69 protein-coding genes and 1 pseudogene (1 of these 70 running past the window's edge) are annotated in these 55,630 nt (G+C 42.8%); 16 read left to right on the top strand and 54 right to left on the bottom strand.

What is annotated here, in order from left to right; genetic code table 11:
• On the bottom strand, positions 1 to 1,712 hold the 5' portion of the coding sequence (gene helD / locus ACOSV2_RS14145; protein WP_428975656.1) for an RNA polymerase recycling motor HelD. 616 nt of this gene lie to the left of the window's left edge; only the first 1,712 of its 2,328 coding nucleotides appear in the window; its start codon is at positions 1,710 to 1,712; its stop codon lies beyond the left edge, outside the window.
• A gap of 256 nt (positions 1,713 to 1,968) precedes the next feature.
• Complete coding sequence (locus ACOSV2_RS14140) at positions 1,969 to 3,291, bottom strand: D-serine ammonia-lyase (RefSeq protein ID WP_428975655.1); 1,323 nt, start codon at positions 3,289 to 3,291, stop codon at positions 1,969 to 1,971.
• 309 nt (positions 3,292 to 3,600) lie between these two features.
• On the opposite strand from ACOSV2_RS14140, the gene ACOSV2_RS14135 reads away from it, so the two are divergent.
• Positions 3,601 to 4,305 carry a Dph6-related ATP pyrophosphatase gene (locus ACOSV2_RS14135; RefSeq protein ID WP_428975654.1) on the top strand — a complete coding sequence of 235 codons (705 nt, stop codon included), beginning with the start codon at positions 3,601 to 3,603 and terminating at the stop codon, positions 4,303 to 4,305.
• A gap of 95 nt (positions 4,306 to 4,400) precedes the next feature.
• On the opposite strand, the gene ACOSV2_RS14130 is transcribed toward ACOSV2_RS14135, so the two are convergent.
• The 6 genes from ACOSV2_RS14130 to ACOSV2_RS14105 form a co-directional block, all read right to left on the bottom strand.
• Positions 4,401 to 5,246, bottom strand: coding sequence for an STAS domain-containing protein (locus ACOSV2_RS14130; RefSeq protein WP_428975653.1), 846 nt, complete (start codon positions 5,244 to 5,246; stop codon positions 4,401 to 4,403).
• A 292-nt stretch (positions 5,247 to 5,538) separates the two neighbouring features.
• Positions 5,539 to 5,661: a hypothetical protein gene (locus ACOSV2_RS14125; RefSeq protein ID WP_428975652.1), complete on the bottom strand. Its 123-nt coding sequence runs from the start codon at positions 5,659 to 5,661 to the stop codon at positions 5,539 to 5,541.
• 137 nt (positions 5,662 to 5,798) lie between these two features.
• Entirely contained in the window at positions 5,799 to 6,179 is a 381-nt protein-coding gene (locus tag ACOSV2_RS14120) for a nuclear transport factor 2 family protein (RefSeq protein WP_428975651.1), read from the bottom strand.
• Positions 6,180 to 6,282: 103 nt separating this feature from the next.
• Positions 6,283 to 6,672 (bottom strand): VOC family protein, encoded by a 390-nt coding sequence (locus ACOSV2_RS14115; RefSeq protein ID WP_428975650.1) that lies wholly within the window; start codon positions 6,670 to 6,672, stop codon positions 6,283 to 6,285.
• A gap of 78 nt (positions 6,673 to 6,750) precedes the next feature.
• Positions 6,751 to 7,458 carry a M48 family metallopeptidase gene (locus tag ACOSV2_RS14110; RefSeq protein ID WP_428975649.1) on the bottom strand — a complete coding sequence of 236 codons (708 nt, stop codon included), beginning with the start codon at positions 7,456 to 7,458 and terminating at the stop codon, positions 6,751 to 6,753.
• A gap of 3 nt (positions 7,459 to 7,461) precedes the next feature.
• Positions 7,462 to 7,965, bottom strand: a complete 504-nt coding sequence (locus ACOSV2_RS14105; protein WP_113970299.1) for a YehS family protein — start codon at positions 7,963 to 7,965, stop codon at positions 7,462 to 7,464.
• Between the two features lie 258 nt (positions 7,966 to 8,223).
• On the opposite strand from ACOSV2_RS14105, the gene ACOSV2_RS14100 reads away from it, so the two are divergent.
• On the top strand, positions 8,224 to 8,484 hold the full coding sequence (locus ACOSV2_RS14100; protein ID WP_428975648.1) for a YueH family protein: 261 nt from the start codon (positions 8,224 to 8,226) through the stop codon (positions 8,482 to 8,484).
• A 103-nt stretch (positions 8,485 to 8,587) separates the two neighbouring features.
• Here the strand turns inward: ACOSV2_RS14100 and ACOSV2_RS14095 are convergent, their stop codons facing one another.
• Positions 8,588 to 9,790, bottom strand: a complete 1,203-nt coding sequence (locus tag ACOSV2_RS14095; RefSeq protein ID WP_428975647.1) for an ATP-binding protein — start codon at positions 9,788 to 9,790, stop codon at positions 8,588 to 8,590.
• Between the two features lie 156 nt (positions 9,791 to 9,946).
• Positions 9,947 to 10,621: a hypothetical protein gene (locus ACOSV2_RS14090; protein WP_428975646.1), complete on the bottom strand. Its 675-nt coding sequence runs from the start codon at positions 10,619 to 10,621 to the stop codon at positions 9,947 to 9,949.
• 116 nt (positions 10,622 to 10,737) lie between these two features.
• On the opposite strand from ACOSV2_RS14090, the gene ACOSV2_RS14085 reads away from it, so the two are divergent.
• Positions 10,738 to 11,622, top strand: coding sequence for an ABC transporter permease subunit (locus ACOSV2_RS14085; RefSeq protein ID WP_428975645.1), 885 nt, complete (start codon positions 10,738 to 10,740; stop codon positions 11,620 to 11,622).
• Positions 11,615 to 12,628, top strand: a complete 1,014-nt coding sequence (locus ACOSV2_RS14080) for an ABC transporter permease subunit (RefSeq protein ID WP_428975644.1) — start codon at positions 11,615 to 11,617, stop codon at positions 12,626 to 12,628. The genes ACOSV2_RS14085 and ACOSV2_RS14080 overlap by 8 nt, the downstream gene beginning before the upstream one ends.
• A gap of 48 nt (positions 12,629 to 12,676) precedes the next feature.
• On the opposite strand, the gene ACOSV2_RS14075 is transcribed toward ACOSV2_RS14080, so the two are convergent.
• Positions 12,677 to 13,294, bottom strand: a complete 618-nt coding sequence (locus tag ACOSV2_RS14075; RefSeq protein ID WP_428975643.1) for an HAD family hydrolase — start codon at positions 13,292 to 13,294, stop codon at positions 12,677 to 12,679.
• Between the two features lie 190 nt (positions 13,295 to 13,484).
• Between ACOSV2_RS14075 and ACOSV2_RS14070 the strand changes: the two genes are divergently transcribed.
• A complete protein-coding gene (locus ACOSV2_RS14070) occupies positions 13,485 to 14,507 on the top strand; it encodes a serine hydrolase domain-containing protein (RefSeq protein WP_428975642.1) in 1,023 nt (340 codons plus the stop codon).
• 76 nt (positions 14,508 to 14,583) lie between these two features.
• Here the strand turns inward: ACOSV2_RS14070 and ACOSV2_RS14065 are convergent, their stop codons facing one another.
• The 3 genes from ACOSV2_RS14065 to ACOSV2_RS14055 form a co-directional block, all read right to left on the bottom strand.
• Positions 14,584 to 14,859, bottom strand: coding sequence for a hypothetical protein (locus ACOSV2_RS14065; RefSeq protein WP_428975641.1), 276 nt, complete (start codon positions 14,857 to 14,859; stop codon positions 14,584 to 14,586).
• A gap of 242 nt (positions 14,860 to 15,101) precedes the next feature.
• A complete protein-coding gene (locus ACOSV2_RS14060; RefSeq protein ID WP_428975640.1) occupies positions 15,102 to 15,353 on the bottom strand; it encodes an NUDIX hydrolase in 252 nt (83 codons plus the stop codon).
• Between the two features lie 187 nt (positions 15,354 to 15,540).
• Positions 15,541 to 16,137, bottom strand: coding sequence for a YdhK family protein (locus ACOSV2_RS14055; RefSeq protein ID WP_428975639.1), 597 nt, complete (start codon positions 16,135 to 16,137; stop codon positions 15,541 to 15,543).
• Between the two features lie 172 nt (positions 16,138 to 16,309).
• Between ACOSV2_RS14055 and ACOSV2_RS14050 the strand changes: the two genes are divergently transcribed.
• Both ACOSV2_RS14050 and ACOSV2_RS14045 read left to right on the top strand, forming a co-directional pair.
• A complete protein-coding gene (locus tag ACOSV2_RS14050) occupies positions 16,310 to 17,671 on the top strand; it encodes a sensor histidine kinase (protein ID WP_428975638.1) in 1,362 nt (453 codons plus the stop codon).
• A gap of 18 nt (positions 17,672 to 17,689) precedes the next feature.
• A complete protein-coding gene (locus tag ACOSV2_RS14045; protein WP_428975637.1) occupies positions 17,690 to 18,373 on the top strand; it encodes a response regulator transcription factor in 684 nt (227 codons plus the stop codon).
• A 51-nt stretch (positions 18,374 to 18,424) separates the two neighbouring features.
• Here ACOSV2_RS14045 and ACOSV2_RS14040 read toward each other — a convergent pair whose 3' ends face one another.
• Positions 18,425 to 18,751, bottom strand: coding sequence for a four-helix bundle copper-binding protein (locus ACOSV2_RS14040; RefSeq protein ID WP_428975636.1), 327 nt, complete (start codon positions 18,749 to 18,751; stop codon positions 18,425 to 18,427).
• A 427-nt stretch (positions 18,752 to 19,178) separates the two neighbouring features.
• On the opposite strand from ACOSV2_RS14040, the gene ACOSV2_RS14035 reads away from it, so the two are divergent.
• From ACOSV2_RS14035 to mce, 3 genes are all read left to right on the top strand, one after another.
• Complete coding sequence (locus tag ACOSV2_RS14035; protein ID WP_428975893.1) at positions 19,179 to 20,318, top strand: YibE/F family protein; 1,140 nt, start codon at positions 19,179 to 19,181, stop codon at positions 20,316 to 20,318.
• Positions 20,315 to 21,091, top strand: a complete 777-nt coding sequence (locus ACOSV2_RS14030) for a YibE/F family protein (protein WP_428975635.1) — start codon at positions 20,315 to 20,317, stop codon at positions 21,089 to 21,091. The genes ACOSV2_RS14035 and ACOSV2_RS14030 overlap by 4 nt, the downstream gene beginning before the upstream one ends.
• A gap of 459 nt (positions 21,092 to 21,550) precedes the next feature.
• Positions 21,551 to 21,976, top strand: a complete 426-nt coding sequence (gene mce, locus ACOSV2_RS14025) for a methylmalonyl-CoA epimerase (RefSeq protein ID WP_428975634.1) — start codon at positions 21,551 to 21,553, stop codon at positions 21,974 to 21,976.
• A gap of 136 nt (positions 21,977 to 22,112) precedes the next feature.
• On the opposite strand, the gene ACOSV2_RS14020 is transcribed toward mce, so the two are convergent.
• Positions 22,113 to 23,027, bottom strand: coding sequence for a cupin domain-containing protein (locus ACOSV2_RS14020; protein ID WP_428975633.1), 915 nt, complete (start codon positions 23,025 to 23,027; stop codon positions 22,113 to 22,115).
• Positions 23,028 to 23,201: 174 nt separating this feature from the next.
• Between ACOSV2_RS14020 and ACOSV2_RS14015 the strand changes: the two genes are divergently transcribed.
• From ACOSV2_RS14015 to ACOSV2_RS14005, 3 genes and pseudogenes are all read left to right on the top strand, one after another.
• Positions 23,202 to 23,360: a hypothetical protein gene (locus tag ACOSV2_RS14015; RefSeq protein ID WP_324747247.1), complete on the top strand. Its 159-nt coding sequence runs from the start codon at positions 23,202 to 23,204 to the stop codon at positions 23,358 to 23,360.
• Positions 23,361 to 23,438: 78 nt separating this feature from the next.
• Positions 23,439 to 24,224: pseudogene (locus ACOSV2_RS14010) on the top strand (putative hydro-lyase); the annotation flags it as partial.
• Between the two features lie 556 nt (positions 24,225 to 24,780).
• Positions 24,781 to 26,994: a hypothetical protein gene (locus ACOSV2_RS14005; RefSeq protein ID WP_428975632.1), complete on the top strand. Its 2,214-nt coding sequence runs from the start codon at positions 24,781 to 24,783 to the stop codon at positions 26,992 to 26,994.
• 295 nt (positions 26,995 to 27,289) lie between these two features.
• Here the strand turns inward: ACOSV2_RS14005 and ACOSV2_RS14000 are convergent, their stop codons facing one another.
• The 12 genes from ACOSV2_RS14000 to ACOSV2_RS13945 all read right to left on the bottom strand — a co-directional run bounded on the left by ACOSV2_RS14000 (position 27,290) and on the right by ACOSV2_RS13945 (position 34,793).
• Complete coding sequence (locus tag ACOSV2_RS14000; protein WP_324747241.1) at positions 27,290 to 28,069, bottom strand: ABC transporter permease; 780 nt, start codon at positions 28,067 to 28,069, stop codon at positions 27,290 to 27,292.
• Positions 28,059 to 29,027, bottom strand: a complete 969-nt coding sequence (locus ACOSV2_RS13995) for an ATP-binding cassette domain-containing protein (protein ID WP_428975631.1) — start codon at positions 29,025 to 29,027, stop codon at positions 28,059 to 28,061. Before ACOSV2_RS13995 ends, ACOSV2_RS14000 begins: the two co-directional genes overlap by 11 nt.
• Before the next feature lie 170 nt (positions 29,028 to 29,197).
• Positions 29,198 to 30,010, bottom strand: coding sequence for an MBL fold metallo-hydrolase (locus ACOSV2_RS13990; RefSeq protein ID WP_428975630.1), 813 nt, complete (start codon positions 30,008 to 30,010; stop codon positions 29,198 to 29,200).
• A 185-nt stretch (positions 30,011 to 30,195) separates the two neighbouring features.
• A complete protein-coding gene (locus tag ACOSV2_RS13985; RefSeq protein WP_428975629.1) occupies positions 30,196 to 30,528 on the bottom strand; it encodes an IDEAL domain-containing protein in 333 nt (110 codons plus the stop codon).
• Positions 30,529 to 30,586: 58 nt separating this feature from the next.
• A complete protein-coding gene (locus tag ACOSV2_RS13980) occupies positions 30,587 to 31,003 on the bottom strand; it encodes an RrF2 family transcriptional regulator (protein WP_113970281.1) in 417 nt (138 codons plus the stop codon).
• Between the two features lie 75 nt (positions 31,004 to 31,078).
• Complete coding sequence (gene spxA, locus ACOSV2_RS13975) at positions 31,079 to 31,474, bottom strand: transcriptional regulator SpxA (protein ID WP_428975628.1); 396 nt, start codon at positions 31,472 to 31,474, stop codon at positions 31,079 to 31,081.
• Positions 31,475 to 31,694: 220 nt separating this feature from the next.
• On the bottom strand, positions 31,695 to 31,949 hold the full coding sequence (locus tag ACOSV2_RS13970) for a hypothetical protein (protein ID WP_428975627.1): 255 nt from the start codon (positions 31,947 to 31,949) through the stop codon (positions 31,695 to 31,697).
• A 22-nt stretch (positions 31,950 to 31,971) separates the two neighbouring features.
• A complete protein-coding gene (locus ACOSV2_RS13965; RefSeq protein ID WP_428975626.1) occupies positions 31,972 to 32,772 on the bottom strand; it encodes a DUF817 domain-containing protein in 801 nt (266 codons plus the stop codon).
• A gap of 21 nt (positions 32,773 to 32,793) precedes the next feature.
• Positions 32,794 to 33,012, bottom strand: coding sequence for a helix-turn-helix domain-containing protein (locus ACOSV2_RS13960; RefSeq protein ID WP_148967859.1), 219 nt, complete (start codon positions 33,010 to 33,012; stop codon positions 32,794 to 32,796).
• 9 nt (positions 33,013 to 33,021) lie between these two features.
• Positions 33,022 to 33,495, bottom strand: coding sequence for a DUF2975 domain-containing protein (locus ACOSV2_RS13955; RefSeq protein WP_428975625.1), 474 nt, complete (start codon positions 33,493 to 33,495; stop codon positions 33,022 to 33,024).
• Between the two features lie 150 nt (positions 33,496 to 33,645).
• On the bottom strand, positions 33,646 to 34,188 hold the full coding sequence (locus ACOSV2_RS13950) for a DUF402 domain-containing protein (protein ID WP_428975624.1): 543 nt from the start codon (positions 34,186 to 34,188) through the stop codon (positions 33,646 to 33,648).
• A gap of 362 nt (positions 34,189 to 34,550) precedes the next feature.
• A complete protein-coding gene (locus ACOSV2_RS13945) occupies positions 34,551 to 34,793 on the bottom strand; it encodes a hypothetical protein (RefSeq protein ID WP_428975623.1) in 243 nt (80 codons plus the stop codon).
• 281 nt (positions 34,794 to 35,074) lie between these two features.
• Between ACOSV2_RS13945 and ACOSV2_RS13940 the strand changes: the two genes are divergently transcribed.
• A complete protein-coding gene (locus ACOSV2_RS13940) occupies positions 35,075 to 35,869 on the top strand; it encodes a sporulation protein (protein ID WP_428975622.1) in 795 nt (264 codons plus the stop codon).
• Between the two features lie 64 nt (positions 35,870 to 35,933).
• Here the strand turns inward: ACOSV2_RS13940 and ACOSV2_RS13935 are convergent, their stop codons facing one another.
• On the bottom strand, positions 35,934 to 36,608 hold the full coding sequence (locus ACOSV2_RS13935) for a RibD family protein (RefSeq protein WP_428975621.1): 675 nt from the start codon (positions 36,606 to 36,608) through the stop codon (positions 35,934 to 35,936).
• 163 nt (positions 36,609 to 36,771) lie between these two features.
• On the opposite strand from ACOSV2_RS13935, the gene ACOSV2_RS13930 reads away from it, so the two are divergent.
• Positions 36,772 to 36,996 carry an IDEAL domain-containing protein gene (locus tag ACOSV2_RS13930; protein ID WP_428975620.1) on the top strand — a complete coding sequence of 75 codons (225 nt, stop codon included), beginning with the start codon at positions 36,772 to 36,774 and terminating at the stop codon, positions 36,994 to 36,996.
• Positions 36,997 to 37,125: 129 nt separating this feature from the next.
• Here the strand turns inward: ACOSV2_RS13930 and ACOSV2_RS13925 are convergent, their stop codons facing one another.
• The 14 genes from ACOSV2_RS13925 to ACOSV2_RS13860 form a co-directional block, all read right to left on the bottom strand.
• On the bottom strand, positions 37,126 to 38,145 hold the full coding sequence (locus ACOSV2_RS13925; protein ID WP_428975619.1) for a C45 family autoproteolytic acyltransferase/hydolase: 1,020 nt from the start codon (positions 38,143 to 38,145) through the stop codon (positions 37,126 to 37,128).
• Positions 38,146 to 38,266: 121 nt separating this feature from the next.
• A complete protein-coding gene (locus tag ACOSV2_RS13920) occupies positions 38,267 to 38,863 on the bottom strand; it encodes a hypothetical protein (protein WP_428975618.1) in 597 nt (198 codons plus the stop codon).
• Between the two features lie 218 nt (positions 38,864 to 39,081).
• The gene (locus ACOSV2_RS13915) at positions 39,082 to 39,600 is read right to left on the bottom strand and encodes a hypothetical protein (RefSeq protein ID WP_428975617.1); all 519 of its coding nucleotides are present in this window, start codon (positions 39,598 to 39,600) and stop codon (positions 39,082 to 39,084) included.
• Positions 39,601 to 39,694: 94 nt separating this feature from the next.
• A complete protein-coding gene (locus tag ACOSV2_RS13910) occupies positions 39,695 to 40,549 on the bottom strand; it encodes an alpha/beta fold hydrolase (RefSeq protein WP_428975616.1) in 855 nt (284 codons plus the stop codon).
• 13 nt (positions 40,550 to 40,562) lie between these two features.
• Complete coding sequence (locus ACOSV2_RS13905; RefSeq protein WP_428975615.1) at positions 40,563 to 40,850, bottom strand: DUF3784 domain-containing protein; 288 nt, start codon at positions 40,848 to 40,850, stop codon at positions 40,563 to 40,565.
• A 125-nt stretch (positions 40,851 to 40,975) separates the two neighbouring features.
• The gene (locus tag ACOSV2_RS13900) at positions 40,976 to 41,479 is read right to left on the bottom strand and encodes a DNA topology modulation protein (RefSeq protein ID WP_428975614.1); all 504 of its coding nucleotides are present in this window, start codon (positions 41,477 to 41,479) and stop codon (positions 40,976 to 40,978) included.
• Between the two features lie 74 nt (positions 41,480 to 41,553).
• A complete protein-coding gene (locus tag ACOSV2_RS13895; protein WP_428975613.1) occupies positions 41,554 to 41,895 on the bottom strand; it encodes a hypothetical protein in 342 nt (113 codons plus the stop codon).
• Complete coding sequence (locus ACOSV2_RS13890) at positions 41,883 to 42,551, bottom strand: VOC family protein (protein WP_428975612.1); 669 nt, start codon at positions 42,549 to 42,551, stop codon at positions 41,883 to 41,885. The genes ACOSV2_RS13895 and ACOSV2_RS13890 overlap by 13 nt, the downstream gene beginning before the upstream one ends.
• 1 nt (position 42,552) lies before the next feature.
• On the bottom strand, positions 42,553 to 42,753 hold the full coding sequence (locus tag ACOSV2_RS13885; RefSeq protein WP_428975611.1) for a hypothetical protein: 201 nt from the start codon (positions 42,751 to 42,753) through the stop codon (positions 42,553 to 42,555).
• Positions 42,754 to 42,781: 28 nt separating this feature from the next.
• Positions 42,782 to 43,336, bottom strand: coding sequence for a GNAT family N-acetyltransferase (locus tag ACOSV2_RS13880; RefSeq protein ID WP_428975610.1), 555 nt, complete (start codon positions 43,334 to 43,336; stop codon positions 42,782 to 42,784).
• A 56-nt stretch (positions 43,337 to 43,392) separates the two neighbouring features.
• Positions 43,393 to 43,617 carry a hypothetical protein gene (locus ACOSV2_RS13875; protein WP_428975609.1) on the bottom strand — a complete coding sequence of 75 codons (225 nt, stop codon included), beginning with the start codon at positions 43,615 to 43,617 and terminating at the stop codon, positions 43,393 to 43,395.
• A gap of 535 nt (positions 43,618 to 44,152) precedes the next feature.
• Positions 44,153 to 44,488 carry a hypothetical protein gene (locus ACOSV2_RS13870; RefSeq protein WP_428975608.1) on the bottom strand — a complete coding sequence of 112 codons (336 nt, stop codon included), beginning with the start codon at positions 44,486 to 44,488 and terminating at the stop codon, positions 44,153 to 44,155.
• An 18-nt stretch (positions 44,489 to 44,506) separates the two neighbouring features.
• Positions 44,507 to 44,854 (bottom strand): hypothetical protein, encoded by a 348-nt coding sequence (locus ACOSV2_RS13865; RefSeq protein WP_428975607.1) that lies wholly within the window; start codon positions 44,852 to 44,854, stop codon positions 44,507 to 44,509.
• A gap of 101 nt (positions 44,855 to 44,955) precedes the next feature.
• Positions 44,956 to 46,146, bottom strand: a complete 1,191-nt coding sequence (locus ACOSV2_RS13860) for an MFS transporter (protein ID WP_428975606.1) — start codon at positions 46,144 to 46,146, stop codon at positions 44,956 to 44,958.
• 601 nt (positions 46,147 to 46,747) lie between these two features.
• On the opposite strand from ACOSV2_RS13860, the gene ACOSV2_RS13855 reads away from it, so the two are divergent.
• Positions 46,748 to 47,281, top strand: coding sequence for a GNAT family N-acetyltransferase (locus tag ACOSV2_RS13855; RefSeq protein WP_428975605.1), 534 nt, complete (start codon positions 46,748 to 46,750; stop codon positions 47,279 to 47,281).
• A gap of 157 nt (positions 47,282 to 47,438) precedes the next feature.
• On the opposite strand, the gene ACOSV2_RS13850 is transcribed toward ACOSV2_RS13855, so the two are convergent.
• From ACOSV2_RS13850 to ACOSV2_RS13800, 11 genes are all read right to left on the bottom strand, one after another.
• Positions 47,439 to 48,611: an MGDG synthase family glycosyltransferase gene (locus ACOSV2_RS13850; RefSeq protein WP_428975604.1), complete on the bottom strand. Its 1,173-nt coding sequence runs from the start codon at positions 48,609 to 48,611 to the stop codon at positions 47,439 to 47,441.
• Positions 48,608 to 49,207, bottom strand: a complete 600-nt coding sequence (locus ACOSV2_RS13845) for a DedA family protein (RefSeq protein ID WP_428975603.1) — start codon at positions 49,205 to 49,207, stop codon at positions 48,608 to 48,610. The genes ACOSV2_RS13850 and ACOSV2_RS13845 overlap by 4 nt, the downstream gene beginning before the upstream one ends.
• Complete coding sequence (locus tag ACOSV2_RS13840; protein ID WP_428975602.1) at positions 49,197 to 49,919, bottom strand: polysaccharide deacetylase family protein; 723 nt, start codon at positions 49,917 to 49,919, stop codon at positions 49,197 to 49,199. The genes ACOSV2_RS13845 and ACOSV2_RS13840 overlap by 11 nt, the downstream gene beginning before the upstream one ends.
• Positions 49,920 to 50,221: 302 nt before the next feature.
• Positions 50,222 to 51,052, bottom strand: coding sequence for a glycerophosphodiester phosphodiesterase (locus ACOSV2_RS13835; RefSeq protein ID WP_428975601.1), 831 nt, complete (start codon positions 51,050 to 51,052; stop codon positions 50,222 to 50,224).
• A 449-nt stretch (positions 51,053 to 51,501) separates the two neighbouring features.
• Complete coding sequence (locus tag ACOSV2_RS13830; RefSeq protein ID WP_428975600.1) at positions 51,502 to 51,777, bottom strand: DUF3986 family protein; 276 nt, start codon at positions 51,775 to 51,777, stop codon at positions 51,502 to 51,504.
• A 77-nt stretch (positions 51,778 to 51,854) separates the two neighbouring features.
• The gene (locus ACOSV2_RS13825) at positions 51,855 to 52,193 is read right to left on the bottom strand and encodes an NIPSNAP family protein (RefSeq protein ID WP_428975599.1); all 339 of its coding nucleotides are present in this window, start codon (positions 52,191 to 52,193) and stop codon (positions 51,855 to 51,857) included.
• A 16-nt stretch (positions 52,194 to 52,209) separates the two neighbouring features.
• Entirely contained in the window at positions 52,210 to 52,959 is a 750-nt protein-coding gene (locus ACOSV2_RS13820) for a class I SAM-dependent methyltransferase (protein WP_428975598.1), read from the bottom strand.
• Between the two features lie 17 nt (positions 52,960 to 52,976).
• Positions 52,977 to 53,579: a hypothetical protein gene (locus ACOSV2_RS13815; RefSeq protein ID WP_428975597.1), complete on the bottom strand. Its 603-nt coding sequence runs from the start codon at positions 53,577 to 53,579 to the stop codon at positions 52,977 to 52,979.
• A 132-nt stretch (positions 53,580 to 53,711) separates the two neighbouring features.
• Positions 53,712 to 54,350 carry a kinase gene (locus tag ACOSV2_RS13810; RefSeq protein WP_428975596.1) on the bottom strand — a complete coding sequence of 213 codons (639 nt, stop codon included), beginning with the start codon at positions 54,348 to 54,350 and terminating at the stop codon, positions 53,712 to 53,714.
• On the bottom strand, positions 54,350 to 54,787 hold the full coding sequence (locus ACOSV2_RS13805; RefSeq protein WP_428975595.1) for a cytidine deaminase: 438 nt from the start codon (positions 54,785 to 54,787) through the stop codon (positions 54,350 to 54,352). Before ACOSV2_RS13805 ends, ACOSV2_RS13810 begins: the two co-directional genes overlap by 1 nt.
• A gap of 48 nt (positions 54,788 to 54,835) precedes the next feature.
• Complete coding sequence (locus tag ACOSV2_RS13800; RefSeq protein ID WP_428975594.1) at positions 54,836 to 55,507, bottom strand: Type 1 glutamine amidotransferase-like domain-containing protein; 672 nt, start codon at positions 55,505 to 55,507, stop codon at positions 54,836 to 54,838.
• Between the last annotated feature and the right edge of the window lie 123 nt (positions 55,508 to 55,630).

Raw genomic sequence — 55,630 nt, 5'->3', positions numbered from 1 at the left:
TCGCCGAGCACGGTCATTTTGGCTGAAGGAAATAGACGCTTGATGAATTCGAATTGAAAGGGTGAGTAGTCCTGGGCTTCGTCGATGAGCACATGCTTAATCGACGTATTGGTCTGAAAGCCGAGAATCAGCTCTTTTAACAATAAAAAAGGAGTCGCATCCTCGTAGGACAATTCCCCTTCCTCTAGCATGTTCACAGTCGAACGGCAAATATCCTCCCACTCTTCAGGGATCTCCCCATTCCATAATGTGGAGATGTTCGCCGGATCAGCAAAAAGCTGAAGATACATTCCCTTCACGTCCACATATCGGAATCTCTCGATCGCTTTGCGCAGTCCCTTGAATCTCCTGCGAACGGTCAATCGGGCCAGCGCCTCATACTCGATTTCATAATCATTCGAAGGATTTTTCTTCTGCAGGTGCTGATGCGCTTTGTGATAGTCCTCATTGCTCATCAGCTCGATTTCTTCCTCTACCCAAGGCTTGCTCCGTTCAATCTTCTCAGCTTCATCGATCTGTTTATTGATCCACTCGGTCAATTTCTCCAGCCTGTTATGAAAACGCAGTGACTTATCACTGGAATAAAATCGTTCCTCGATTTGACTTGCTGTAACGATCGGCTTTCCCCGAAACTTAATTCCTTTGAATCGCAGCCCGGATTCCTCCAGTGACGTTCTGTATAATTTAATGATGTCAAAGAAATCCGTCGATGCCTTGAAGGAGATGCTTGCCGTCCTGGTCCGGTATGATGGGGCATCCGTTTCAGTCAGGACATACTCCAATTGACTGTATGGTCCCTCCAACTCGAACTCGGCACTCAATCGATGATCTAAATATTCCTGAAAGGTCACCTGCTCCATATTCTCTTCACCAAGCTCAGGCAGTACGTTCGATACGTAGCTGTTGAACATGGCGTTCGGAGAGAACAGAATGATTTGATCCGCCTTGAGACTGCCCCGATATTTATAAAGTAAATACGCAATCCGCTGAAGTGCTGCCGAGGTTTTCCCGCTGCCTGCTGCGCCTTGAACGATGAGCAGCCGACCGTGATCGTGCCTGATGATTTGATTCTGCTTCTGCTGGATGGTTGCCACGATGCTGTTCATATGGGTATCGGTCCGCTTCCCGAGCACCTCCTGCAAAATTTCATCCCCGATCGTCAGACTGGTATCGAACATGGAGTCGATGACGCCGTCCCGGATGAGATACTGCCATTTTTTCTCAAGCGTCCCTCTGACTATGCCACCGGGTGTGGTGTATTCTGCGGGACCTGGCGGATGATCATAATAAACGCTCGAAATCGGAGCGCGCCAATCATAGACCAGGAAATCATCCCCACTTTGATCCGTGAGGGTGGCAATGCCGATATAGACCTTTTCCGACTCCGATTCTCCTTCTTCGAAAAAATCAATACGTCCGAAATAAGGCTTTCCCTTCATGCGTTGTAGAGCGGATAGCTTTTTTACTGCCTGTCTGTGAGTGCTTTGACTAACGGTCAACACTTGTGCCTGCTGCCTCAAACTGAGGACGGTTTCCAGAAAATCATCGAAGGTATCGGTATTCACCTTGACCTCATCCCAGAAGTGTTTACGGATCTCCACCACTTCCTCTTGTCGTCGTCCGGTTTCATCCTCCAGGCGTCCGATTTGCTCCACAATTGTCTCAATGACACGGTCCACACGTTCCTGCTCCTGCCGAATTTCAAGATTCATCCAAGCACTCCTTTTCCTAAAAAAATTGAGGGTTGACGAAAGAGTAAATTATGTTATATAATTATTATTGAGGTAATATGTTTTAATTTACTCAACTTAAGCGTTTCTGTTCTAATTTATCACAAATTAACATTCTAATCAATATAAATTTAAAGACTGTTGGACGATCGATTTTCGTTTGGCAGTCTTTTTTTGTGAGAAAAAGAGGGACGGACCTCATGCCTTCATTTGAAAGCACAAGGTCCGTCCCTAAGCACTATAAAAATCCTTTCCCCATAACAACATAACTTTCCATAATCTGCGCAGGCACTAAGTTCCCACCTGTCGCCCACACTAGATGAGTCGCTTGAGTTAATTGAGTTCTAGTTAACGAAAGGGATTCAAGATGCTCTCGTATCTGTATAGAGGTTGGGCCAAGCATCCCGGCAAGCGCGGAAGGCTCTAAGGAAATGGATTCTGATTGGTGTAATAGAGCCAGCATTTTAAATAAGTTCTCATCATTGACTGTATACACGCCGTTCACCAGTTCCTGCACCATCCTTCCTGATAATGCCGAGGGGCGCCCGACGGCCAGTCCATCGGCTTCTGTCCGATTGCTTAATCCTATATCCTGGACAGAAATCTTTTCATGCTTTCCAGTCGAAAGCCCAATAAGCATACATGGAGAATTGGTTGGTTCGGCAAAATAACAATGAACATGATCACCAAATACATGCTTCAATCCGTACGTCACCCCTCCAGGTCCACCCCCGACACCGCATGGCAAATACACAATCAATGGGTGATCCCGGTCAACAACAATCCCCTTTTCTTCTAACTGCTTTCGCAACCGCAGTGCAGCGACTGCATAGCCCATGAAAAGATCCTTCGAGTTTTCATCATCTATGAAAAAACCATTCGAGTCCTTCATACATTGCTTTCGCCCTTCTTCAACGGCATAAGAGAAATCTTTCTGATGCTCGATCACCGTTACTCCTTTTTCTCTGAGAAGCTCCTTTTTCCACTCTTTCGCTTCACGTGACATATGAACCGTCACATTGAAACCAAGAGCTGCACCGATGGTTCCAATACTTAAGGCTAAGTTCCCCGTCGAGCCTACCGCAATGGAGTACTGTGAAAAGAACTCCTTAAACGAGGGATTGGCTAAAACGGAGTAGTCGTCCGTCAATTGAATCATATCGTGTTGAATCAGCAGAGTTTCTGCCAGCTTCAGTACTTCGTAGATTCCCCCTCTGGCTTTAATGGAACCGGCAATGGGCAGCTCATTGTCACATTTCAACAATAGCTTTCCCGATATGGTAGTTTGATAATATTTTTCCAGTTCTCTCTGCATATCCGGAAGCCTTTGGATAGGTGACTCAATGATTCCATTCTTCTCTTCTGTTTCGGGAAATACGTGTCTTATGTACGGGGCAAACCGAAGAAGCCTCTTTTCAGCTTCATAGATATCACTCCCCTCTACAGGGTTTGTATCAGAATTGACCCAGGATTTCAGTGATGAGTTTGACCAGAAGGTTTCTTTCATTGCTTTTAGATCGGAAAGTAAAGCAGGTTTCAGGCCGTATGTAGGTTCCATCATTATCTCCCCCTCAATTTACGTTTCATTTTACAGAAGTTTTAGTGCCTTTAGAAGTTTAATGCTGACGATTTCTTGAAGGTGAAAAATAGTCAGCATGACACACTTTGTAGAATTCTATTATTTTTTATCAATTTCCGGGGAAATAGTTGTAGAAATTTGGAGGACAAATTGACTACCCCCTCGTCCCAATAAGTTCATATGAGTTTACCGGGACTAGGTGGCTAGTCTCATATCACATTGTGATAGAATGAAAGAAACAATGAAACCAGTTAAGAAAATATGAAAAGCTATTAAGGGGGAAAGTGAAGAATGACAGAATCAAAGGATTGGAAACATGGTGCTCGCGGGCATTCATTTATCACTTCGTTTAGCGGAGGAAAAGATAGTGTTTTAGCTCTATACAAAGCATCGATGGATGGAGATGCTTTGGGGCTGATTGTGATGCTGGAGGAAGAAGGAAAGCGGTCCAGATCCCACGGGATGCCTCCTGAGCTTATCCGTGCACAAGCGGAATCTATCGGATTGCCCGTATTCACAGCAGCTGCCAGTTGGACAGATTATGAAAAAGTCTTCATGACCCTTTTAGAAAATGCAAAGAATCATGGGGCCGAAGTGTTAGTAACGGGAGACCTGGATATGCCTGAACACGGCTGCTGGCATGAAAAAGTGGCGCAGAACGCAGGGCTAAAGCTTGGGATGCCTTTATGGGGAATGAACCATCGTGAAGCTGTCGAAGAATTCATCAATCTAGGATTTGTATCCATCGTTGTAACGGTTAATTTATCCCTGGGCATGCAAACAGGCGATTTAGGCCGAACGTTAACCCATGAATACATAAAGGAACTTGAAGCCCGAGGAATCGATCCCTGCGGAGAGGGTGGCGAGTTCCATACCACAGTAGTGGATGGGCCGATATTCAAACAGCCTGTTCCCGTTTTAAAACGTGAGATTTTGAAAGACGGAGAGTATGCGTTTTTGCCGTTGGAACTGGATAAGATGTCGGAATCACGTTAGAAAGTGACCTGAATGATTATTGAATGAAGAAAAAGCTGCAGATCAGATGTTTGATCTGCAGCTTTTTTGCCCCTATAAATAAAATGATTAAATTATTATTGCACTCCTGATTCCAACACCAGGTGTTCTTTGAGTGTTTGCTGTAATGTACCCTGTGTCTCTACTTGACTGTCAAATGCCACTCCCGAATCAACTATTTTTCTAACAAGCTCTACACGCAGCCCTGTAAGGATTGCTTTGCATCCCATCATATTCATTCCGTTTAAGATCTTCTCAAATTGAAAAATGACATCGAATTCCATTTCTGCAATACCCGATAAATCTATAATTAAGGTTTGAATTTTCATCGAACTGATTCCCATCAACACTTTTTCTTCCAGTGTTTGGACACGATAGGTATCGATCATTCCGATTAAAGGCAGTACCGCAATCGAGCTATTGATCGGGATGATAGGTACCGATAGATTTTCCACCAGCTTTTTTTGCGACAATAGCAGTTCATCTTTGTAATCAGAATAACTGATAAAGAAAGTATTCAGGAACTGATCAACGCTGTCATTAATTCTTTTTTCCAAATCAAAGAATTTCTTTCGTGGAGATTCATTATCCTCATACTGATCATCATATTGATAAAGGAAATACCATAAAGTTCTTCTAATTGCATGTACCCATTCCAGCTTGAATGAAAGTGTGAGAGAATGTTGCGCCCATGCCTTACCCTCTACTTTTGCAAATTCAACCAGCTCTTTTTCTCTGTTTCCAACGATATAGTGAGCTAACATTTCTGCATTCTTTAATAAATCGATGTTTCCTTTTTCTAATATATCATTGATTTTGCTTCCAACATTTACAGCTTCAGATAAGAGCATTTGCTGGAATTTCTCTCTGTTAGCTGTAAGGAAATCCGCTACCTCTTCCTTATTATGGAATAACCTATTCATAATAACTCGCTCCTTTTTATCCCTGATATATTCCTTATTCGTTACTATAAACAAAAAACCTTCTAAAACAAGTATTTCAAATATATATTAAATATTTCACACCTTTATAATCGTTAGGTTTATTGGAAAGAAAATCCTTAATCAATTTACCCATTATTTTAAATAGAATGGTTGATTGTAATAAATTCAAAGATCAGGGGTATGGAACCTTTGTAGAGCAAGAGGAAGTTCAGAAAATAAGATTGAGAGGGAATCAGCTCCCTTTCAATCTTATTTGGAAATAAATCAATTTCTATTTATTCTTTCTTTCCTGTGCTTTAATAGCCACCTTTTCGAGTCCATTTTGTGCAAATTCCACATCTGACTTCGGCATCCCTTTATTATTCTTAAGGTCCTTATTTTTCTGTTTAGACATTCTTTCACCACCCTTTTTGTTTTGTTTTTATAGTGCTCAAGGATGGCAACAAATATGAAAACACTCGTTACTTTTATATGCAGGTTGGGAGGCCCGCAAAAAAATAAGCCGACTCCAATAGGAATCGACGAAAGAAATTAAAAAACTCCATTCTCATTAGGTGAATCCTCCGGGATGGCTTGACCTACATCCCACAATTCAACAATCCGGTCATTCTGGAAACGGAAAATATGGACCACAGCCACTCCAAGGTCGTCTGGATTCTGTCTCACATGTGAGTGGACCGCAACGGATTCCCCCTCCTCGATAGCCCGCTTGACTTCGAGTATCTTGTCCGGGTTCCCGGCTGCATTCTCCTCCATGGCAGACATTAGCGAGTCTGCATCACCGGGAAAATACGGGTTATGGTGGCGAAAATCAGGACCTGCATGACTTTCGTATGCTTCGCTGACATTTCCTGATGCGACTAGTTCCAGAAATGAGATTGCTCTTTCTTTAATGGTGAGTGAACCATTCATTCCAATCATCCTTTCATTTCAACCGTGATCCTTTCATTTTAAAGGAAAAGGATGGAATTGGCGAATGAATGTCCTTGATTTAAGTTCATCGCTCCTGTTGGCTTTATAGAACTTTTTGTTCAACATTGAGTTCAATCAGATTACCATCTGGATCGGCGCAGAAAATTTGGGCGAATCCACTTTTTGATTGGGGTTTTTCGAGAATTTCAACCTCGTTCTTTTTTAACCATGTAAGAGTATCGTGGTAGTTTTCCACTCTTAGGGCAAAATGACCTTCCCTGCTGGATAGGCGTTTATCCTGACGAATGGTCTGGGCCGAGGGGTCGACGATTAAGTGGAGCTGCTGTCCTTCTATTTCATACCAGGCACCTGGAAAATCAAAATCGGGACGCGTGATCTCGTTTAAACATAATGTTTTCCCATAGAAATCTTTCGCTTTTTCCAAATTTGTCACCGTAAGACTTACGTGATGGAGACATTTATACTTTATCAAGGCCTTCACTTCTTTCTATTCAACTATTTGATTGATGGGACAAGGTGCCTGTCCCATCGTCCCACATGAATTGCTGACTTACACCGTCATCTTCCAACTGGACAACGCGAGCCACTGCTCTTTCTCCTTATAATCCGGCACGATTTTTCCGACAAGCCGCCAGAAGGAACGGTCGTGATTGAGGTGGACCATGTGGCACATTTCATGGACGACAACGTAGTCGATAACATCCTGAGGGGCCATGGCAAGCTTCCAGTTGAAGGTCAGCTGCCTTCTCCCATTACAGGTTCCCCAGGTCGTTTGACTGTCTGTGATGCGGATGGAACGGGGCTTGGATTTAAAGTGACGTTGATGGACGGCAATGCTTTTCTCCACCAATGCTTTGCACTGCTTGTAGTAAAACCGTTTTAACGCCTGCTGGATTCGTTCATCCTCGTGCTCTTTTACCTTGATATGCAACGTGTGTCCGTCAAATGTGACATGATCCTGTGTAATCTCCTGATTTTGAAGAACCTGTATGGGAAAAGAGTTCCCTAAATACAAAAAGGGTTCCCCATGTTCATAGACCTTATCCTGCGGTCCTTTCAGACGATCCTTCATTTCCTTCGATTTCTCCAGGATCACATCCCATTTATCCTCCAGCAGCCGAATCACCGAATCATCCGTTGTCCCTTTAGGTGCGTGAATTTCAATGCTTCCGAAGTTGTCCAAGTAAATACCGATCGATGTCCGGTTCTTATATTTAATCTCAAACTGTATGGTCTCACCAGAATAAGTATGGTTCATCATTTATCCCCTGTATCGGATGGCTAACCCTTTTAAGAAATTCCGTGCATACCGGTCACCGCACACTCGGTAATTGTTATGTCCTTCTCTTCGCAGAATCGCTCCTAATTCGCCTTTTGTAATTGCCACTCCAGCCAGATCCAGGATCTCGATCATATCCTCACTTGTTAATGAGAGGGCGATTTTTACCTTTTTTAATAGAAGGTTATTCACATGTTCATACGTCAATTCCGGTCGATCCGTCTGTCCCGGTTTTGGTCCTCTTTTAAACGTAATGAAGCCGTTTAAGAAGGACTCGTACATTTCATCATCACATGGTATATGGTCTTCATCCTCAATGATCTCTTCCTCGAAATCATCACTGTACTGTGTTTTTGTGAGCACCTTCAGCACTTCTTCTTTTGAAAGCTCAATGCCTCCAAGCTTGAAGATCTCTACCATTTCTGTATTTTTGATATCGAGTGCATATCGTAATCGAATTAATATATCGTTATTATTTAAATTCATGTGTCTACCTCCTGAGATTTTCCTATCACTAAAACAATAGCTTACCACTATAAGGACTTGTTTTATAGTATGGCCTGAAAAAGATGCTTACCTGATGACAGATAAGCTTCTTCTCTTTCCTATTCTTCTTTTATAAACTAATTCTTCTTTTATAAACTAACTCATTTCAAGTATTTCTTTACTATTACCCCATTATGTAATACTTCGCCTTCACCGTTTAATCCTGTTATACTAACATTATCTGCATATAAAACTGAAATGAGTGATGTAATGATAACCTCATATGAGAAAATAAATTTGTCAGGAAACAAACTGGCTGAAGTATATCTACATAAAACTCCCGACAAACGATTTATCGTATCGATCCCTGCAATCCATTGGTCTGCGGAATTCAATCAAAAGGATGACATCAAAATTCAAAGTACAAAACTTCAATCCTCACTTAATTTCCATATGTTCCAGGGGGATACAGACAAATTGGTAACAGCTATCGAAAAGTTAGTTCAAAGCCATTTTTAAATACAAGACAGAAAAACAGCAAACGATTATTTGCTGTTTCTTCCTGCTTATCAAGAAAGGTCCGTCCCTCAATGCTTTAGTGCGTTGAGGGACGGACCTTCTTTTAATTAGGAGCAAGTGGAAATTTCAGTGTGACTGTTGTGCCATGTCCCGGCTCGCTGTCAAACTGTATGCCCCCGTTGTATTTCTCCACAATGTTGAAGCAAATCATGAGGCCCAGGCCGGTTCCTTTGCTTTTTAAGGAGTAGAAAGGAGTCCCGAGGTTCTTCACTTCCTCCTGACTCATTCCACGGCCGTTGTCTATAATCTGAATGCAGACATGGCCTTTTACTTTGGCAGCCTTTACCTCAACGGACCCGCTATGTGGGGAGGCTTCGATGGCATTTTTGATTAAATTGATAAATAGTTGCTTCAATTCAATGGAACTGGCCGCCACATGACAGTCCTTTTCTACGTAAAGATCAATGCCATTGTCGTTCAGCAGACCGTACATGTTGAGGAGTTCCGTTACATCCTTGAGAACCATCTCAACGTCGACATTGTCCACCTTCTCCACATTGTCCGGCTTTGAAACGGAGAGGAACTGGGAAATGACATGCTCCGCCGTATCGAGTTCATTCATCATCAAGGCAAAATTCTGCTTCTCGCTTTGACTGAATGCCGGGTCTTCTACATAAAATTGAAGGAATCCATTCACGACGGTCAGGGGATTCCGGATTTCATGGGCGACAGCCGCCGCCAGTTGGCCCGTTGTCCTCATCCGCTCCGCCTGCTGCACCTGCTCATAATAAACCCGCTGCTTCTGAATTCGCAGATTCGTTAAATGAAAGATAAAATAGAGCAGGACCTGACTGGCCAAGAAGTTCACCACATTCCCTACTAAATCTGTATATATATAAGGATAGTCCTGCCCCTTATCGACAAACCCGATATAACCGAATGTAACCGCAATGAACGCAAGATTGATCACAAGCGAAAAATAAAACAGCCACTTATCAAAAAAGAGAATGGATAGGGCAGGAATAAAACAAAGCAAAACAAAACCCGACCACGTTTCCGGATACAAGTAAAACAGGGTGTAAAAATAACCGGTGGATGAGATGATCGTCATATATCTTACCCACGCATTCTCAAACCATGGATAAATCAAGAGACAGATAGAGATGATGAAAACCATCATACCATGCACCACAAATCGTGAATTCACCTGATTATCCACCAGCAAACCCGCTATCATCAGGACGATAATGAACGAAACAATCATATAATAGTATTTTTTATGTAATCGACCATGAAATTCCTTCATTAATAATGCTCCCACTAATAAACTCTATTTTTGTCATTCTATGACAGGACAATCTAACTATCTGACAATTTTCGGGAAAAGTCAATCACCGAAGAATCGTATGATCAGCATCAAACTACATAAAAAAACACCTTCCTATTGTCCATTCTCTATAGTCTACGATTCAACTGACACTAATTCCAACGTTACGTCATTCCCATCCGGTTCATCAAATTGCATGATATTGACGTGTTTGATATATCCAGGGACCACATCATCAAAGAATTCATTTCGGGTAGGCATGTCAATCGGAATCATCCCAGGAAGGTCCTCTACACTTTCACCTTCCTTCACAATTTTCTGTTGCATCGATTCTTCAAATCTCGTTGGTGCAAAAATTAATTCCAGCAAATATCTTTGTTGAAATTCCGGTCTCTCCACTCCACGTGACTTGAATGTCCCGTCTTCCTGGATGCTCATATGTTCTTCAGAGATAACTTTCGTATAAGGTTCTGCACGATAGTCCTTAATGTCGGGAACTGAAGCGTCTTCGGGATATGCTCTTAGTCTGACATAGAGAATTACATCGGGTGGAAGGGTTGAATCTCCCTCTACTTGAATACTGGTTGAATCCAATGTAACGGATGCATTGAACGTATAGGCTGGTTCTTCTTTTTCGTTAGAATTGGGCTTGCTTTCAGTATCCTTTTTTTCTACCTTTTCAACACTGCCTTCTTTTTTCACCATCTGCTGCACACTGCTTTTATCCTTTGAAAAGTCCAGTCGACAGGCTGTTAAAAATGTAATGGCCAGCAGGATGAATAGGTAAAGCATTCGTTTTTTCACGTTCATATTGAACACCTGCCTTCCGCTTATTAGTCAGAATTTTGTTTACAAATTTATTTGCTTATTGTAACATGAGACATGAAAAAATTGTATGAATTTGTAAAATACTGTGGAGGGATTTCATGAAAAGAGTCGTGGATACGTCCTTTCATTTTTTGATTGTGGTTGCGGGGCTATTTTTACTGAGTGGGGTCGGATCGCTTCTAGCCTATGATACGCAGCTTGTTGTTACGGTTGGTTACTATTTCCACCAGTTGTATGATTCCATTTTCGAACTGATGGATCCGTCTGCCATCACGGTTTACTTAGGAGAACAGAATCGACCATTTTCCTTGTTCAAGATAGCACTGAATACTTATGGTTATTCGTTCACCATCCTGATCAGTTCGTTTTTCTTTGCCATTTGCTTTTCTGTGTTAGCGAGTTACTTCATCATGCTATCATCACGCCGAGGTTACCGATCGTCCATGAAACTGTTGAATGTACTCGATGCGCTACCGGACGTTTTCATCGTCGTATCATTCCAGATCATCACCATCTGGTTATATAAAAGGACGGACATCCTGTTTTTCAATATTTATGCCATCCACGATGAACGGACCTACTTTCTACCGATCGTCTGCCTTTCCATCCTGCCAGTTATATTCCTTGTGAAGCAGTTTTTGTTCCAGCTGAAAGAAGAGGAGAGCAAGCCCTATGTAGAGTTTTCCCTGGCGAAAGGGTTCAGGAAATCATATACGGTGTGGTTTCACCTGTTCCGTAATGTATGGATCCACTTCTTCCTTCACTTAAAGCCGATCTTTCTCTTGATGCTTTCCAATTTACTTGTCATTGAAATCCTGTTTAATATGAATGGCTTCATGATGGTATTATTTCGGGCATCCACCAGTTCAGCTGCTGCCTTCTTTGTAGGGATGCTCCTGATTTTCGTGCCTTTTTTCATCGTTTTTCAAGCAGGGTCGTATATCCTGAAGAAATGGTTAAACGGAGGAGAATATCATGTCTAGGAAACTTGTAAAAGGGCTATCGGTTCCTGTATTCGTTATTGTGGCACTCGTCGTCATCAGCTTTCTGACTCCTGTATGGTTTCCGGATTATGATGTGGTGGTGAATTATTTAAAGGATGAAGAAGGAAGACTCATTGCCGCTCCTCCTTTTTCACCAAGTGAGATGGCTCCTTTAGGCAGCGACCGTCTCGGTAGGAATTTCTTTCTAATATTATTGGCCGGTGCGAAATATACGATTTTTGCTGCCTTGTTCATTGCTTTTCTACGAATTGTATTCGGGTTCATCTTTGCCATCGTTTACACATTTGTACCATCAATCGTCAGAAGGTACGTTAAAGGCTTGGGGGAGTCCTTTCAATATGTTCCCCTTGCCATCGTCGTATTCGCCATGCTGATTCCCTTAGAAAGGTCGTTTCAGCCCGGGTTCCTGCCTTCGGGTGAGTACTTTGTCATTCAATTATGTGTGATTGCCATCATCACAACTCCCTCCCTCGGAACCTACCTGGGGGAAGAGATGAAGCTTTACATGAACCAGGAATTTATCGACGTATCCAGGACGATGGGAGCCGGTCGATTCAGTATCATGAGGAGACATCTTATCCCTCAATTTATGAGGCATTCCATCGTATTGTTTTCCGAGCAGGTGGCACAAGCCCTATCCTTACTGATCCAGCTTGGTATCATGCTCATGGCACTCGGCGGATTGAAGATAGCTGAGTTTGCCTTCACAGACCTTGATCCAAGTAACCCGGTGTACTTCTCGGAAACGAATGAATGGGCCGCCACCATCAGTATGAATATCCGGCTCATTTTCTCGAACCCGTTCCTGGTCCTTGTCCCACTGGCCTTTTTCGCCCTCATCATTCTGTGCGTGAATAGCATAAGCTCGACGCTTAGGAAAGTGTTCATCGAGAGTGACTATGCTAAGGTGAAAGTAAAGAAGGAAAAAGAAATCAAGGAAAAATCCACCACTGTTTCAACGGATTTGTTTACACTTAAGAATTAACACATGAAAAGAAGACGCCCATGGACCCATTGGCGCCTTCTTTTTTTATCATAAAAGTTTCAACAACTCATCAAATGAATCAATGGTTTGCGTATATTCGTCCACTTCCCCAAACCCATAGCGGGCATAGATAAATGGAATCCCAGCTTCCTTTGCCGCCTTTTGGTCCCCTTCTGTATCTCCAACGTATACAGGGGCAGTTAAATGGTTGCGTTCAATGATCAGTTTAATATTTTCACCTTTTGAAAGTCCTGTCCTGCCAGGGTTCTCATAATCGATGAAATGCTTATCGAGTTTGTGATAGTCATAGAATGCCTCGATGTATCCTTCCTGGCAGTTGCTGACGATAAACAGTTTGTACTTCTTCGACAGCTCTACAAGCACCTCTTCCACATGGTTATAGAGACTCCCTCCATACTTACTTAAGTGGGGGATTTCATGGCGGGAAAGATCTTTCAGAAGTCGCTCCCGCTCCTCTTCGTTCAATTCAGGGAACAATCTCTTCCCGATTTCTTTCATTTGAAGCCCCATGGTTCCTTCAAGATGCTTCCTTGTTATACCTTCTTTTAACTGGCTATGTTCGTTGATAACGTTGTTCCATGCTTCCAGAACGGATTCAATGGGATCCCAAAGTGTTCCGTCCAGATCGAAGATGATACTATCCATGACTGATTCCTCCAATTCGTTCGGTGTTTTTTTGACAGGTAAAAAATGTCATTGCATGTAGTATAGCAGAAATTCATAGGGAAGGTTTTTTCCTAAGTGGTCTATGCTGGTCCCCATAGTTCATATCTATAACAGGAAATATATGTTAAAATAATAAATAGAGTCATAGCCTATAACGGAGGGGAATTCAATGAGCAAACATATTGAGTTGCATAATCTAATACATGAAAGCTGTAAAGAACTCGACTTCTCTGGGGTCGTCCTCGTCAAACAAGGGACAGAAGTTTTATCAGAAAGTGCCCATGACTATGCGAATCGATCGGATCGCCTTCCGAACACCCCTAGGACAAGATTTGGGATCGCATCAGGGAGTAAGTTATTTACAAGCATAGGGATAGGTCAATTGGTTGAAAAGGGGTTACTCTCTTTTGACACCCGTTTAAAGGATTGTTTGGATATCGACTTTCCTCATTTTGATGAACGAGTGACCATCCATCATCTTTTGACCCATACGTCAGGAATTCCGGATTATTTCGATGAAGAAGTAATGTCTGATTTTGAAGAGCTGTGGAAGGAAAAACCGGTTTACCATATGAGATCCCTCGAGGACTTTCTGCCATTCTTTCAATCCAGTAAGATGAAATTCACTCCCGGCGATCGATTTCATTACAATAATGCGGGGTTCATCCTATTGGGATTGATCATCGAGCAACAAACCCGGCAGTCTTTTACAGATTACATAGAATCTGAGATTTTCCAGAAAGCAGGTATGGAAAGTTCAGGATATTTTTCATTAGACTGCCTCCCTTCCAATACAGCAGTGGGGTATATAGAGGGAGAGAACTCGTGGAGAACCAACCTTTACTCCATCCCTGTAAAAGGCGGGGCTGACGGCGGGGCGTTTATCACCGCTTCAGATATGGTGAGCCTTTGGGAAGCTTTATTTTCTTATAAACTAGTAAATGAAGAAACGACCAGGAAGCTGCTGACCCCTTATGTCCATGTGAATGGAGAGGTGCACTACGGGTATGGAATCTGGATGAATCAAAGGAATGAGGAGATCTACAAGTATCATGTGATGGGGTATGATCCCGGAGTGAGTTTTCGTTCCTCTTATTATCCTCTGCTTGACTTGAAGCTATCGATTCCATCCAATAGAGAATCTGGCCCATTTGAAGTGACGAAATCGATTGAGGGTTATTTTGAAACCTGAGTGCATTAAATATAGGGTTCCATCGTCAGGCTTTCCAGTAACAAAGAACGATGGAGCCTCTTTTCTTCCAACAGCTTCAAGTAAAATACCTCATACCTCCCCATATTAAAACACCCAGCGCAACAATGGTTAAAAGGAAGTCTAGAAAAGCCGTCTTCTTCCTTCCATTCTTCAGACTTATCACTGCGTCATATAGGCTCTTAAACACCCAAAAAGCCATTAGACACATCCAGCCGATGGAGTCATTTTGAGGCTGGTCATCAAACATCATGATCCATGCTGCTATAATGAAGGAAAGCAGGAAGACATTGATGGAAATCTTTAGAGGTTTATTCAATTCGTAAGGTTCCATTCTTTCATCCTCCTTTTCAACATGCTACGGTTACATACCCACTTTTACTTACTGTTTTTAATAAACCTTTATATATAAAAAGTTTAATAGGAGAAACCTTTGTAGATTCTTTTACAAGCTCCTCTTTCTGCAGTAGATAATGTTTAATTTGTTTTCTTCTATTTGGAATCATGAATGCGGGTAAGGTATTCGGGTGAAACCACCTTTTCCGTTTCAGGACCCTCCTTGATGGGAGATCCAGCTTATACTTCACCGAAGAACACGTGTTGAAGATCATCGTATTGAGGTTGATCGTATTCTCCCACTTTTCCCTTGATGGAAATCCTGTATCCCGTTTCTTCTTCCGCTTCCCTCATCGTACAACATTCCAACGGTTCATCCTGTTCCACTCCTCCCCCAAGCAAATCCCAGATTGGATAGTCCTTGCGCTTCGCCAGCAATATGCGTCCTTCTTTGTTTCGTACTATAGTAAAGCAGCCTGACGTTTTTGGCATATTCGTTATTCCCTTTTCTATGAATCTATTAAGACGGACTAAATAATTCTTCATTATACATTTACTGAAGGAGCCCTTACCTCCTAATTATTTCAAACATTCAAGATTCCTTCAATTCTTGTTGCATAAAAAAAGAGCCTATCCTTATAAGAATAAGCTCTTTCTTTATGGTTTACTAAACCACCCTTTATTCAGCCGGTGACAACTCGCTCTCGGTCACCCATTTATGATTCTTTACCTCTTCTCCACCTGTCACTGGTGTGAAATCCACCATATACACCGTCGTCTTTTCAACGGAATCAATGGTCGCGGTCGCACCTTCCATCCCTTTCATGTGATCGGCGTTCAGGACGACGTCATCCCCGGATGCATAGGGTTCCTCTCCATGATCTTCAATCTCTTCATGAATGACCCATTTATGATCTTTCACTTTTTCTCCGCCAGTGGTCGGTGTGTAGGTAACGGTATAGACGAAGGTATCGTAAGCACCAGTGATCTTGGCTTCCGCTCCCTTCATTCCTTCCATATGGTCATCTTGGATGATGGCTTTACCTCCTACTGTATATGTCGGATCGGCTGCTTCCTTCAAGCCTTCCGGTACTTCTCCTGAACTGGAATGATTCATGTCACCATGGTCCATCCCGTCCATGTCTTCTTTCATCTCCTGGTCACTTCCGCCTTCATGTCCCGTATCCCCTCCATTATTGGAGCAGGCTCCCAATAGGAGAAACAGTGCTGTAATGAGTAACAAAATCAAATTTTTATTATTTGTAGTCATGGTCATCCTCCTTTTCATCTTCTCAATAAATTTTACCCCTCAAAATTGCAAATTATATGGAGAAAGGGAAAAGAACCATGAAGAATTTATGACAAATGGATCCGGATTTCAAGCATTGTGCATAGTTTTTTCATATATTTTCGGTAAAATAAAGGAAATGACAAAATGAGGTTATACCATGAAAAAAATATCAACCAAGTTAGCCCTCTACTTTACGATCGCGGTTCTTGTGATGGAAGGGTTATTGATGCTCTATCTACATGACAATATTATCGATACAAGGATCGAGGAGGAGTTTGAATCAATTTTATCCCGGGGGAACAGTCATCGTGATGTGTTAGAGGACCGTTATTCGGAAACGACGCTGCATCACATAGCCCTCATGGAATCCAAAACTGAAACGGAAGTCGTGATCACGGATCAGAACCATAACGTCATCATAGGTTCAAGGGAATTAACGGATGGAATGCGTGAACTAATCCAAGTCCCCCCTGAATCCTTGAACCGTGAAGGAAGGGTCATCGAATCAAATTGGAAAGACATGAATTATTTAGCCACCGTCACATCCTTCAAAAGTGAACGAAACGAAGGATATGTTTATATGTTCAAGAGCGCCGCACCGTTACGGAACCTGATCAGCCAGTTGAACCGCCATTTCTATCTCGCAGGAATACTGAGTCTCATTATCTTAACCATGATCCATTTTCTCCTATCGAAAATCCTGACACGCCCCCTGTTAAAAATGAAGCAGGCGACGGAAAAATTGAGCAAAGGGAATTTTGAGGTGAAACTTCCGGAACTCGGTCAGGATGAACTTGGGGATCTATCGGATTCCATTCAGAGACTGGCGACAGATTTAGAAACCATTCAACAGGAGCGCACTGAATTCTTGGCGAATATTTCTCATGAGCTCAGGACCCCGCTGACCTATATTCAAGGGTACGCCAATGTGGCCCTTCGAGAGGACATCCCGGAATCTGAACGAAAAGAATATCTGAACATTATCCAGGAAGAATCCAAAACCATCCTGACGTTGATCGAAAATTTATTTGAGCTGGCAAAGATTGATGAAAACAATTTCTCCATTCAAACTGAAACCATCGATTCTGGCCCTTTTTATCATAAAGTCATCAACAAAGTAGCTCCTGTTTTTAAACGAAAGGGAATCGATCTCATTTTGATTGTGAAGGAGGATTTCCCGTTCCTTGCCGATCCCATCCGTCTCGAACAAATCGTCATGAACCTATTGGATAACGCCCTAAATCATTCGCCCCCTCATTCAACGACTGAGGTGACGGTTGAGCGAAACGAATCAGGGAATATGAGCCTTTTGATTAACGATCAGGGGATGGGCATCCCACCGGAGGAACTTCCACAGGTATTCAACAGGATGTACCGGGTGGAGAAATCACGTTCCAGGGAATTTGGCGGATCCGGTCTCGGGCTATCCATTGTGAAAGAACTGGTGGAAGCACATGGCGGTCAGATTTCCATCCAAAGTGAACGAAATAAGGGAACATCGATCAACATAATACTGTGAAGCTTGGAGGTCAGTCTGATGAATACCATTTTATTAATCGATGATGAAAGAAGGATGCTGAACCTGCTGGAGCTTTATCTGAAGCCTCACGGGTATGTATGCAAAAAGAAAAATAACGGCTATGACGCGATTCAGGCGGTTAAGAAACATTCCGTAGACCTGATCATATTAGATATCATGATGCCTGAACTTAGTGGCTTTCAGACCTGTGAAAAAATCAGGGAGTTTTCAAACGTCCCCATCATCATGTTAACGGCCAGGGGGGATAAGGATGACGTCATAAAAGGCTTAAACGCCGGGGCTGATGACTATATCACGAAGCCCTTTGATGAAGGGGAACTGGTCGCACGTGTGAATGCTCAGTTCAGAAGGATCAAACAGTATGACCAAGTAGATGATCAACGCTTGACCAGAGGGGCTTTTACGTTGGATGGAGACTCCTACACGTTAATATATGAGAATGAAATCAGTTCTCTGACGTTAAAAGAATATAAAATCCTGCATTCCTTGATGAAGAACACAGAACGGGTATATACCCGTGAACAGCTCCTTCTCATGGTATGGGATATCCATTCCACGACCGATATCCGAACTGTGGATTCCCATATCAGGAATTTAAGGGAAAAGCTGAAGAAAGCAGGCTTCCCCATTGAACCTCATTTGAAAACAATATGGGGCATCGGCTACCAGTGGAAAATATAAAAAAAAGATCAAAGGTTCCTGTCCTTTGATCTTTTCTTATGTTCATTTCCTTTAGGCGATTTTCTTACATTCTTCTGCACATTTGAAGCAAGCATCGGCACATGCCTGACAATGATCATGATCATGCTTCTTGCATTCATCTCCACATGCTTCACAAATCGCAGCACACACTCTAGCAAGTTCAGACGCAAATGGTGTCCCTCTTACTAAGGATTGTTCTAAGTATGCACACATATCCGCACATTCCCGATCGTACCGGATACATTCTTTCATCATGTTGAGATCTTCTTCCTTTAAACAAGAATCGTAACAATGATTACAAGCTACCATACATTCATGTAATGCGTTAATGGCCGATTGATATTTTTCGTGTGACAATGTGAACTCCTCCTTTAAAATTGAGTATTCCCTACACGTTTACTATATCCCGTTCATATTGCAATAAACGGATAAGATACATTTTTTTAAATACAAAGAGGTTTATTTTTAATTGCATATCTTCTGCAAAAATAAAGGGTAAACAGGCTCATCTTGGAAGTGCGCCCCTTGTATTAGGCAGGGTAAACAGGCTCATCTTGGAAGAGCACCCCTTGTATTAGGCAGGGTAAACAGGGACGGACCTCATGCTTTCATATGCAAGCATAAGGTCCGTCCCTACTTTTGATTAACCTCCCCTTTTGTGGAATAATGGATAAATGCTCGTTCCATTAGCGCGAATAACCAATGGAAGACCGGATGGATGGGTCTTTTTTAGTTCATCTCATACATATACAAGTTTTGATTCAAATCATGGAGGTAGGAATTGTTGTTTGCACAAATCACTGAACGCAAAAACTTGAGTCCCAAACATCTTTTTATCTACATCACCCTCGCACTATGTGTGGCCGCTTCCCTCTATTTCGTCTATCACAATCATGGATGGTATGATCGACCGATTGCCGAAGTGATCAGTACGAAGATTGTGGAAACGACGGAGATGGAGGATATGAACGGTAATAAGGATAAGCTCTACTCCCAGCAGATCGTAGCCGAGCTCAAGAACGGTGATCAAAAGGGAGAGAAGATCACTTTAACCAATGAGTATTCATCCTCCGGGGCCACAGATCAGGCATATAAACCCGGGAATGAATTATTCGTAAGCATCGATTCATCGTCAACAGGAAAGACGGAGATGACCGGAAACATAGAAGACGTCAAACGGGATACATACATGATGATCATCGGCTGGGTTTTTATCCTGCTCTTATTGGTGGTCGGGAAGAAGCAGGGGCTGTTCTCTCTCATCACCCTCGGAGTCAATGCCGTCATCCTTTCCTATGCCTTGGATATCTACCTGAACTCAGCTGATACAAGCCTGTTGGTGGTATGCAGCATCGGGGTAATTTTATTTACCGGGATCTCCCTTTTATTCGTCAATGGCTTTAATGAAAAAACGTATGCAGCGGTTATTGCGACCTTGATCGGAACGTTCATGACACTCTTGATTGCTTATATTGTGGTAGGATTCACTGCTGGAAACGGTCTCCGATACGAGGAGATGCAATTTTTGACCCGTCCATACGAAATGGTGTTCATGGCAGGGATACTCGTGGGGTGCTTGGGAGCGGTGATGGATGTCGCCATCACTTTATCGTCGTCCATCTTCGGACTGTACGAGAAGAATCGGGGCATCTCCATCAAAGCGTTGAGGAAGTCGGGATTCGATATCGGTCAGGACATCATGGGAACGATGACGAATATTTTGTTCTTCGTCTATATCAGCGGGGCGATTCCCATGCTCATTCTCTTTTTCAAAAATGCTTCCCCACTGGGATTCACCCTTTCCATGAATCTTTCACTGGAAATGGCGAGGGCACTGACCGGGGGAATCGGCATAGTCCTCTCGATCCCGATCGCTATCTTTACATCCATCTTTTTTGTCAACAGAAAGAAGGCTAGAGCATGACTGTACAATTGTATCTCGCAGCCATTCTTTTCATTCTAATGATCACGATTGGTGGAAAAAAAGGTGCCCGGTCCTTTGTCGCCTTATTCCTGAACTTCGGCGTGCTTCTTTTCACCATCATTTTGATGAACGATCCGAATCTGAATCCGATCATCCTGACGCTGATTGCCTGCACTTTGATCAGTTGCATTTCCCTGTTTTTCATCAGTGAAATCAACATCAAGACGGTGACAGCGTTTCTTTCGACGATCATCACCACCGGCTTATTGCTGTTCTTTATCCTGATGTTGACCGATCAGGCGATGATCCAGGGATTCAGTGAAGAAGAAACCGAGGAAATCGGCGCATTTTCCCTTTTTGTCGGTGTGGATTTTGTGAAAATCGGTGCTTCCATGATCATCATGAGTACCATCGGCGCCATCATTGATTTGTCTATCTCGATTTCCTCGCCCATGCGCGAAATCGCTTATCACAATCCCCACATCAGCCGAAAGGATTTATTCTCCTCCGGGCTGAGCATTGGAAGGGATATCCTCGGAACCAGCACGAATACGCTGTTCTTTGCTTTCTTTGGAGGCTATATGGGACTGCTGATCTGGTTCAAGGACCTATCCTACTCGATCGGGGAAATCGTGAATTCCAAAGTATTCAGTTCCGAAATGATTTTCATCGGTTCAGCAGGAATTGGAGTAGCCCTCGCGATACCGGTAACTTCCTGGATCACGGCTTACTATTTGGTGAAGCGGAGAAGCGAGTCGAGGGACAGTGCTTGATACTGAATTTTTTAAAAAAAGAAGCTAGCGACCCATTCTATAGGTTATTAGCTTCTTTAGATATCAGCTTCTACATTTTAGATGGATTTTGGTTTGATTTTTAAGGATACTCCTCTATTTTGCAGGGAAATGGCACCATTTGCCCGATTTTTCGGATTAGATGGTCAATTGACGGGCTAAAATGGGGGAAATTGCAGTTCAATCCTTTAGTAAATCCTACTCTCCCCGATTTTATGAACCGTTTTTGTTGATTTATGAACCGGAATTCGAATTTATGAACCGGAATTTTGATTTATGATCCACTTATCGAATTTTATAATCCTTTTGTAGAAAAATCACAGTAGCTCACTTACTCTCGAAACATCGAATTTAAGCACGCAAACGAACCGATTTTTTCACGTCATCAGCAAGATATGGTAAGATAACACCTACACTTATTCAGACTTTAGGAGAATGATCATGAAAAAGACAATCGACCATATCGGAGTGGCTGTAAGAAACATAGAAGATACCATCCGCTTCTACGAAAATGTCCTCGGGGCCAAGCTGATTGACCGCTACAGAAGTGATGCCAAGGGTGTCGAAAGCGAAATCGCGATTATGGAGGTGGAGGGCGCCAGAACGGAATTACTCGCGCCAACGAATAATGATACGTCGCCGATCGCACGGTTCATTAAGCAAAAAGGCAAGGGCGTCCACCACATCGCCTATCGAGTGGATGACCTTGATGCCGCTCTCGAGGAACTGAAGCAAAAGGGGATCCGCATATTGGAGGACAGTCTCCGTGTTAACAAGCACGGGAGAAGATTGATTTATTTGAATCCCGCTGATACCGAAGGCACGATCATCGAGTATTGTGATTATCCGGACGGGGAAAAAATCTAGCCAAACAAAAACGCATTGGGCTCATCTTGAGTTCAATGCGTTTTTTGTGCCCTCAACGACCATTCTTCCGTAAAATTCCCCGTCTTCCATCTGTTGATTGTAAATAATGCACAACCATTTTGCCCAATATGAATCCCTATTCCCTAAAATAATACCCACGACCTGCTTCTGCAGCCTCCGCATCCGCCTTCGTCACATGAACTGTCCCCCGAGGATGCTGAGGCGGAGCATAAATCGAATAAAGCTTAATCGGTGTATCACCCGTATTAATCAAATTATGCCACGTACCTGCCGGGATCACGATCGCAAAGTCTTCCTTCACTTCTCTTTCAAAGGTTAAGTTATCCTGCCGGTCTCCCATCCGGACGATTCCCTGCCCTTGCTCCAGGCGCAGGAATTGATCCAGATTCGGATGGATTTCCAACCCGATATCTTCTCCCGGATTAATACTCATCAAGGTCACCTGCAGATGCTCCCCAGTCCAAATCGCGGTGCGGAATGTGTCATTTTGTACCGTTGCCTCATCGATATTCACCACAAACGGTGCCGGACCATAATCCATCGATGGCATCCGTCTGTCCTCATCCGCTCCCAACACACTCAATCTCTTCGCATGCTCCCATTCATCCTTACACGCATTCGCGAACACCTCATACAGGGTTTGATGCTGGGCTTGCAGGCATCCGATCCGGAACTGTTCGTAATCTGCCAATTCCGCCTCATATCCTCTCTGCAATCCATCCCGGTAAGAATGGAATGGAACACTCTCCACCTGATAAACGGGCTGACTTCCCGTAAGCGACGTATATAGATTGGTCAGTTGCCACCAGTGACGCTGTTCGTCTTCCATCAGTTGAAGTAGTTCATACTGGTGGTATTGATTCGGAGCTACATGGGCTAATCGGCTGTACAGATCGGCTGTTGCCGCCTTTCCCCTGATTCCGTCGAAAAGGATTTCAGCAATCTGATGATTCCCTTCCTCCACGGTTCTTGCCATGAGGTTTGGATTTTCATAAGGCTGATACGGATATGTCATCGGAACATTGTACATGCTGCTCATTCCCTTCAGATTTTTACCAAGATATCCTATGCAAGTGTCAGGGAATTGTGCTCTCACCCAATTGGACGCAGGGAAGGACATACAAATGATTAGGAATCGATCATCCGGGTATAGTACGTTTATGGATGTATTTGGAAATTACTTTTAGTGAATGAGGTGATCATCATGCACCGCTGGTATTTTTCTATACTGGTCGGAATCGTCGTCTTTCTCGGACTGTTCCTGATCGGAAAGCAGGATTTTTCGTTTATCCTTACCTATAGTGCAGGGATATTCCTTGGTTTTTTTGTGATTTATTTGATTAAGAGAAATCGGGAGAATTAGCCCTTTGCAGGAAGCAGCTTCAATATGGATGGCCCTCCTGTGTTAAAATAGAGAAAATTCGCTCAACAAAGAAAGGAAGCTGAACCCATGTTACCGTCAGAATTAAGAAACCGCATTCGAAACGGGGAGCACCAATCCCACACATCCGGTATTTGCCAGGATTATGTACAGACCAATTTAGTCGTACTGCCTAAGGAGTACGCCTTTGACTTTTTACTATTTACCACCCGGAATCCCAAATCCTGCCCGATTGTCGAAGTGCTGGAGGCCGGTGAATTCGAATCGACCTACGGGAAAGGCTCCGACATCAGAACCGATATCCCTCTCTATCACGTGTATGAACATGGTCAATTGGTGGAAAAGAAAACGCGGATCGATGATGTTTGGCGAGATGATTTCGTCACTTTTCTCATCGGGTGCAGCTTTACATTTGAAAGTCAGCTGATCAAGGGAGAGATCCCTTTGCGGCATATCGAAGAGAATAAGAATGTTGCCATGTATAAGACGAATATCCAGACGGAGAAAGCAGGTGTGTTTCAAGGTCCAGTGGTCGTTTCCATGAGACCGGTCCCGAATCATCTAGTACAAAAAGCAGCGGACATCACCTCATTATTCCCTAAAATGCACGGGGCTCCTGTCCATATCGGTGACCCGACTGAAATCGGTATCGGGGACATCACCCGCCCCGATTATGGTGACTTTGTCGGCATCAAGGAGGGAGAAACCCCAATGTTTTGGGCTTGCGGAGTGACCCCTCAAGCAGTGGCCCTTCATGCAAAGATCCCCTTCATGATGACCCACGCCCCCGGCCATATGTTCGTGATGGATTGGAATAATGAAGAATATTTAAACGAAGGGAAATGATTGAGGGACGGACCTCTAGATGTTAAGAAGGAGGTCCGTCCCCTTCTATTTATAATGGAACCAAGGACCTTCTTGGGGTTAGCTTTCTCTTTCGAATTATTGAGCCCGTAAACGGACATTTCCATTCATTAAGAGAACTTTTTTCAATGTTACTACCATCATTATACTTCCGATGGGTGAATAAGGTGGTACCTCCATATATCAAGCAAGATTGTAAGAGACCCCGTAAAAAATGCTGCATATTTACTGATTTCTTAGACATTTTAATCATTTTCACGTAATTTGGAGGTTTATAGAGAACTGTCCATATTTAGTGACATAAAATAGAGGGATATAATAACTTTTTGAAAGGTTCGTGATAGATTTGCGGAACAAAAAGTCTTACACTCCACGTGCTTCCACCCAGAGTATTTTCCCGCCTGGTTGTCCAGGGCTGTTCCCTCGCAATGTTTGTACAAATCCATCAATAACATTGAATAGGGTGGGGACCATCAGTTGCAGCGGAACGATCCGTGGGAAGGTGAGGTGCGATCTCAGACCGCTCAAGGGAGTGACGGTGAACTTGACCTCTTCCTTTGACGGCATCACCTTTGAAAATCCTAACCCTGTAACTGATAGCAGGGGCGAGTTCGTAACAACTGCAATCGTTGACCGGAACACCCCCATTACGCCAAATGTCATCATCACAGCAACGGCTGTCATTATAGAAGAAACAATCAGATCCTCTATTACTGCAAGAGTGGAATGCATTAATTGTCCAGATCCTATCATCATCCCTACCCAAGCAGTACAAGCTGCTCCTCGTCAGTTAAGAACTGTAACTTGTCCCGGGACCCCGATATCTGGCAGATTAACTTGTGAAGGTCTGCCGATTCCGAACGTGGAGGTCAGTTTTGAAGTGACCTCAGCTTCAGGAAAAGTTATTGTGACACCAAACCCCACTCTTACTAACAATGAAGGGGTCTATTCAGCTACGATACTGGCTTTTCCTGGAGCTCGTGAAATAGTTACGATTGTCACGACAGCAACAATTGGAGGAAACACTATTCGCTCAGAACCGGAATCTTATGAAGTCACATGCCCAGGGTGCGAAAATCTGGAAATCACTTTCGATGGTCCGAATCAGATCAGCTGTAATGGAACCATTTCAGGTCGACTCACATGTGACAATGAACCAGTGGCCAATATTCCGATTACCTTATCAGGTTCACCAATATTGAATATTATCACTCCTAATCCGGTCACGAACGAGAATGGAGAATTTTCTTCAGTAGTAACAATTAATTTCAACACTCCAAGCCAAGAGGCTGACTATACAGCCCAAGCCACTTTTAACGGAGTCGAAACTACTGCTACGGGGAATGTCTTTGTAGATTGTGTACGTTGCACAACCCCACAATTGACATTGAATGTACCTGAAGTACAGATTGGATGCGATGGTGGAACCATTACGGGCAGGTTCACCTGTAATGGAGAACCGATTTCAAACACCCCTGTAAACTTGACTCTTCTATCTTCAGGAGAAGTAATCGTAGATCCAAATCCCGCCATCACCAATGCTGATGGCATCTATTCAGCTACATTGAAACCTGGTCTTAACGTGATAGAAACGATTACAATTATTGCCTCAGCCATGATTGGTGGAGAGGAAGTAAGGTCACCGGCTCGTAATGTTGCAGTGAACTGCCGTTGCGAGAATCCAGTAGTCGAGTTGGACAACCCGGGACCAATCAGCTGCCGTACAGTCATTACGGGCAGAGTCCTATGTCAAGGGATTCCGGTACCGGGTATTACAGTCAATCTAAGCAGTCCAATATTAAATTTTGAAACCCCGAATCCAATCACAGAACCAGATGGATCATTTTCTAGTGTCGCCACCGTTCAACCTATCACCCCGGTAGAGGAAGGTGTCCCTTATACTGCGGAGGCAGTCGTCTTTGGAATTCCAGTCTTCAACACGAACTTTGTAAGGGTGGAATGTCTTGTATGTGATGGGGAATCACTTACCCTGATCCCGCCTGAAGGAACAGTCGGCTGTGATGGTGCACCTATATCAGGCAGGGTCTTATGTGGAAATACACCTGCCCAAAAAATTGCTGTTTTTTTCACTGTTGATCCAAGTATAGCCTTCATCTCACCAAACCCTGCCATTACAGATTCAAATGGAAACTACTCAGCGGTACTAAGTCCTAACCAGGGAGCCGTAGGGACAGTAGAAATCTCAGCAGCCACTTCCCTTGGTGGAAATGGCATCTCCGCCGGTCCTTTTCCTGTCAATCTTAACTGCCCTGTCCCACCTCCTGAATGCCCATGCCGTTTTAGGCTTAACACCCAAGGAAGGGCACAGCCCGGTGCAAATATACGTGTTGTTAGATTCGGACATGTTCAAGATTATTTAGGGACATTAAACATTACGGTCGTGCAATGCGGGTCAGGTATTCAAGGAATATGTAATCCTGCCGTTGATAATTTCAACTTTGTCTTCAACGCCTCGAATGGGGATAACTTCCAATTCACTCAAGGACGTCGTACGGAGATATTCTGTGAGGACAACCTAACGACTGCAATAGTTGAGGGGACCATCAATGGACGAATCAACAACGGTCCAGCCAGAACTTTTGATGCTAAAATCACAGCCATCCTTAATAGAATGAATAATACCATCACCTGGACCATTTTCGCTACTGACAATACCACCACTACGTTCGAAACCATTAGTCCATTTACCGCTGCTACAGATCCAACATCATTCATTATCGGGTGTCCTTAGAACTGAACATAGCAGCCTGCCTGATGCGGGCTGCTATTTCCTTTTCACACACTCTATGCACCAAGGAATATTTGAATAAAAATGAGGGGCAAATCTCAAAGAGGTCCGCCCCTCATCCTGTTACTGAAGAGAATGATAAAAAGCAAGAGGCATATTGATACAACAGTGCAAAGGTTCTTTCGTGTGCTTCATCTAATACCAGACTCTCACATAAAAAAATGCCCCGTGAATAAATCCGGAGGCATCATTTCATGAAGGGGTGTCAGACTCCTAACCAAATCCGACACCTCTACGATTATTTCCTTGAGACTGCTCCTTTTGCAGATACGGCAGCAAAGGTAATCGTGATAGCACTGACAATGATGATGGCAAACACTCCCTGCATCAAGTCCCAGAAGACCCACCCATCAATCAGGACGGTACGCATGCTTTCGAAGATGTAGGTAGTAGGGTTGATCGTGGCCGCAACCTTCATCCACTGTGCCTCGATCAATTCATAAGGTACGAACGTCGTGCTTAAGAAAATTAGCGGAAAAAAGATAAACGTACCAGCCTGTGCCGCTTGTGCGTTCCGGGTTCTAAGTGCAAGCCCTACGGAATACCCGGCAAAAGCAAGCCCCCAGCCAATGGCAATCAGTAGCACAAATAAAACACCACCAAGCCCTGTCTTCACCTCAAGTCCAAGTAAAAACGCCATACCGATGATGAGAAGGGTCTGGACAAGTAATTGCAGCATCCCGGCAATGATCGGTCCAAGGACAATGGCAAGTCTTGAGGCGGGTGTCAGTAAAAGTCTTGAGAAAAAACCATTTTCTATATCTTTCACAATGCTTTGTCCCGCTCCCCCTGCTCCTCCGATGGCAGCGGACACAATGGAAACTGGCAGTATGAAGGCCAGGTAATCAGCTCCTTCAAAGGTTGGCAGCTGAGAAATTCCGCTTAAACCACCTTCATACACAAGAAGGAAGAAAGCTGAGATAATTAAGTTGGGGATGAACGAAAACGGGTTCCTCACTGTCGTTTTAATGTTCCTGACGGTCATCAGCCATGTATCTTTGAACACATTATTCCCCATGCGTTTTCACCCCTTCCATTGGCTCACTCGTCAGTTTCAGGAAGATATCATCAAGGGTTGGTGAAGACAGTTGGATATCTGTGATTCCTATGTCATCATTGTCGAAAATGCGGATGACCTCCAGTAATTGCTTCGTTCCCTCCTCAACATAAATAAGGATTTGATCATTTCGACTGATTACATCGATATCGGCCACTTGTTTTCGCAGTACACCGGCCGCTTCTTCTACTCGGCCCATTTCCTTTAATGTAATGGTGATCAAGTCGTGTCCGATTTGCGCCTTCAGCTCTTTTGGCGAACCCATGGCCACCATTTCTCCTTTATTGATGATGCCGATTCGATCAGCAAGTGAATCCGCTTCTTCTAAATACTGTGTGGTCAGAAAAATCGTCGTCCCGTTCTCTTTATTCAGCCTGCGCAGCTCCTCCCATATCGCCATACGGCTTGAAGGATCAAGACCTGTAGTCGGTTCATCAAGAAAGAGGATCTTCGGTTCGTTGACAAGGGTGAGGGCAAGATCCAACCTTCTCCTCATCCCGCCTGAATAACTGCCGATCCGTCGTTCAGCGGCTTCTGTCAGCTTGACGATTTCCAGCAGGGTTTGTGCGCGTTTTTTGCCTTCTTCTTTATTGAAACCGAATATGTACGCTTGCAGTTCAACCATCTCACGGCCGGTCAAGTCCGGATCGACCCCCGTTTCCTGCAAGGCGACCCCGATATACTGACGGACTTGCTCAGGTTGACGGATCACATCATGCCCCGCAACTTCCACCTTTCCTGAAGTAGCATTGATCAACGTCGTCAAAATTTGGACCGTCGTGGATTTCCCAGCACCATTAGGCCCTAAAAAAGCGAAAAACTCTCCCTCCTCCACTTGAAAAGAGACATTTTTCACAGCACGGACGTTTCCTTTTTTAAATGTCTTGGTCAATTCTTCAACTACGATCCTTCCGTTCACAAGCAAGCCCCCCGATTTTTTGTTTCTATTTATCCTATTCGTCGGTTTCTTTCTATTTTCCTTCTATTAGTAGGTTGTGAAAGAATAATCTACAGCGGAAAATGGACGGTTCTTTCACCATTGATTACAGTAAAAGATCCGCCTTTAAACATACCTGGATAAAATATAACTTACGTCGAAAATAATTCCCCTGCGAGAGCCATGATATATCGTTCTGCAGATCGTTGGACCGCTTGATCTGCATCTTTTGCTATCACCCGATGAAAGGCATTATACAGCCTATGGAAAGATAAAGGCTCTACTTTTTCAGCCATCTCCTTCACTTTACCTGCCGGCAGGGGAATGAAATTCGGATAGCTGTACATGAAACTGACCCAGTCCGTATCCGCCACCACCTGAATGATATCCCCTGTCAAAAGAATCCCGCCTTGACTCCAGTGAAGAACCGCTCCCCCTTTGAAATGCCCACCAAGGCGGTGCAGTGAAATCCCTTCTTTCAACGTCAACTCTTCCCCGTCCCAGAACTGGATCCGCTCGCTCTGTTCCATGACCCAATTTTGATCATCCCGATGGAGGTAAATGGGCGCATCAAACCGTTCAGCCCACTCCAGCTGGGCAGAGTAATAATGCGGATGGGAAATCGCGATCGCATCGATGCCGCCCAACTCCTCAATGGTCCGGATCGTCTTCTCATCCAGATACGTGACGCAGTCCCATAACACATTGTATCCTCCAATTGTAATCAGATAAGCTGTCTGTCCGATGCCGAATTTCGGTGTGGTGGTGATACTGTACAGTCCCGGTTCTTCTTGTAAAATGGTATTTTGATAGACTCCGCTCCGGATCATTTCATCCAGTGTCGTAAAGCTTTGACCATCCGGATTGACATACTGCCGTTCTTCCTCACAAATGGGACATCTTTCAGGTTTTTCCTGACTCTTAGGGTATTGAGTTCCACATGTTGTACACACATATTTATTCATCGTAAATCTCCTCCTCTTGCCGTCTCTTTATCTGATTTCATTCTATTCCATTTTCTAGTAGTCTTCTTCCACCAAATGGTCAAATGTATTCTACGACTTTAGGAGGAGAGGATTAATCCTTTGAATGATAAACCAACAATAAAAAAAAGCTGAAGAATCACTCTCTTCAGCTCCTTTCATGATGTTCACTTTATCCCCTCTGCAAGCTCCCGCATGGAATTCAACTTCGCAGTCAGTTCCAGGAACCATTCTTGGTCACCCGTTGCAAGCGCAAGGTCAATCAGGAACTGGATTTGTTCCTTGTTTTTCACAGGGGTGGACGGGATTTTTGTCACCTGTCTGTTTAATAAGGGAAAGCTTTTGCCTTCAATGGTTTTATTATCACTTGTCACGACTTTTGCTTTTAATGTTTGACTTTGGATATCAAGGTTTTCAATATAACCGATGACCAATTCACCTGAGAGTAATTTCCCTTTGATCCAATCCCCGGTTTTTAAAATGGAATGCTGGTTTGACATACCTTTTCACCTTCCCAACTGTAATATTATTTGTTACATTTATAGGAAAAGAAAGCTTCTATGCTTCCTCTTTATTGATTAAGTCGACGATATCTCTAATAGTGTAGTCTTTTAAGTAATCCCCCAGCTGTTCTTCTGCTCCCAGAAAAATGTGAAAGAGAACCTTTTTCATATTTGCTCCTACCACACACTGTTCGTTAGAGGCCGTGCATTTGGGCTGAAGGGCGCCTTCTGACGTGATTTTATAGATGTCCCACAGATTGATCTCGCTCAAGTCCCTTGCAAAAATGAATCCGCCGCCCGTGCCTTCTTTTGAGGCGATGAATCCCTGCTTTTTCAACAAACTCAGGACTTTTCGGATGCGGACGGGATGAACGCCGGCACTTTCTGAGATCGCATCGCTTGTGGACATGCGATCGGTCTTCAGGGCAAGATACGTTAAACTGTGAATGGCTAATGTAAAGTCGCTATTCATGGCCTGCCTCCTTTACGGATGTTACTGTAATGGTATCTTTTACAGTTTGTACTGTCAACCATCCCGATCCCTCTGTTAATTGGCCAGTTTTTGAAGCTCTTTGTATGAGAAGGTACGAACTCTTCTCGGCAGGAAGCTGCGGATTTCTTCATCGTTATAGCCGATCTGCAATCTCTTTTCATCCAGGATGATTGGTCTTTTCAGCATTTGCGGATTCTCCCTGATTAATGTATATAAATCCTGGAGCGGCAAAGAATCAATGTCTACGTCTAGTTCCTGGTATGCTTTTGACTGAGTGGAAATAATGTCTTCTGTTCCGTTTTCTGTCAGGCGAAGGATCGATTTGATCTCGTCAGGTGTCAACGGTTCTGTCAGCATATTACGTTCCACATACTCAATTGAATGTTCATCCAGCCATGCTCTTGCTTTACGGCAGGATGTGCAGCTTGATGTCAGATATAGATTGACCATTTGTTTATACACTCCTTTTTAAATATAATAAAAAAAGTAACAGTTTATATAAAAAAAGATTAACCGTTATTTCAAGGTACACTGTAATATTAATATTTACAGTTAGATATGTCAACCATTTTTTATAAAAAAATAACCCCTCGCATTTAGAAAGGACAGGAACCTAATCTCTTTTCCCTACTGATAAATCCGAACCAAGGTACCTGCCTCCCATGGAATTTCAAGGCATGGAGGTCACAGTGAAATGGACCCCCACGGTCATAATGATCAAAAACACCATCCAGCCATTCGATATGGCCATTATCTTTCTGATCATCAAGACTTCATCCAGCATGATCTGAACGATAAATCCCGAGACAATGGCCAACATCCAACAGGCGATGCCCAGGAGGGAAAATAAATCCCCCGAGTTCATGATCCACAACAGAAAGATAAGGACATGTATCAAAATGAAACCGATAGCCATTTTTTTCAAACTGATCCCTCCTGACCTCAGGTTAATGTCCGGTTGGAAGTTGACCTCTCTCAATCCGAACCGAACCCTTTCCCTTCACCTGCTTCAACATCGCCACGATCATAAAGCTGACAATCACCAATAAGAGCCATGAGCTCACCTTCCCCAGATGTACGAGACTCCAGGCATCGGTTTGGTTTGGATATTCCCAGGCGCCAAAGAACGTGGCGATATTTTCGGCAATCCATATGAAAAATCCGATGAGGGCAAATGAAAGGGCAAGTGGCATGCGGTACCGGATTCTGCCCACCTCGTACAGGACCCAGGTCTGACTAAAGACGATCAAAACGAGTCCCGATAACCACCAGCGAACGTCGATCCAGTAATGGTGGGTGAAAAAATTCAAATATATCGCAGCAGCCAATGGAAAAACGACCAAAAACGGTGGCCACTTCACAAGTTCCACCCTAAGCCTCCTCCACGCCTGACAAAGATAACTCGCTACACTCGCGTACATGAATCCGCTGTACAAAGGCACCCCTAACACCTTGGAATACCCTTCCCCGGGATAAGACCACGAACCCATATGGACCTTGAAAAGTTCCAGGGCAAGCCCGATCAAGTGAAACAAGGTGATCACCTTGAGTTCATCCCGTGTCTCAAGCCCGGAACGCAGCATTCCCCACTGCATCAGGAGGCAGATGATGAGTAGCCAGTCATACCGCGGTAGTAGTGGAAGCGGGATGATTTGTGTCAAAGCCAGAGAGGCAAAAATAACGACAGGGAACAAACAGGACAGTGCCTGCTCCCAACCAAAACGAACGAGTTGTTTGAATGCTCTCATGTTTTTGCCTCCAGACCCTGTTTATTGAATATCTTCCTCACTTTTGTATTCCAGAAGATCTCCAGGCTGACACTCCAATGCCTTACAGATCGCCTCTAAAGTGGATAATCGAACCGCTTTTGCCTTTCCATTTTTCAATATAGAAAGGTTCGCCATCGTGATTCCAACCCTCTCCGACAGCTCTGTCACGCTCATTTTCCTTTTTGCCAGCATCACATCAATATTGATTATAATCGCCATATTTTCACCTCAGACCGTTAAGTCATTTTCTGATTTTATATCGATGGCATTTTTTAATAGCTTTTGAAGAACTGCCGCAAATACCGCAATCACCAACGGGGCGAAAACAAACATCATGCCGATCACGATGACCCCTGGGGCGTCGTCTCTCTCTCCCATGAGATAGAAGAGCGGCATTCCGGCCACATATACGATCGAGATGGTGGTTGCACAATATTTAATATTCTTTAAAGCCTTCACCGATAATTCCGAGAACGCATCGTTCTTGTCAATATAGCTTAATAGTCTGATCGCCTGAAACAAGGCAACGAAAAACGGGATCGCCGATACATACATCACGATCAAGATACCATATATCAAATAGGCAAGCTCCCAACCAGCCACATCCTTCGCTAACCAAGGCAACCCGAATACACACAGGGCAAGAACCGGGGTTCCTATAAGAAATACAGCTATTCTCAAAAAGAGTGTTTCTCGTTTCATCAAAAGCACCTCGCTTATTTAAATTCCATTTTCATCTTAATACATTATTTATTGTTTTACAATAAATAATTATTCAATTACATTGTTTTATTATTGTAATTGATTAATATAAAAAGCATTCCTTTTGAGAAAGAAATGCTTTAATGCAAGCTACTTCAAGTGGTTAGATAAGATTTCCTTATGGCTGTGTGACCATTTTATCAAGTCAAAGCTGCCCTTCCTTATGAAACCTTTAAGGGTTTTCGCTTCATTCCACGCCAAATCGTAAAGGGGCTTTTCAATGATCCCTTCCAATAAGGCATCTTCAAGCTCTTTCGAATCCTTTTCAATGATCTCCCCCGTTGGTAATAGGACAATATCCAGGAATAAATCGTCCATCCAGGGAATATCATCTTCTATTCCATTGCAAAGGCAAATATCGATATACCATTGAACGATCTCACCACCTGCATCAAACATCGTCGTGACTGAATGATTCTTACCGATAGGAAATTGCTGCAGCCACATATAACCATCATCCACTATACATACATTTTTTTCCCCGTAACGAACCGATAACGGCTCCGTTACTTTAATTGTATTCAATAAAGTGATATAGCCTTTGAATCCCCCGGTATCGAGATACGCCTGTGAATATTTCCGCTTGATCACTCGTTCCCAATCAGGGCGGTCTCCATATTTTCTTTTTAGCATCTTTATCCCTCTCTGTTTACGTCTTCACAAGATCATTCCCCGTATGTCTTAATCCCCCGATAAGCTTTCCGCCGAAGAACGCGGTCAGGTTCGGTCCCTATCCGTCGTGGGGCGTTCTTCCTCTTGATAAAGTTCGTCAAGTTTATGAATTTCCTCGTCTTAGGCCAGCTTCCATTCAGCCGTACTTGTTATGTAATTTAGACGGTTGATGTTTAGCATCATGATCATCTCTTTCGGAAAATATTACAGTCTCTTTATACAATGGTATATCCAGCAAACTCCTTTGTTTATGCTTCTACATTTATAGGAATCTTCCTGCTACTGTTATCTCTATTAACTGAATAAAAGACAGACGGGGAGTTTCACGCCCCGTCATCCCCACCATCTCCATCCCCATCGCTATCTCCATCATCAAAATAATCATTCACCTCTTCTATTAAACTATTGTCCTTCCCCTTGTCTTCACCCAGCTTAGACGAATGAAGGAAACTTTCTAATGTAAAGACTTGAACAGCCTGTTGCTTGTACTTGGTCACAAAGTAGAAACAGATGATAATGATAAGGATGAGAAGCACAATAAATGCCGGTATCATCATGATATTCAAAATGGTCACACCTCCTTATGTTGCCTTTCTTATGAATATGAGAGGATAGGAGTTTACATGACAAGCCCAACTGCTCTATTCTTTTTTTATTTTCCCCTTGCTATGAAACGCGTTTCATACTTTAAGCTAAAAAGAAGAATGTGATTGGCGTAACGCCATCCCGGCGGCGTGACAATCATAGATTCTTATCCGAAGTGTTCATCTACTTTGAACACTTCCCCTTCCTCTTAACCTGACAATCTATGCTACGATAGAGATATCAAGAAGGGGGTTGAATGCACATGTCCATGTTCAATAAAGTGATTGCGAGTATTGGGATTGGTTCCGCCACCGTTGATACGAAGGTGAAGCGGGCCTATATTCAGCAGGGTGAGATGCTCGAAGGAGTCGTAGAGGTGAAAGGTGGAAATACGGATCAGCGAATCGAGTCGATCGATCTGAAGCTGATGACAATGTACGGCCATGAAGGCGGCGATCGATTGTCTCCTGCCGTTGTGGAAGTCCATCAGCTCAATGAGCCCTTTACCATCTCTAAGGGGGAAAAGAAGCACATCCCGTTCTCATTCAAGGTTCCCCTGCATACGCCGATCACGATGATTCACCCTGAAACGCAGAAGAATGTTCCACCGGTCTGGATCGAGACGGGCGTCGATATCAAGAATGCTGTTGACCCGAAGGACAGGGATCATGTATCCGTCGACCCATCAACCGTTCATGAAAACATCGTGGATGCCATCAAGGTCATCGGGTTTAAATTCAAGCAGATGGAGAGTCAGAACACCCCGGCATGGGTGAAAACGAGTCGTCCTTTTGTGCAGCAATATGAATTCACTCCATCCTTCGGTAAATACAGCCGGAAGCTCGACGAACTCGAAGTCTATATCCTTCAGGGCGACCATAAAACCACCGTCTACTTCGAAATCGACAAACGCAGCAAAGGATCGATGGCGGTCCTGAAAGAAAAGTTCAACCTGGATGAACACAGAGGAAGCGTGACACTCGACAATCAGGAAATCCTGCTTAAGAGAAGCCGTGTGAGTGATACGTTTGAAGAGATTATTGATGAGGTACTTTAAATAAAAATGGGAGCCTGCCCCTCACCTCGTTTCACGAGGAAGGGCAGGCTCCTGACTATTCCCGCTACTTTTTCACCTTATAATGAAGCCACACCGAACCCTCACCGACAGGCTTCATCGTTTTCAATTCCAACCGGGTGGCACCTCCCAAATCAGTTAAATCCGGTGAATCGAAAAGGGATGGTGTGCCCGTTCCACCTATAGCTAATGGGGCGATCACGAGGCTCACTTCATCAATCAATCCCTGTCTTAATAACGCTCCATTGATTCCCCCGCCACCGCTAAGACCCAATCTCCTGTAGCCTGATTCATAGAGTTTATGTAAAGCGAGGGGCAAATCGATGTAATCACCTCTGCCAGCTTGCAGATAGGTAATTCCCTTACGTTCCAATTGTTCAATATAATCCTCCGACACATTCTCTCGTGTGACGACCAATAACCCTTCCGTCTGGAACCAGTCAATTCGTCCCTTCCCGTCAAACACAATATACGCCTTTGATTTCCGGGGCTCATAAATCGATTTTTCCAGCTCCACCCAATCGTTTCCCCATACGATGAGACTTTCACTTCCTGATACCAACCCGTCGCAATCCAATTCATCATACAGCTGATGCGTGACTTCATTTGCTTCTCCGTCTATCCCTGCCGCTGTCCACTCCATTACATTCCGATTTGGAGCCGTAGTGATTTTCCCATCAATAGATGAAAAGACATTCAATATGACTTCTGGCTTGTTCAAATAAAATCCCCCTTTCACGTTCTATCTATCATGGTAAAGAAAACGGAAAAAGAATGTCAGTGTTTTTACATTTTTTAAATAAATATAATTTTTTTGTTTAAAATGTTTGAATATTGAGACAATGGTTAGTATAATAGAAAAAAGGTCAAGGAGTTGATTTTTCATGAAGAAGTATTTGCTAAATTCACCACAGTCCGAAGTACCCGGCATAGACTCTCTTTTTGCAGAAATGATTTTGGACAAGGCCCTGCTAACATTCCAGAAAGAACAACTCGAACAGAAAATCGACCAATCATTACGTGATCGAAATAAAGAAGAATTCCTGAGGTTAACGGAGGAGTTAAATCAGATCCGTAAAGATCACGAGGAAAAGGATGTAACGGTCTAAACGATTGATTGGATATAAATAAGCCAATGGTTTCTTTTGATATGAAGGACAATGCTCTTGCTGATAATGGCAGGGGCATTGTTTGTTTCATGATTAATTCTGCAGAGAAATGGCGAAACCACATCTTGGCTAACCTTCTTGAATAGAACCACTTAAACTCCCCTCACGAATGTCTTCTCCGCCCACCCAATCCCGGAAGTTTATATCCAGAACCTGACTGCTCCGGGCAATGGTTGTGAGGATCCTTGAATGTTGATGGGAATATGAAAAAGTGTGAAGGGTTCCGAATAAATTCCCGTAATCAGTGAAAAAAATGGGTGACTCTACACTTTTAAAATGATGGAACATGTCACGATGGGAAAGTCTCTTATCCATTAATTCAAGAAGATGCTTATTACGCTGGATCGAACCTTCGATGGATTCCCGATTTTTATCAGTAAGCCGACCATCCTGAAAATGATTTACGCAGGATAAGCCCGAGTCTCCATACCTGACAATCACCTTCTCTGAGCTTGCTTCGACTTCTGCCATACTCCCTTTCCGGTCTCCCAGGGAAAAGTTATAACAGGCCGAGTGAGGGATTTCCTTCAACATCGCGACGGCCTCATCAACAGAAGAGCAACGGTCCAACACCATCCGGATGGCAATCCAGGGGGAAATTCCTTTTGCGTAGCCGTCATGACTGACGAAGTGCAAGCCTGCAATGAGCCCTTTCTCGTTCACACCATCGTGTCTCCCCAGCATTTGAAGATTGTACCCCGCTGTAGCAAAAGCTTTATCCGCTTGAACCAGACTAAATATCCCATCATATAGAGCAGGAGAAAAATCGTAATTCCTCACATAATAATCGTTTGTAAGAAGTGTAGAACATCCCATTGCTTCAGTTTTCGGAACATCATACCCACTAAACAAAGCAGCTGCCCTGCCCGGCGAAATCCCCAATCCTTGTGCCAGACCCTCTAACTCTTCAAGCAAATGCGGGGCAAAGTTTGAATAGATAGACTTCATGTTGTGAAGATCAATTTCCTGCTTGGTGATGGATTCAAAGGTTTTTAGAATGGGAGTATTCCGGACCTTTTCAGCTGTTTTCAAGCCAATCTGAAAAGAGTTGCCCCTGATTTGAAATATACTTACATTGAAACTAGACACATACATTCCCCCTTTTTAGTGTGTAGTTCCCTTCTCACAGGACTACGTTATCATCATAGTCGTTGTGAAAACTTTACACCTGTCATTTTGTGCTCGGTTTTGACAGACCCCAATCCCCCATTCATATAATAATTTCAAAACCCGTTGGCTTCTGAAATGGCATTTTACATTCTCTAAAAACGAAATGAATGTTTGAAAAATCGTCGGGTAATGCTGGTGATACAATGTATGTATAGGATGTATGCCCCCTGGAGCCTCCTCCTCCTTCGTTACGACACTCGTAATCCTCTGCTCCTTCTATTGATAGGTCAAAAAATGTATGCTCCCGAAATTCCCTGGGATACTCATCGGATGCATCCGTATCAATGGTAAAGTGAATGACACTGGCATTTTCAAATTGACGTACGAATGTTATCGAGAAAAACATATCATCTTTTTCAAATGATTTTAAGATTGGTATGTTCCTAATAAACCCTTTAGGCTCAACAACCGGTCTGAACATTTCTTCTTGTAAGAAATGAGAAAACACGCTATTTAAAAATTCCTCATGAAAATCATACTTCTCTGCCCAAGTGGAGATCAGTTGTTTAGTTGGAAAACCAGGATCATTATCAGAAAGGTCCTTTCGTTGTTTGATGAAGTTACAGATCTGTTCATCAATGTCTTTAATTCGTTCTTCATAATGTTCTGTTGGTGGTTCAAACGGCATTCGTTTCATAGTACTCTCTCCCCTTTACTCAACTTTTTTCGGCAATCCTGCCCTTTCGCTTCGTACCAATTAAGACCATAGGGACAGGTACCTTGGCTCTTATTCCGTAAATAAGCCAGGGTACCTGTCCCCGTGGATTCCCCGTGGATTCTCCCTTAGAACAAATGGTTCCTTCCAAATCAAATACACAAATCATTTTCTTCACCTAGCGTAATACCGTGGATCGGTTATTTCTCTTTGACAGGCAACACAACTGAAGAATATACGGAACCGTTTATTTCAATATCCATTCTCCATTGTCCACTATCAGTAAACCACAGCGTCACTGGCTGTTTCTTCTCCCGGGAATGGGGTAACGCTATCGGTTCTTTTTTCCCGTGTCCATCGTGAGTGAATAGAAGGCGCACTTTATCTGCACCTATTGCCTTCTCAGGTAGAATCAGATTCGTCTCAAAGTTTTTTTCCTCCACGACAAATGAATTGTACTCAATGCTCCCCTTCTCATCACCCAAATACAAATTCCCTTCTGAAACATAGTCAGGGCTAGTATGCCATTTGGCTCTCTCTTCCCCTGAATAATGCAGAAATACGAAGAGCAAGACACAGGCCAAACAAGCCGCTTGAGCCTTCCAAAATCCATTCACTGTTTTAAAAGAGTTCATCATTTCCGAGTAAGGAGCCACTAGCTTTAATATAAAGAAGGCCACATTTAGAGAAAGTAGCGCCAATGCGATAAATAAAAACACGCAATTCCCCCTTTCTTAAACGATTAGAAACGTCATTTATATTTAGCCTATTCTAAAAAAAGACCACCGAGAACATTCCCCTTGGTTCTCTCCTTCAAAGAGCCAGGGTGCCTGTCCCCGTTGCCTCCCCATGGCCTCCAATATACAATCGGATCAATCTCAGCATTTCTTCTGGTTGTTCCAGGATCGTCCAATGCCCGCTTTCTTTTACTTCAACTAGTTCTGCGTTTCTTAAGTATGGGAGTACATTTCCCCTTATGTATGCCGGGGCTAGAATATCATGCGATCCCTGAGCGATCAAAATAGGTAAAGATTCAATTTGAGACAGGGACGGGAATAGGTTGTAGTTCTGTTCAATGTCTTTGCCTATGTCCTCAAGGGCCTCTTTGTTGTAGCGAATCTCTTTTTTCTTTTTCAAAGTATCGACTGAATGCACATAATAAGGGTCCACCAGATTGTTTAGCTTTCGGGTTGTATCCACGCGGAAAATGGAAGATATCGAGTAGTAACCGAGCAGCATTTTTTTATAGGGACCCAACTTTTGAAAGAAAAGTTTTTTGAAAGTTACATAGTCTTTGGAGGATAGACCGATGGCGGCCGTTAGAATGATTTTGTGGATATGGGATGGATACATTGCGGCATAAGACAATGCTAAGATACTCCCCCAAGACTCGCCGAAGAGCGTCATTTTCTCCAGGCTCAGTGCCTTTCTTATGCCTTCAAGAGTGTGGATTTCCTCTTCTATGGAATAGGTATCGCCTCCTGACTTCCCGCAACCCGATTGATCATATAAAATCATCTGATAGTCTTCAGCCAGAGGCTCCATATGTGGGAGGAAATATTCAAGACTCCCGCCAGGACCGCCGTGAAGAAAGAGGATCGGCTCCCCCTCCCCTTTGACACAAACATAGATCGATTTGCCATTGATTGTTATATGCTTTCCTTCCATACAAGCGCACCCTTCATTTCAAGAGTTTTCGATTAATAAGTAGATACACGACCGTAAGTAAGACCAACATGACTGCCACAAAAATGGTTCCCTCATGGGCATAATCAAACAGACTGTTAACGATTCCAAGCACCCCTAATGGAAGAAAGAATAGAAGCCCCGTTATCGTACCTAACAAAGACTTATCTTTGATCATTTTTTCATTAAAACCTGCCAGCAGCCACGTTTGTTTTTTCACACCGACTAGATACGAAATGAGTAATAGAGCGACTCCAATGGTAAGTAATCCATAATCCATCATGACTCCTCCTTCACGCGAATAAAAAGACCTTTCCTACATGTACGTATTCACGGAAAAAAGGTTCCAGATTATTCCTGGTTAGTTTCCAAGTTCATCCCCTTTCTAAATAAGAGTAAGGAAAGTCATTATACTTTTCCCAAGAACAGTTGAACTTCTTTTGGTGATTTCAACATGATGACTTGTTTATCTTTCGGCAATTGTTTAAGTCTATTTAAAATTTCCGGTCTGCTGGTTTTCGGATAATTCCATATCCATTTAATGAATTTCAAGTCAAATCTTTCTTCGCAACCTTCCCCCATATCCGGCCTGGTTGTATTTCTGTAGATCAACATTCTTTTGAAAGCACGGTAGACACAGATTGTTCTGGAAATATCGAGAAAGATGATGGTGTCGGCTGCATTAAGCCTTATCTCCATGGTCCCGCCATAGTTCCCATCAATGATCCATTCTTCATTTCTGACTAACTCATTTTGAACTTTTTCCTGCTCATTCCTTTGAACACCGACCCAATTCGGCTTCCAAAACAACGCATCAAGATGATAAACATTTATCTTTAATTTTTCACCTAATTGCCTAGCAAGTGTAGATTTCCCCGATCCACCTGATCCAATAAGTACAACCTTTTTCATGAGTGCCTCCTATAACTTAGAAAGGATTAGATTTATTTGTTGAAAACAAAATAGGTCTGTCGCCCGTATGCTACTTAATGATGGACCACCAGTTTCCTTGCGATATAGAATCGATTCCCGATTTGATAAGCCAGCACGTCTACAGGACTATCAATTTGATCATCAATTTTATAAAGTGGCGTGCCTTCCGGAAGACCCGTGGCTTCTCCGTTCTCATCTATTGGGACTTCCCCCTCAGCTTTTATTACACCCATCTGTTCTGATACTTGCTTTTCTTCTATTGGTTCATAGGTAGTGATATATTTGTTACCTCCCCACATAAAGTGAGGGTCGGTGATTTCTTCCTGGTTGCCGCAAGCTGCCACGAACAGGATCAAAATCCCCATTATGAAAAGGTGTCGTTTCACTGATTCCACTTATGTGTTCTTCCTATTAATTTCGTATGAACAGGATCTACCTTGCTGAAATCTTGATCAGCAAGGTACACAACGGAATGCAGACTCGGCTCTTTTTCCTCACTGTTGCAAAAAATAAGGGTGCACTCATCGTTCCCTATTGTCACTTTTCCACTAGTTTGCTCGGTCAGTTCAAAGTTTAATAGACTGCTTACTAAGGCAGGGTCCTCACGGAAGGGCATGTGAATCTCCATCGCTTGTATAGATGGGTGTTTTTCTTCAGTGACCACTTCAAGCCTTTTTTGAAGCTCGATTCGAAACTTCCAGGGAGTTGATATGAACGTTCTTCGTTCGCCTTCATTTACCTTCCACTTATGTTCTTCCGCTCTTTCTATGACCTTTGAATATTCAGCATCCGTAACCAAGAAGCCAATATGGTCGAACATATCCTTTTTACCGTGTCCAAATGTCAGATTGGTTTGACCTTTGACCATCTCGATGATTCTAAATCGAATGTCTTTATCCCTGAAATCTTCCCAGTTCAAAGGAGGATTGAATGTGTGCATTTCCCCATTGTATCGACCGACTCTTAACTTGGTTTCAAACCCTGACTTCTGATAAAACCTTTCCATTTTTTCCGGATTGTCCGTCCACCAGTGATAATGAAATAAATGCATTTTATGTCTCCTCCCTGTTTTCATTCATCCAACCGACAACATACTCAACCATCTCTCTCATGGGGATCAAATAACGCCTTGCTTCACCGACCATGCCCTCATTTACATTGCCTGTTTCTTTATAAAAAAGCAAAATCATCCGAGTCATTGTTAATGTCATGATACGTCTTATTTGGAGAGGATCGATATCTAAGAAAAGCATTGTACCCCCTTCCCCCATTATCGTTTACTTATCTTGCATTCAAATAATAAATCATATTATCCGTCCATTCACCGAACTCATAGATAAATCCTTTCCTGATACATTCAAATTCCATCCCAACGCTTTCAGCAAGCTTTATGGAAGGGGTATTATCGAGGTTGATATGAGCTTCGATCCGGTGGAAATTCAAGTCATGAAAAGCTATGTTCAATGCCGCTTTCACTGCCTCTTTTCCGTACCCGTTCTTCCAATGCTGGTTATGTATGGTGTAACCAATCCTTCCCCATTGAAATTCATTCCTTGATAACGTAGAGAAATCCACCATTCCCACGTGATTATGATCCTCTTTTCTAAACACACCAAATACGTGGGCTATATCATTACTAGCCAGTTCTTGATGCTTCGTCACCAACTGAACGAACCATTCTTCCGTGCATTCGCTCATATCCATCTTCCCCAGATCATGCCTGCTGGAGGAAGCAGATCTGCTTTCGAATTCCTTAAGCCAGTTTGGATAATCAGCAACCTTCAACGGTCGTATGATCAATCTTTCAGTTTCTGAAATAATCGTAAAATCTTTCAACTTAACACCTCTTCATATTTTTCTACTAAACTTCCATTTCAAGGAGGGCCGGCCAACTACAATAAAAACCATGTAACAAGGCTTAACAATACGATGATCAGACCGATTGTTTTTTTATAAAATTGTACACCGTAGCCCACTATGAAAAGAAAAAGGGCTGCCCATTTAAAATGATAATACTCCCGAATATCTTCAGCAATGTACCCGATCCAGGTAGCAAATGCCAGAAATAATAACAGAACCGGCATCAGAATGTTGGCACCCGCCCAGAGATATTTCATGTTGAATACCCCCTCTTTCCTTTTCATTACTACCTTGTTTGAGTTAGTAGCGAAATCCTCATTCAAGACAGCCTTCAATACTAAACTAGCAGATATCGTGTATGATCAAATATCGAATGATAGATACACTTCTCCACCTATCATCACATTCTCTTTTTTAAAATATGTTTTTCCCTTCAGTTGATGCTTGTTCTTGATCAAAATCTATGAAAATATCACGTTTAATGACTATCAATGGGCTTCTTTGAGATTGAAACCATTCATGGGACTCACTCATTCAAGATATGAACCGGTTTTCACGACTTATGAACCACTTTTCAGATATATGAACCTGTTTCAGCCGTTTATGAACCGGAATTTTCATATATGATCCACTTTTTCTTTGTATGATCCGTTTGTCGAAAGATGTAACATGGTAAGGATCCTATATAAGAATAGGTAAGTAAATCGCTACTTCTTCCTCGCCATTTTCCAATGGATGATAGGTCTCCACAATATAAGCCCCCGTTTTTCTTTTATATCCCTGATCTTCCATTCACTTTAAAAGATAGGAGTGAAGCTCTCCAATATGATGTACGCTTCCTTTCGCCGTAACATACTCTTCGTCCATTTCGATATACTTCATCCCGGCCGGAACGTTTGTAAGGGATTCGTCCACCATGATCCCGACATAATAAACCCCTTCCAAATGGTCCGAATCCCTCTTCGGTTCATAAAGGGCGATTTCAGGACCAGGCACGGCTTCGATTTCATGTAACCTCTCTAGAAATTGCCGGGCCCGTTTCGGTACCTCTGTGTTAAATTCAGTGAAGGCTCCTTCTCCTTTAAACCCAACTATTCGGAATGTCTTTTTCATTTTTTCAGCATTCACAACAATCTCTCCTTTTGATTAAGATAGTTTCCAGGCCGGAATTAACGAATGGAAATAAAAGAAATAACTCATCGGTATATGGATGACAGTGTATATGGCAAGAGTGAGCATATACGTCAGAAACCATTGAGGAACCGATACTTGAAGGAAAGAGTAAAGCAAGAACATCCCCACTGGGAATGGAACCAGTACGATTAACCACATCGGACTTCCCAGAGCTTCAGTCAATGCCCCAAGTGATACGACAGAAAAACCGATGATCAATGCCTGCCAAATAGGCAATCCATTTCTAAGAACGAAGCTCGCGATGTAATAAGAAAGACCATTCAAAGATACGGCCAGAAAAAAATCAAAAAGATATTTCATGTTTACCCCCTGGTATAATTTTACCTTTCAATATTTTAACATAATTTTCCTGGTGCGTTCATAAAAAAAAGCTCCTCACCTAAAAGTGAGAAGCTCCTTCTTTACCTGAACCGTTGAATAAATCTCTGACCAATTAAATATCCGCCTGCAAGCACGAAGAAAAGCAGAAGCAGACCCGCAAACCCGTCGGTAAACCCAGTATGTTCAATGGCAAATCCGAATAACGGAAAGCTGATCATGATGACGAAGCTTTCCATTAACCCAATCAGGGAAAGGAAAGTTGACCTGATATTGCTCTGCAGAAAGTTTTGCACGAATGAGCTGAAGATCGGTTCGAACAGACTCAAGAGCTGTGCAAGGATCAGAAACGATAACAGGATCGCCCAGTCCGTGGCGAAGATGAACAGGATGAAAAAGAAGAGGAATAGACCTAAGCCATAATTTAAAATATTGAAGAACTTAAATCGCGCCTCTACCCTGTAAGCAATCTTCGCCATCACGACTCCAAGGAGCCCTTCAATCGTAAACACTGCTCCCACGACGACAGGGGAGTAGCCTAGTTGTATGAAGTATTCCTGTCCGTAGAACACCATGATCACCATGACAGCACTCGCTAAGATGAATAGCAAAACAGGCTGGTGAATGACCGTGTTATTTCTCCAAACGGCAACCCCCAATTTAAATTGATGAACCCACTGGTTATACCAGCGACCTCCGATAATCTCCGTCTTTTCACGTTCCGGTTCCTTCATGAAAAACAGTGGAATCAGTGCAAGGACATGGGTGACGATGGTTGCACCATATACCCATTCCCAGCTGATCTCCGCCATGAATCCCCCGAGGAATTTGGCAAGGCTCAATGATAAAAGGGAAATGGCCGTCATACTTCCGATTACCCTCGTATAATCCTTTTCACGCTTTTCATTCTTCAGCGTGTCATAAGCAAATGCCTGCTCGGCACCTGAATGAAAGGTCACCATGAGACCCATGGATAGAAAGGCCAGGGTAAACATCGAAAACGTCCCGCTCATCAGCATGAACAAGGCATAAAGGAGACTGCACACATTCCCGATCACCAGGCTGACCTTCCTCCCATACAAATCTGCGATCATCCCTGTCGGAACCTCAAACAGGACAATGGCCAAATGGAGAAACGCCTCCAATATGCCGATCTCACCGAAGGTCATCCCCTTATCGCCAAGGTAGATGACCCACAACGCCCGGTCAAAGAACAACTGGGCAAAAAAGAGATAAAAATAAAGCATATATATATTGTTTCTTGTCTTAATCATTAGTTTTCGTCCTCTCATAAACATAAGGTTAATAGAAAAGCGGAGGCGGCTCGTTCAGAGGCGACAAGCATAAGACTGATGAACAGGCCGGAAAAGCGCTTTTTGCCTTTTTGGCCTGTTTAACTTATGACCTCGAGCCTCTAGCCGCCGTAGCTAGATCAAAAAAGCCACAGGGAATCATTCCCCGTGGCTTTCGCTATTTTCAGGAAATCATACGTACGTTCACATTATTGAAATTCAGCTAAAAAAGGACAGACTTGTCCCGAGGACAGCTAAAATTCCAAAAATAGACATCATGAAGACAAGATATTTTTTCTCAGCTTTGATGTCTACAGTGAACGAATGCATGAATTTTCCCTCCTTTATGTTTAAGATTCATTTTTATTATATAGCTCTTTCCGGTACTGGACAAGCAGTCTTTTTACCAAGGTTGACCCCGGATTCATTACTTTATAAAATATGTACATACTAGTCTGGAGGTTTTTGTTTGCTAAGCATATGTTTATTACTGGGGTGAAAACTTTCTTAATGACTCTTTTCATTGAGAAAGTACCATTTATATTTGAACCAACGACTTTTATTAAAGAATAGGAGACTATAAATGGATATCTTCATTAGACAAGAACGCCCTGAACAATATAGCTCGACAGAAGAAATGACGAAACAAGCATTTTCACATGAGGAGTATAGCGATAAGAAAGAACATCTCCTTGTAAATAACATTAGAAAATCAGATGCATTTATACCTGAGCTTTCATTGGTTGCCATCAATCAAAGTAGTGAAGTGATCGGTCACATACTACTCTCTAAAATCACCATTGTAGATCATGATAAAGTGGCTAATTCTCTGGCACTCGCTCCAGTGTCTGTAGCACCCTCCTTTCAAAATAAGGGAATTGGAAGCCAATTGATCCGTGCAGCCCTGCAAAAGGCTGAAGAGCTCGGTTATCATTCCGTGATTGTGTTAGGTCATAAAGATTATTATCCAAGGTTTGGCTTTAAGCAAGCGGCACTTTGGAATATCCAACCCCCGTTTGAAGTGCCTGATGAAGTATTTATGGCTATGGAATTGACCGAGCATTCTCTTAAAAATGTAGAAGGTGTCGTTCATTATTCGAAAGCTTTTTTAGAATAAGGTATTCAATATCTCAAAAGAGGCTGTCCCGGAGAAAGTACCGGGACAGCCTCTTTTTTGAAGTACAAGAACCTTCAAGTTATTTAACTTCACCTATGGGTTTCGTATGGTGCTCTACCACGATAGAGTTCGCTTGTATCATCAATATCTATTCCCTTCAGCTCGAAAGAAAAATCCCGATATCCGCTTTGCCCTTGACTGATTTCACTTTGATTGTCTGGCGCGTCTCCTCCTGAATTTTTCGCAAAATCTCGGTGAAGCCGCCGGAAAGGGAGGATAAATAGTCTTCCATATTTTCTACTCTTTGTTGAATTTCCTTGTGATCATAAAGGATTTCCTCCAGGGAGGAGAAATCCTGTGTATCCCTGATGTAGAAGACGAGTTCCTGTTCCACAAGATAATGTAAATTAAACTCTTCCTGCCCGGGAAGATAATCAAGGATGAACACAGGGATTTTTTTATGAAGGACCTCACTGATCGTGACCCCACCCGGTTTGGTAATGATACCATCCACTGCGTCATATAGAGCATTCAGTTCTTCCTGATCCTGAATATACGTGTACGGCGTAATATTCGGTTGATTGAGAAGCGAACGGTAAAGCCTGTGATTATGACCGCATAATACAGAGAAATGGACATCCGGGTATCGGGAAAAGCCCTTAATGCCATTTTTCCATACGCATAACCCGCTATTTCCTCCCGCAACAAGGATATGTTTTCCCTTCTTGGAGAGGGGACTCTGGGATGAACCATTACTCTTAAACACATCCGATACGGGGATTCCGGTTTGATAGACACGATCCGAAGAAACGTTGTGATGCCTGACCAATGTATCCTTGACCTCTTTAGTCGGGACAAGGTGATAATCGATCTTGCCGGTTTCCCAAACACCGTTCACAAAAAAATCGGTATAGGCATTCATCGTTTTACAGGAAATGCTCCCCTCCCTTGACTTCAGCCTTCCGATCATTCTCGACGGAAAGGAATGGGTGCAAATCACCAGTGAAGGTTTTTCCTCCTCCACTATCGTCAACACCTTCTTTTCAAAGTAAGTGGCAAATCGGGAAATACTTCTCAACAATAAGCTTTGTTCTTTATCTTTCATCATTACCTTTTGGTAAAAGCCTTTATAGCTTTCCGGCGACGTTATGATCCACTTAAAATAAATACCGGATATCATTTTTTCCAGAAGAGGATTCGAAAAAGACAAGAAATCAATGATCTTGATTTCAGCGTCCGGATAGTCATGTCTTATGCTGTTGTGTAGAACCTCGGCTACTTTCGTATGCCCGGTTGGAACACTGAACATCGATAGAATCACAATCTTCATTCCAAATACCTCTCTTTTTTCTTTTTTACGGATTGCCACACAGTGGTCAGGATAAAAATCACTAGTAATCCAACCCCTGCATAAGGCACGTAGATTGGATTAATGGAAAGTGTGTTGCCGAGCCAATATCCAAGTAAAATATACGAAACCGTCCAAATCGCCGAGCCCGCCATGGTAAGGAAGAAAAAGGGCATGTACGGTGTACCGAATATACCGGAGAGATACGGACTCAATTGCCGCAGTCCCGGCATAAACAGGCCAAATAGTAGAGCCTTGGTTGAGTGCATGGTAAAGAGCTGTTCATACTTCCGTACCTTTTCCTCAGATAACCCGATCCATCTTCCGTATCGCTCGATAAGCGGCTGTCCGATGAATCTTCCACCATAGTACCCCGTAATCATTCCTGTATAAACACCAAGAAATGAACAGACCAATGCCAAAGAAAGCAGTAACTGGCTTTTGGCTGCCAATAGCCCTACTAAGAACAAAAGGGATTCTTCCGGGGCCGGTATGCCGACGATCCCTAAGAATAGAAACAGGAAAATGATGAAATAACCGTAGCTTTGAATGTACTGGATAATCTCTTCACTGCCCATTTACTGCCTGCTCCTTCGATCCTGTGTTTGTTAGCAATGCGAATCGGATCTGTTTCTCTAACGCATCTTCAAGGAATGCATCCAATGCCCCTATCATATAATGGGGAGCTTTCTCATCGGCCCCGAAGGTCGTCCCACTGTCATGAAGGACGAAAATGGAACCGTGATGATCCGCCTTTTTCATTCGTTCAAATAAGTCCCCACCGTTCTTCACCTTCCAATCCTGAAAGATGTGGGACCACAATACAACCTCATACTCCCTGGATAACCACAGGGTGAATACATTAAAATGTCCCCACGGAGGACGATAATAGATTGGTTTCTCATGCGTGACCTGCTCGATCACCATACGTGATTGCTCCAACTGCTTTTTCAATTGAAAAGGAGTTAAAAACCAGCTGGACACATGGGTATAATGATGAATCCCGATTGTATGGCCGTCCCTCTTCATCCGCCTCACCAACTCAGGATATTTCTCCACCTTGCTTCCGACCACGAAAAAAGTAGCCTTCACACCGTGCTTACTGAGGACATCGAGTAGTTGACCGGTATACATGGGATCCGGTCCATCGTCAAACGTCAATGCAATCGCACCCGGAACATTCACCCTTCTCGTAATACGGTCATTCCTTTTCCGTATATAAACCGTGCTGATGACGGAATAGACCGAGTACATCAGCACGACCATTAATGTGATATAGATCCACTTCATGATGTACAACCCCAACATTAATTTCATTCACAGCTTATTATTAAAAGTGCATGCTTGTGATTGCGACTCTATTTCTAAAGTCTCCATTCATCATAAAGTGAACCGGTTTTTATATCAAGGTTTTCCGCGGGCAATAGAAGATAGCTGACTTGATGAGTCATCATACTGCAACCGATTCCTCAGATGAAAAAGGGGCTGTCCCAATGCTTACTTTTGGGACAGCCCCCTTAAACGACTAATGGTGAGACTGGAACCTTTCAAAAAAAAGGAGCAGCATAAGCCACTCCCATTTTACAAGAATATTAGTTTCTAGGATCTACATAATCCGGATAATCCGTAATGATCGCATCAACCTTCATGTCGAAAAGAAAGTCTGCCGCTTCCTGGCTGCGTACCGTCCATGATCCGATTTGCATCCCTTGGGCGTGGACTTCATTCACTACTTCTTCTGTCACGATTCCATAGCTTGGGTTGAACCACTCCGCATAGGTTGAGATTTCTTTTAACTCTTCTGGTGTGGTAAGAGCACGATTAGAAGTTAACACACCGACTGGAACCTCAGGGAGCAATTGATCCATTTTTTTCATCGATTCAAAGTTAAACGATTGAAGAATGATCTTTTCATTTTGAGGTTTGTCAAGATTCCGTTCTTTTAATGCTTCAGCCACTTGTCCTTCAATACCAGGGTAAAGCTCTGGAGCCTTTAACTCTATTAAAATCCCCACTTTCCCATGATAACGATCGAGAATCTCTTCAAAGGTCGGAATCGGCTCTCCAGCAAATTTTTCTCCCTTCCAGCTACCTGCATCAAGGCTTTGAAGCTGTTCAAGGGTTAAGTCCCCCACTTTTCCCGTTCCATCTGTTGTACGGTCCACAGTTGTATCATGAATGACGACCAATTCACCATCTTTACTTCGTTGTACATCGATTTCAATGTAATCCGCCTTCATATCAACGGCCAGATCAAAACCGGCTATCGTATTCTCAGGTGCATAACCTGCTGCCCCGCGGTGTGCTACATTATCCACCTGTTTTCTTTCCCCTGCTGTCGGTTCTTCTGCAAAAGTCTGACTGAACGGGCTGAATAACAACGAAAATGCAACCCCTGTACCGATTAGTAATTTTTTGTTCAATTTTTTCATCTCCAATCCTGAATATGTATTTCTACTTTATATTAGGAAAGGGATGTTGAGTTGATATGTAGATAACAATACAGCTTAATATAGATTGTGTTAACAAAATTCGACCTTTTTTCTTACGTTTTTTTACAAATCTATCGAACAGGGATGAGTTATTGAGTCATTTTACTTACAAAGTGGAGATAGAATAGGCAGAATAATTGAGCTTCAATTAGAATTAATCCTTTTTGAACCACTTTCAATCCCGCATGAGACTAATTAATCACGTATAAGAATTATTAATCTTATTTTCAATTCATTAATCCTATTTGGGAATTATTGACCCTTCGTGTCGAATTTTCTTTATTTGGGGTGCTAACTCCAATTAATAAGGAGGCAGTTCCTCTATACACTCATTTTATATGCGCAGGATCATCCCTATTTAACCATTGACCTAGCAGAAGTCAGATGATTTTCTGCATCGCCAACCATTCTTCAAATCTCTTTACACCAGTTTCATAGGTAAGATCATTTCCGCCGATTGAAAAAATTCTTGTTCCTAATCCCTCTAGTGATAACTCATTTTCTTCGATTGTATTTTTAAGTCCATATTGTTCAAAGTCAAAGAAGATATCCCACACATCCTCCGATAACTTTTTATAAGCAATAGACTCATAATCACAGTTATTTTCGTAATAACCTAAATGCAGATGATATTTATCGTCATATTTCATTTCCATCTTGTTCCTTCACCACTTTCTATGTTTCCTTTACACACATACCCCTGGATCGATCATTCTCTTATCTCTCAGCCCATTCACCTGACTGTCGTCTCCAACGCCTCATTCCTCATTTCTATGATACATTCCTTAGCGACATGTTCCCTCCCACCATGCTGTTCGTACCAATCCCTGATTCGTTTTAGATGCTCTTGGTCATTCCTGATGCTGGTTTCAATCTTCATATAATCGTCGTGACTGTCGTATTCCCAAATGGCAAAGATCTCAACGGTCTCTCTATCATGCTCCTTCATCCAGCGGCCAACCAGTCTCGATCCGTGTTTAAGCTGGTTCGGCAGATTGGTGTGATTGAAGTGATCATTGAACGTTTCGACGAACCCTTTTTTGACTAGATAGAACTTTCTTCTATAGAACATGTTGGCCCCCTTTTATCTACTTCCTTGCCTTGATGATCATCGTAGTAGGAAATTTCCTCGCCTTATATAATGAGTAATAGCGATCAGATACTTCCTCCTCCACTGAGTCTAAAGCTGCTGATACGTCGCTTTCAATAACCGATTCAATCGTAAATCCTGCTTTAATGACTTCATTTAAATAGGTACTCAGTTTTCGTTTCGGGATGACGACAGGAGCGTCTTCGCCTTTGAAGTTCGTGTACGTGGTGACTCCCTCTTCCTGGTAAGACCCCCCCAGATAGATTCGCCCATCTTCACTTTTCATATGGGGGTATAAGGGATGATCCCAACTAAAGATAAATGAACCACCTGTTTTCAAATACGAGTGAATCAACCTTAAAGTAGAAGAAAGGTCTGTAGTCCAGCCAATGGCATAGATAGAGTATGCGATGTCAAAATAATCCTTCGGTAATCCGATATCTTCTTCCATAGGAGAACAGGATAAGTTAGCATCCAACCCCTTTAATGTTTCTTTTGCCGTCTCGATTTGAGTCTCTGACAGGTCAACGCCCCATAATTCACAGGCACCCATTTCCTTCATATAAAGTAAGGAGTGCCCGCTGCCACACCCAATATCAAGCACCTTTTTACTGGTAATGTCATCAAACAACCTCAATTCGTCTTCCGTCTGTGTAAACGGTCCGTAACTCGGCAAGGCATCCTTCCCGTTAAAATGGCGTGCGACTTTATCCCAGCTTTTTTTATTTTGTTTCAGAATATCGAGCATCTTAGCATCCCCTTATCTTATTTCGTCTCATGTTTCATCATTTGTCGTTGACCCCACAGCATTTCATCATCAAAAGTTGCATGTAAATGAGCCGCTAATTTCTCGGTCGTCGTGTTAACAAACTGAGTAACTTCGTCGGGTGTTAAATAGTCAAACCTATATTCCGGATCCAATGCAAAAGCATAAGAATCACCTAAATAAAATTCTGTAATTCTCTTGATCTGTTTTGAAATCTGTTCTTGTGGAAAAATATCAAGGTAATCAGGGAAACTCTTAATATGTTGAAATACATGATGAAAAATCGTAGCTCTATTTTCATGTAAATACACAAAATCCGAACCATACCAGTCTCCTTTTATCCTTCTAGTGTATTCAGGCGTTCCCAGTATGTTTTGATACATAGGCTCTTTCTTTTTTTCCCTATGCATCCGACTCCATTCCACATCCGTTACGAGGTGAAGATAATACCCTAAATAAAATGAGAAGCGTGGGCTGGTAAAATCGACTCTATCTTTCTTTATGTACTGCTCCAGAAACAAATCTGGATTGACTTTCCCATCCACTTTAAAATGGGTCACTCTTTTGTCAGGAAAAAATTCTCCCGTGACTTGATCAGGCAAACCACAATCCGGTCCGATAATTCCCTACTACAAACTCTTTTTCAGATGCCAGCAACCCCTTATTCAGTAGGTTCTCTGTAATTCTGAAATGCACCATCCAAGTCGCCATATTCGTTCAGTCCCCTTTTTCATTTAATTACCTCTATATATATAATCCGCACTCCCAATCGGATCAACATGATCGACGTAATAATCCTCAGCCAACCAGTATCTTCTTTTATACTTATCGAGCCTTTCTTGTTCGTCCCCGAGATAGAGGTCACGGTCCATTACTCTTTCAGCTCTTAATTCATGCGAACAATCAATATAGATCATAAAGTCAACATATTGTCGCCATTCTTTCCTTTGTAAGAAGACACCCTCAATAAGGATGATGGAAGACAGGGCCAGATGGATTGGTTTGGTTATGATCTTATCGGTTGGAGAATGATAGAAAGGCAGAGTAATAGAGCCGCTAGCATGCAGCTTTCTGAACAGTTCTGTTTCGATTAATCCGATATCCCATTGGAGAAAGTAATATTCAAACCATTCTTCATTGCCGGTTCCATATCGTTTATCCTTTTCAACAATGATGTCATCAAGATGCAAGGTGAAAGCCTCATGATCGAAAAGTTCCAATGCATGTCGAAGTTCTTTGGCAACCGTAGTCTTACCTGCTCCTCCTAACCCATCGATCCCCACAATGAAAGGACGATTTTCCGAGAACTCTTTTTGATATCGGTATAACAATGTTTCTGTTACTTCATCGATGGACACCTTGCTCACCCTCATTATTTTTCTTCCATATCACTCGTATATTTCTCTGGCAACAGCTCCAACACATGACACTTTACAAGTTCACCATTATAAGAAATGATGACATCTGTATTTTCCCCATAGTCACTTATCAACTCACGGCACATTCCACAGGGCGCAACGACCCAACATTTCTCTATATCTTCATGTGGATGAGGATGAGCCACCGCTACAATCGTTTCAAATTCGTGATCCCCTTCAGAAATAGACTTCCCGATCGCCATCGCTTCCCCACATACTGTGATTCTTCCAACGTTTGCTTCTACGTGTACCGCTGAATAAACTTGTCCGGTGGTCGACCTGACTGCTGAACCAATGTGATGTCGTCCGTATCGATAATTCTTTTCTATGACCTTTTCTGCTTCCCTGATTAATTCGTGATCTCTGTCTTCTAACGGTTTAACTTTTAACATTTTGATTGTCCCCTTTTGTTCGTTCTTCTTTTTATCAATAAAGAATAGTTATTGAATTTCCTCATTAAGTTTAACGAGATCTTTTTCTCTGTTTCTAAAAATATATGCAGAAGACCCACCTATTACTTTGACGATACCCTCACTCATAACAATGCCCGTTTCTTCTGGTAACGCAATAACAGAACATCCATATTTGTTTAGGTATTCTTTGATTATGTCATCGTTACTAGTTTCGTAGTGACACCATATTGAATAGTTCTTTAAGTAATTCAATCCTTCAAAGGTCTTCAAATTTGTATGGTTGGGGTCCATGTGTGAGGAGGTTAATATATCTCTGCCAAAAATAATAGCCCCGGCACTTCCTCCATATACAATCCCCTTTTTGTCTACATACTCTTTTAAAACCTTACCAAATCCTGTCTCACGTAAGGCATTTAACAAATAAAAAGTATTTCCGCCGCCGATGTAAATGGAGGAGAATCCCCTTAGATCCTCTAGAGATTTAGCCTCTAAATCAGTCCACATTTCTATTTCAGTTATGCCTAGAGGGTTAAACACACTATGTATCCATTTGTAACAGTCTTCATAAGGAATTTCTTCATGCATCGCAATCGGGATATATAGCAATGGCTTATTAAGATTTATTGCTCTAACAAATTCCTTATCTATTATTTCTGTCTGTTCCTTATCTCCGCCGCCAGAAAGGAATAGGTTAACCATAAATAATCCCCCCTATTCGGAATGCTCTTTCCTTACTACCAATTATTTCAAATTACACCTTTTAACTCAATGATTATTTTCGCAAGATAAACCAGATGTTTCTTTCTTTTACTGAGTTAACAT

Source organism: Rossellomorea sp. DUT-2 (assembly GCF_052665285.1).
Note: the sequence above shows the minus strand (reverse complement) of the source record. Positions and strands in the feature narration are given on the sequence as shown.

Bases quoted from the DNA above. Each gene is read 5' to 3' on its own strand.
- ACOSV2_RS13985 (WP_428975629.1), bottom strand. From the start codon at position 30,528: ATGTCAAACCAGCATTCCATTTTAAAAACCGGGGATTGGATCAAAGGG.
- ACOSV2_RS13905 (WP_428975615.1), bottom strand. From the start codon at position 40,850: ATGATGGATTATGGATTACTTACCATTGGAGTCGCTCTATTACTCATT.
- ACOSV2_RS14015 (WP_324747247.1), top strand. From the start codon at position 23,202: ATGCACCGCTGGTATTTTTCTATACTGGTCGGAATCGTCGTCTTTCTC.
- ACOSV2_RS13960 (WP_148967859.1), bottom strand. From the start codon at position 33,012: ATGGCGATTATAATCAATATTGATGTGATGCTGGCAAAAAGGAAAATG.
- ACOSV2_RS13980 (WP_113970281.1), bottom strand. From the start codon at position 31,003: ATGAATAGCGACTTTACATTAGCCATTCACAGTTTAACGTATCTTGCC.
- ACOSV2_RS13955 (WP_428975625.1), bottom strand. From the start codon at position 33,495: ATGAAACGAGAAACACTCTTTTTGAGAATAGCTGTATTTCTTATAGGA.
- ACOSV2_RS14140 (WP_428975655.1), bottom strand. From the start codon at position 3,291: ATGATGGAACCTACATACGGCCTGAAACCTGCTTTACTTTCCGATCTA.
- ACOSV2_RS13900 (WP_428975614.1), bottom strand. From the start codon at position 41,479: ATGAAAAAGGTTGTACTTATTGGATCAGGTGGATCGGGGAAATCTACA.
- ACOSV2_RS13845 (WP_428975603.1), bottom strand. From the start codon at position 49,207: ATGGGCAGTGAAGAGATTATCCAGTACATTCAAAGCTACGGTTATTTC.
- ACOSV2_RS14110 (WP_428975649.1), bottom strand. From the start codon at position 7,458: ATGAACCATACTTATTCTGGTGAGACCATACAGTTTGAGATTAAATAT.
- ACOSV2_RS13860 (WP_428975606.1), bottom strand. From the start codon at position 46,146: ATGATTAAGACAAGAAACAATATATATATGCTTTATTTTTATCTCTTT.
- ACOSV2_RS14125 (WP_428975652.1), bottom strand. From the start codon at position 5,661: ATGTCTAAACAGAAAAATAAGGACCTTAAGAATAATAAAGGGATGCCG.
- ACOSV2_RS13930 (WP_428975620.1), top strand. From the start codon at position 36,772: ATGAAGAAGTATTTGCTAAATTCACCACAGTCCGAAGTACCCGGCATA.
- ACOSV2_RS14065 (WP_428975641.1), bottom strand. From the start codon at position 14,859: ATGGAACCTTACGAATTGAATAAACCTCTAAAGATTTCCATCAATGTC.
- ACOSV2_RS13885 (WP_428975611.1), bottom strand. From the start codon at position 42,753: ATGCTTTTCTTAGATATCGATCCTCTCCAAATAAGACGTATCATGACA.
- ACOSV2_RS14085 (WP_428975645.1), top strand. From the start codon at position 10,738: ATGAAAAGAGTCGTGGATACGTCCTTTCATTTTTTGATTGTGGTTGCG.
- ACOSV2_RS13850 (WP_428975604.1), bottom strand. From the start codon at position 48,611: ATGAAGATTGTGATTCTATCGATGTTCAGTGTTCCAACCGGGCATACG.
- ACOSV2_RS13840 (WP_428975602.1), bottom strand. From the start codon at position 49,919: ATGAAGTGGATCTATATCACATTAATGGTCGTGCTGATGTACTCGGTC.
- ACOSV2_RS13940 (WP_428975622.1), top strand. From the start codon at position 35,075: ATGTCCATGTTCAATAAAGTGATTGCGAGTATTGGGATTGGTTCCGCC.
- ACOSV2_RS14130 (WP_428975653.1), bottom strand. From the start codon at position 5,246: ATGAATAGGTTATTCCATAATAAGGAAGAGGTAGCGGATTTCCTTACA.
- ACOSV2_RS13810 (WP_428975596.1), bottom strand. From the start codon at position 54,350: ATGAGGGTGAGCAAGGTGTCCATCGATGAAGTAACAGAAACATTGTTA.
- ACOSV2_RS14135 (WP_428975654.1), top strand. From the start codon at position 3,601: ATGACAGAATCAAAGGATTGGAAACATGGTGCTCGCGGGCATTCATTT.
- ACOSV2_RS13855 (WP_428975605.1), top strand. From the start codon at position 46,748: ATGGATATCTTCATTAGACAAGAACGCCCTGAACAATATAGCTCGACA.
- ACOSV2_RS14080 (WP_428975644.1), top strand. From the start codon at position 11,615: ATGTCTAGGAAACTTGTAAAAGGGCTATCGGTTCCTGTATTCGTTATT.
- ACOSV2_RS14070 (WP_428975642.1), top strand. From the start codon at position 13,485: ATGAGCAAACATATTGAGTTGCATAATCTAATACATGAAAGCTGTAAA.
- ACOSV2_RS14090 (WP_428975646.1), bottom strand. From the start codon at position 10,621: ATGAACGTGAAAAAACGAATGCTTTACCTATTCATCCTGCTGGCCATT.
- ACOSV2_RS14075 (WP_428975643.1), bottom strand. From the start codon at position 13,294: ATGGATAGTATCATCTTCGATCTGGACGGAACACTTTGGGATCCCATT.
- ACOSV2_RS14045 (WP_428975637.1), top strand. From the start codon at position 17,690: ATGAATACCATTTTATTAATCGATGATGAAAGAAGGATGCTGAACCTG.
- ACOSV2_RS13965 (WP_428975626.1), bottom strand. From the start codon at position 32,772: ATGAGAGCATTCAAACAACTCGTTCGTTTTGGTTGGGAGCAGGCACTG.
- ACOSV2_RS14095 (WP_428975647.1), bottom strand. From the start codon at position 9,790: ATGAAGGAATTTCATGGTCGATTACATAAAAAATACTATTATATGATT.
- spxA (WP_428975628.1), bottom strand. From the start codon at position 31,474: ATGGTCAATCTATATCTGACATCAAGCTGCACATCCTGCCGTAAAGCA.
- ACOSV2_RS14100 (WP_428975648.1), top strand. From the start codon at position 8,224: ATGAGTGATGTAATGATAACCTCATATGAGAAAATAAATTTGTCAGGA.
- ACOSV2_RS13910 (WP_428975616.1), bottom strand. From the start codon at position 40,549: ATGGAAGGAAAGCATATAACAATCAATGGCAAATCGATCTATGTTTGT.
- ACOSV2_RS13825 (WP_428975599.1), bottom strand. From the start codon at position 52,193: ATGTTCTATAGAAGAAAGTTCTATCTAGTCAAAAAAGGGTTCGTCGAA.
- ACOSV2_RS14000 (WP_324747241.1), bottom strand. From the start codon at position 28,069: ATGGGGAATAATGTGTTCAAAGATACATGGCTGATGACCGTCAGGAAC.
- ACOSV2_RS14050 (WP_428975638.1), top strand. From the start codon at position 16,310: ATGAAAAAAATATCAACCAAGTTAGCCCTCTACTTTACGATCGCGGTT.
- ACOSV2_RS13990 (WP_428975630.1), bottom strand. From the start codon at position 30,010: ATGAATAAATATGTGTGTACAACATGTGGAACTCAATACCCTAAGAGT.
- ACOSV2_RS13800 (WP_428975594.1), bottom strand. From the start codon at position 55,507: ATGGTTAACCTATTCCTTTCTGGCGGCGGAGATAAGGAACAGACAGAA.
- ACOSV2_RS13820 (WP_428975598.1), bottom strand. From the start codon at position 52,959: ATGCTCGATATTCTGAAACAAAATAAAAAAAGCTGGGATAAAGTCGCA.
- ACOSV2_RS14060 (WP_428975640.1), bottom strand. From the start codon at position 15,353: ATGCCAAAAACGTCAGGCTGCTTTACTATAGTACGAAACAAAGAAGGA.
- ACOSV2_RS14055 (WP_428975639.1), bottom strand. From the start codon at position 16,137: ATGACCATGACTACAAATAATAAAAATTTGATTTTGTTACTCATTACA.
- ACOSV2_RS14030 (WP_428975635.1), top strand. From the start codon at position 20,315: ATGACTGTACAATTGTATCTCGCAGCCATTCTTTTCATTCTAATGATC.
- ACOSV2_RS13950 (WP_428975624.1), bottom strand. From the start codon at position 34,188: ATGCTAAAAAGAAAATATGGAGACCGCCCTGATTGGGAACGAGTGATC.
- ACOSV2_RS13920 (WP_428975618.1), bottom strand. From the start codon at position 38,863: ATGAAACGAATGCCGTTTGAACCACCAACAGAACATTATGAAGAACGA.
- ACOSV2_RS13875 (WP_428975609.1), bottom strand. From the start codon at position 43,617: ATGAAATATCTCTGGGCGGGTGCCAACATTCTGATGCCGGTTCTGTTA.
- ACOSV2_RS13890 (WP_428975612.1), bottom strand. From the start codon at position 42,551: ATGCATTTATTTCATTATCACTGGTGGACGGACAATCCGGAAAAAATG.
- ACOSV2_RS13865 (WP_428975607.1), bottom strand. From the start codon at position 44,854: ATGAAATATCTTTTTGATTTTTTTCTGGCCGTATCTTTGAATGGTCTT.
- ACOSV2_RS14020 (WP_428975633.1), bottom strand. From the start codon at position 23,027: ATGTACAATGTTCCGATGACATATCCGTATCAGCCTTATGAAAATCCA.
- ACOSV2_RS13805 (WP_428975595.1), bottom strand. From the start codon at position 54,787: ATGTTAAAAGTTAAACCGTTAGAAGACAGAGATCACGAATTAATCAGG.
- ACOSV2_RS14105 (WP_113970299.1), bottom strand. From the start codon at position 7,965: ATGAATTTAAATAATAACGATATATTAATTCGATTACGATATGCACTC.
- ACOSV2_RS14120 (WP_428975651.1), bottom strand. From the start codon at position 6,179: ATGAATGGTTCACTCACCATTAAAGAAAGAGCAATCTCATTTCTGGAA.
- ACOSV2_RS13830 (WP_428975600.1), bottom strand. From the start codon at position 51,777: ATGGAAATGAAATATGACGATAAATATCATCTGCATTTAGGTTATTAC.
- mce (WP_428975634.1), top strand. From the start codon at position 21,551: ATGAAAAAGACAATCGACCATATCGGAGTGGCTGTAAGAAACATAGAA.